The following is a 55,252-nucleotide window of genomic DNA, read 5'->3' as shown; positions in this document are numbered from 1 at the left end:
GTGGCCTACGCCCGCATCCCCGACCGCACGTGAGGAGGCACGCCATGACCACCCCCTCGACGTCGATCCAGTGCTTGGACGTGCCGCTGGACCAGCTCCTCGCTGAGCTGCGTGCCTGCCAGCCGCGTGTTGAACTAGCCGAGCAGCGCCACCAGTTCCTCGACCTGGACTCGCACCTGATCCGCGAGGACTACACCCGCCCCGCCCCCATCACGCGCCCGCGTGCGGTGGACCTGCCGAGGTGGAGCGTGGCGATGCTGTGCCGACGCTGCTGCGACTGGCCCGCGAAGCGAAAGAGCGAGGCGGCGGCCCGGTGGACCCTGTTCATCGGGCTCCCCGGCCATGTGGACGACTGGCCGGAGCACGTCTGGCCCGCCTGCCGCCGCAACTTCGTCCCCACCCTCGCCGAGCGCTTCGACGCGCTCACCAGCCTGGGCTGGGAGGCCGCCCCCGGAACCGACTGGGAATGGACCGAGGCGCCCGGGGCGACCGGCCACGGACACCCGGTGGTCGCCGATCTCACGGCATCCGTCTGTGTCGTCCCGCTGATGACCAGTGAGGGCGAGGTGGCGGAATGACCGGCACCCTGGCCACGGTCCTGGCCAGCGTGCCGCTGGCGGCGGGCTGGTCGCTGCACGCCTTATGGTGGCGCCACCGCATCGACCAGGCCCGCCGTGACCCGCTCACTGGCCTGCCCGGCCGCCAGGTGTTCCAGCGCCAGGCCGCCAAGCTGCTGCGGGGCCGCGGGGCGGTGGTGGTCCTGGTGGACCTCGACCGCTTCAAGGCCCTTAACGACACCTACGGCCACGGCGCGGGCGATGCGGTCCTGGCCACGTGCGCGGCGCGGCTCTCCCGCTGGGCCGAGGAGCACGGCGGGTGCGCGGCGAGGCTGGGCGGCGACGAGTTCGCCGCCGTCATCCTCGTGGGCGCCGACGGCCTGCCGGTTGCCCTCGACGCCCTGTCCGTGTCCTTGTGCCGGCCGCTGCCCTACCGCGATCACGTCCTGATGGTGGACGCATCGGTGGGGGCGTACTTCGCCGAGCTGCTGCCCGAGGCCCCGCTGGAGCGGGCGATGCGCCGGGCGGACGAAGCGATGTACACGGCGAAGCGGGCCGGTGGTGGCTGGAACATCGCCGAGACCCCCACACCCGCCATGACAACGACGAACGGACGCCGCACCGGGCGTCCCGGTACGGCGTCCGGAGGCGGCCGGTGAACGCCGTTCAGATCCGTTCAGCGGAGCGCGCACTGTCGGTCGGTACGTGGCTGATCGTCTGCGGTGCCGTGTTGTTCTCGGTCCTGACCGTTACCCCGCTGATGGCGGCGCACACGCCCGCTGACTGGTCCTGGACGGCCCCGATCCTGCCGCTGGTGGTCGATGCCGCCGTAGTGATCGTGGTCCGTCTGGACTCGGTCCTGGCCCGCCTCGGTGGCCACGGCGGGAAGTGGCCGGTGGCCTTGCGGTGGATGACCGGCACCATGACCCTCGCCCTCAACGTCGGCGAATCCGCCCTTGCCCACGACCTGGTGGGCGTGGCAGTGCACTCGGTTTCGCCCCTCCTGCTGATCGTCACGGCGGAGACCGGCCTGGCCTACCGGCGGGCCATCACCGCCGCCGTGGCCGCCCTGAACGCCCGCGAACGAGCCGAGGAAGAGGCACGGGTGAAGGCAGCCGCCGAACGAGAGGAGGCCACTGCCCGGAGGCTGCGGGAGGAACGGGAGCACCAGGCCCAGCTGGCTCGTGAACAGCGCGAGCACGAAGCCCGCCTCGCCCGCGAACAAGCCGAGCGGGACGAGAAGGCCCGGCGCGAGGAATGGGCCCGGGCTGATGCCCGCGAGCACCGCGAGCGGGAAGAGCGTGAACGCCATGAGCGTGAGCGTGAACAGCAGCAGCGCGAGCGCGAACAGCGTGAACGCGAGGCAGCCCAGCGCCGTCAGCGCGAGCTGCAAGAGCGCGCGGAACGCGAGCGCCGTGAACAGCAGGAGCGCTCTGAGCGCGCCGAGCGTGAACGGGCCGCGCTGCTGGCCGCCGGACCGGCCACCGAGAAGCTCCCCGAGGACGAGGCCCGCGCGGCTGTGCGGGCCGCGTTCGAGGCCCGCTTGCCGGTACGGGCAGCTGCGGACCTGACCCGCTGGTCCGTCGGCTGGGTCTCCCAGCGTTACCAGGAACTGCGCGACACCCCCAGCGACAACACCGCTCGCCAACTGGAAGGAGCCGCATCGTGACGGCCCGGCCCCAGGCCATGCCGGATGAGCCGGCCGATCTGCGCTGATGCCCCCGCACCAGCGCTTCTACGACCCGGCCGGCGCCCGCTACGGGATCCCGACGTACCCGTGGAGGCTGGCGCCGGAGGGCCTGGCCACCCGCCGCCAGCTCCGCGCCCGCGGGTTGCGCCCGGGCGGCCAGCCCATCGTGGCCCAGATCCTGTGGCGGTCCCGCCGGTCCGTCCACGGGCCCCGTAAGGCCTACCTGTACCGGATCGACATGGCCCGGCCGGTCCGCCCGATGACGCCCGCGAAGCACACGGCGCTGGAGCGGGCCATGGCCGCCCGCCGCACCTGCCCCGTCTGCCGGAAGGACGCCGGCTACTGCGTCCCGGCCTCGCTCGGCATGTGCGTTCCGTGTGCCTACCCCGAGGAACAGTGCACTCACTGAACAACTACCGCCCTCGCAGGGAGGGATCAGCATGTCGCAGTACCTCGAAGCCGCCGCCCAGTTGCTGAAGAAGGCCGAGACCCAGGTAACGGCCAACCTCTTCGGCAACCAGAAGGCGCAGGAGCTGCGGGCCATCGCCCGCGGCTACGCCGAGCTCGCCGCGATCGACAAGGGCCTGCTGCCCGCCGGGCTCGCCCAAGACCTCCTCGACCACCTCGCCCGCCGCTACACCTGACCTCCGCCCCGTCGTGGTGCCCGGCCCGAACGCCAGCCGGGCACCGAGACGCGGCGTGGCCCGGTCCGGGCCGGAAGGAAAACGCTCATGCACAAGCTGACGCTGCGGCACTTCGCCTTCCCCATCGCTTCGCTTATCGGGGGCGCCCTCGGCGTGGACTACGCCTACGAACTCGACGCCCACCACGTGCCGTTACTGACGATGGTTGCGTGCTGCCTGGCGATATTCGCCAGCGTCTACACGGCGGTCCGCTGGTTCGTCGAGGTCCTGTCGGCGACGACGCACAAGTGCCGGGCGGCGGGATGCGGCTTTCGCGTCCGGGTGTCCAGCACCGACCCGGGGGAGAGCCGCCGGTGGCAGGAGATCGCCGCCGCGCACCCCGTCCACGACCAGCCCCATCACCGCGTCTGATCCACCAAGCATCCACGGCCTGTGGCCCGCCGCTCCCCGAGTGCGGCGGCCCGTGTCACGTCTGGAGGTCCCGCACGTGTCGTTCTTTGAGATCTTCTCGCCGCTCAAGAGCATCAAGGCCGACCCGGACCAGTTGGTCGTCCAGGCCAGCAAGCACCTGGCCCGGGCCGCTGAGCACGAGGAGTGGGACGAGTACCCGCAGATGGCTGCCCATGCCAGCGTCGCCACCGCCAAGGTCCAGCTCGCCACCTACCTGCGCACCCACCGGAACTGAGCCGCACGACGTCGGCGCCCCGGCCCGCTTCCTAGGGCCCGGCCGGGGCGCCTTTCACCAACTCCCCCAGAAGAGGAGCTACCTCAGTGTCTGACACGACACCGACCACGTCACCACCGCCCATATCCCCGTCCCCTGACGCGGACGTCCAGGCCGTCCCGATCGAGGTCACGGTCACGCCCGCCGAGACCCCCGGCCTGGGCAAGGGTCCGGCCCGCCAGGCGGTCCGGCCGCTGCCGGCCCTGCCTGCCGCCGTGTTCGGCGCGGAAGCGCTCGCGGTCGGCGGGTCCGGCCTCTACTCCACCACCGGGCCTGTGGGGACCGCCGTGACCGCAGGCGTGGTCGCCACTGCCGGGGCAGCAGCCGCCGTCCGTGCGGCGCGCGCTCGCGCGGGTGCCCGGCGGGCCGGCCGCCGGATGGCGGGCGGCTACGGAGCAACGGCCATGGGACGGTGGGGCCGCCGCGGGCTGGCTACCGGGGGCAACGCGTGGGGCGGTCTGGCCGGAGGGCCGGGCCGCCGCCAAGGAGGCCACGGACTCCTCGGCCGGAGCCCGTACGCCCACGGGGCCGGAGTTCTGGGCGGTCGCCGTTCGCGCGGGGGGACGGCTGGGCCATCCAGCGCGGGAGCATCGTCCAGGCAAACGGGCGGTTCGGCACGGGGCGGAGGCGCCAAGCCGTCTGCGGCCGCCTCGCCGCACCGTTCATCGGCGGGTGGCTTCATCAGCGGCATGCGTGGAAGCCGCGGCTCTGCCCTGGGCCCGGGTACGTCGTCGGCCCGGCGGGGTGTTCTTGGCCGTCGCCACGGGGCCGGAAGGGCTGGAGGCGGAGCCGTGGGCCCTGGCTTGAACAGGAAGTCGCGTCCTTCGAGCGCCACGGGCCGCCGTGGATGGCTCGGCCGGGGCAAGACCGCCGGTGCCGGAAGCGGTGGCGCCCGGGGCGCTGCCGTCGGCGGGGCAGCGGACCGGGGAGCGAGGCCTTGGGGGAAGACCGGGGCGATGACCGCGGCCGCGCTCGGCCACGCTCGCCGTGCCGGGCTGGGGGCTGCCAGGGCAGGGTTCCGTGAGGCCGCGCGTGCCCGCCGGTTAGCCGGCCCGCTGTTCCGCAAGGCGTTCGCCGCGACGCGGAATGGGTTTCTCCGTGCCGCCGCCACGCCTGCGGGGCGTCTCGCCCGGGCCGTGTGGCAGAGGGCTCGGGAGCGGGCCCATGACCGGGCAGTTCGTATGGCTCGCGGGGCAGGTGCAGCGCTCGCGGCCGGACTCGGGGGCGCCTTGGCCCTGGTGCCGGGCCTGCTGTTCGGTATCGCCGCCATGGCGGCCGGAGGCGTCCTGCGGTGGGCACGGCTGGTGCCCCGAGGGGCGCTGTGGGGAATCCGGTACCTGCGCTGGGGCCCGGCCACCGCCGTACGTATCTGGGCCTGGCTGATGACCCGTACCCCGCAGGTCGCCACCGACTTTCCCGGCCCGGGCCATTCCGTCGCCGCTGCCGTGGGGAGCGGCTCCCATTTCGGAGGTCAGCACGTGAGTCAGTTCGTTCTGCACACCGAGGGCGTACGCGACGCCTACGCCCACTACGACCCGCCCTCGATGCTCTCGGTCCAGGCCGAGTACAAGGGCCTGCCCGACGGTATCGGCTCGGTGGCGCAGGCCATCTGCCAGTTGGCCATCAACTGTGCCGACAAGTACCCCGTGGACCCGGCCATCGCTGAGGTCGTCGCCCGGGTGCAGGTCCTGGTCCTGCACGCCGAGGCCAAGGCCGCCGAGGTCTACGACGTGTTCGTCAAGGAACACGAGCACGACCTGATGCGCTTCGAAGCGCCGCGCAACAACGAGCACATGTGGAACATCGCTACCCGACGCCCGGACGGGACCCTGGATTTGAGGAATTCGATGTTCTCCAGGACCTGCGAGGAAGTGCAGCACATCTACACCCGCTACGAGCCGGAATCGATGACCCACGTGGCCGCCGAGTTCGAGGGCCTGCCGACCGGGCTGGAGAACATCGCCACCGCCGTGAACTTCCTGGCCGTGAAGTCCGCCGACGAATACCCGGTGGAGAAGACCGTCGCCGAGACGGTCGCCGAGGTCCACCAGACGCTCCTGCGCGCCGCCAGCGCGGCACAGGAACTCTTCCCGCTGTTCAGGCGGCTGCACGCTCGCGACATCCGCCGCCACGAGGACCCCCGCAACGGTGAAGAGAAATGGGACGTGTAGTCCCGCCCCAGCCCGCCAGGGTCGGGTCCCGCAATGACGCGGGGCCCGGCCCTGTGCGTTCATGACTGTCAAGGAGCGCTCGCATGAGTAAGTCGCGATCCCTGGTCCTGGACTGGGGATGGTCCATCACCGCGCCGACCGCAGCCGCGATGGCGGCCGGCGGCGCCTACGACCTCGCCTCCGTCGGCGCCCTCACCGGCATGCCGCCCGGATACGCCCTACTGGCGGCCGGGGCCGGTGCGCTGGCTCAGGGCGGCGCGGACTTCTACCAGCGCCGCCCCCTGGTCCACAGCATCGCCCGGTGTGCGGCCTGGCTCGCCGCGGGCGGATGGTGCGCGCAGGCCCTGACCACCGAGGACGCCCTGACGTGGTCCTCCGCCGGGTGGTGGGGCGCCGGTACGGCCGCCGCCATGGTCCTGGCCCGTGGCCTGGTCGCCGCTGAGAAAGCCGCCGAGGGCGGGCGGGCCGCCCGGAAGCTACAGAAGTGGGCGAACGGCCAGGCCGGACAGTGGCAGCGCCGTCTGGCAGAGCTCTTCCGCCTGGAAGGCCACCGGGTCGATGGGGTCCGGCCCTGGAAAAGCAACGTCGGCTACACCGTCCGCGTCCAGATGCCCGACAGCACCCCGGACCTCCCCGTCGACGCGCCACGCAAACTCGCCGCCGCCCTACGGCTTCCCCGAGGCGGCGGGGTGCAGATCACCGACGGCATGGCCTACGGCGAAATCCAGATCAACGTCACCGAGAAGGACGTCATGGCCCAGGAACTGCCGCTTCCGGACGACACCAGCATCACCACCATCAACGACCCCATCTCCCTGGGCCTCTACACCAACGGCGAAGAGGCCGTGATGCGGCTGCTGGACGACTGCGGGCTCCTGGTCGGGCAGGTCGGATCAGGCAAGTCCAACACCATCAACGCCGCCAACGCACAGCTCTTGCGCACCAACGACTGCCTGGTGTGGCACATCGACACCACGGGCGCCGGCATCAGCATGCCGTGGCTGCGATCGTGGGCCATCGACGGCACCAGCGACGTGCCCCTGATCGACTGGGTGGCCGACACCGAAGAAGAAGCCCACATCATGCTGGACGTGGCGCTGGACGGCATCCCTGCCCGGAAGTCCGGCTACCAGGACCTCATGGCGTCCGCAAACGACGACAAGCTCCCGATCAGCTCGGCAACTCCGGCGGTCCTGATCGTCGTGGACGAGATCGCTGAGCTGCCCATGGCGCTGATGAACAAGCTCGACTCCGTGGTCAACACCGGCCGGGCCGTGCGCGTGCGTTCGCTGCTGTGCGGGCTGCGCGCCACGCAGGACACGATCACCGCCGCGATGAAGAAACAGTCCCGCAACCGCGCCGGCATGCGCGTCTCGGACCCCGAAGAGCTCCACCACCTCTTCGCCTCGGGTGGGACCCGTCTGGACCCCAAGGCCGCACCGCACCGCGGCTCGGGCTTCCTGTCCGCCCCGGACGAGAACGACGTGATCACCGACCCCCGTCCGTTCAAGGGCTACCGCATCACCCCGAAGCGGATAGACCACCTCGCCCCGCAGTTCGCGAAGCGGCGCCCCATGCCGGACGCGGTCCTCCTCGACACCGCCCCGGGCCGCTATTACGCGTCCCGCTGGGCCCGCGTCCTGCCCCGCCTCTACAGGGGCCGTGAACTCGCCGACACCACCCGCCCCTACGCCAACGTCGAGGTCCTGCGTCCGCCCCTCGACCCGGTCACCGGCCTGCCCCAGACCGGAGCCGCCCCCGCCACCAGCACGGCCGGCCCCAACCCGGCCACCACCGGCACGGGCCCCGGCGCCACCCCTCAGCCGGATGCGGGCGGCCGCCTCGGCGGCGCCGCCCTGGCCGCCTTGCTCAACTCCCGGCCCACTAGCTCCCGCACCGCCTCCGTGGACCGCGAGCAGGGGGCCGAGGCGGACAGCGGTGTGATCACGGCGGACTTCGGGCGGGTGATCGAGCAGACCGGCGGCCCCGCCGACTGGCCCGACCCGGTGCCCGAACTCCTGCGCACCGCCCACGAGACGGTAGTCGCCGCCGGCGGCCGGATGCACACCGCCGACCTCGCCGACAAACTCGGCCTCGACGCCACCGCCCTCGGCACCGAACTCGGCCGCCTCCTGCGCGCCGCAGACGTCGAACGCCCCGGCAAGGGCACCGTCCGCGCAGGTGCCACCAACGAGTCCAAGTCCGGCTACCTCGCCGAGACACTCGCCGAAGCGATCAACCACTACCGCAACACGCAGTAGTCAAAACCCGTGTGGGGGAGTCGCCCACGCCCCCCACGCTCAGCCCCCTACGCGCTGTGGGAGTCCCACACGGCTGTGGGCGGCACTGACCTGCGCGTGGTGAGCGTGGGACCCCCACAAGAGAAGACCCTCAGAGACGGCCACGGCGGCGTCAGCACGCCTCCACACGTCCTCGCCGCCGCCTGTAGGACCCCCACCTCCCACACGCCCGATTCTCGCTCTCCGTAACCCACTAGGTCCGGCGCGTCGGACCCATCCGAAGGGACGCCATGGCCTTGTCCGTCTCCGTCGTCGTTCTTCTCGCTGTCGTCACGCTCCTGCTGGTGCGCTCCGGGCAAATGCGCATCGGCCACGCCGTGGTGACCGCGCTCCTCGGGTTCTACCTCGCCCAGACCGGCATTGCCCCCGCCATCCACCGGATGGTCGTCGGCTGCGCCACCGCCCTCAGCAACCTCGCCACCTAACCGCACCGCCGGGAGCATCTATGAACACCACCCGGATCCCCCGCAACCTCGTCCTCGCCGAGCACCAGCCGGTGGCCGCCCGGCCGTTGCCGGACCCGGCCGAAGACGCCATCTACGCGGCCCGCGTCTGGGATCTCATCCGCGCCGACGAGGCCAGCCACGCACCCGCCTTCACCACCCACGCCGCCCCTCCGCCCCGGCCTCTCCCCGCCCCGCAGACGCCGCCGGTGCACGCCCCCGTCGCACTGGTCGCCCCGAGCGCGCAGCCGATCCCGGCCTGGGCGAAGACCACCGCCCTGCTGGCACCCACGATCGGCGGCGGGATCGCCGCCGCCGGATACGGGCTGTCCGCCGCCGCCCCGGGCCTGGCCGCCATGAGCCAACTCCTGTGGCCCATCGCCGCCATCGCCGCCGCCTGCCCCCTCGCCGGAGCCGCCCTCATCCGCGCTGTCCGCGGCCGCACCGCTGAAACCCAGCCCCAGCAGATCACCCAGAACATCCACGCCGGCCTCTTCGGCCGGGCCAACGGCACCATCAACCACCGCTGAAGGAAGGACTTCACGTGTCCAGCGACTTCTACTGCGACGAGTGCGCCGACTACGACTGCCCGGGCCACGAGCTGTGCGACACCTGCTCCGGCGACATCTGCAACGTATGCGACGGCTGCTACTGCCCCGGCTCGCCCTGCCCCGGCTACGTCGCCCACTACACCGGCACCGAGTGACGAGGAGATCAGCATGTCGTTCGGAGAGACCCCGATCACCGTGATCGGCAACCTGACCGGCGAACCGGAGCTGAAGTACACGACCGCCGGACAGGCGCTCGCTCGGTTCACGATCGCCTCCACGCCCCGCACCTTCGACCGCGAGAGCAACCAGTGGAAGGACGGAACGTCCACGTTCTTCCGCTGTGCGGCCTGGCGCTCCCTGGCCGAGCACATCGCCGGATCACTGCCCAAGGGCTCCCGCGTCGTCGCCTCGGGCCGCATCCGCCAGCACGACTGGCAGACGCCTGAGGGCGAGAACCGCTCCATGCTCGTCGTGGAGGTCGACGACATCGGCGCCAGCCTGCGGTTCGCCAACGTCTCGATCGAGGGCAAAGGCGCCGGCACCGCGTCCGCGACGAGCAGCGACCCGTGGACTGCCGTCACCAGCGAACCCGAGGCGGGCAGCGGCGCGAATCCCGACAAGCCCCCGTTCTAGATACGCCCGAGGCGGCGGCACTCCCCTGCAAGGACACACCGCCGCCTCGGCCTCCCCATCCCGCCCGAAGGACAGAACAGGAGAACCACAAGCATGCCCGAAGTCGGCCCCATCCCGCGATCCCGCCGGCGGCCGTTAGCCGATGGAATCCACGCGACCGGTAGCGATCACCTGCGAACCGTGCTTGCCCTAGCGGAGTCCGGTATGCCGGTGCTGCCCCTTCGAGAGGGCAAACTGCCGTTCGGGAATTGCGCGTCCTGCGCGCGCTGCGCCTGTGGCGGACGGCCCAACATGAAGACCCCGGGCCCTTGCCAGTGCCCTTCCATCTGCCACGGCTGGGCAGCCGCCAGCACCGATCCCACGGTCATCACCTCGCCTGCATGGACTCCAGCGTGGCGCCAGGCCGTAGCAGTGGCCTACCACCCCGGTGGGGCTGGACTGACCGTCGTGGACCTCGACCGCCCGGACGCCGTGATGTGGGCGCGCCGGACCCTGCCGCCGACCCGCGTCGTGCCCACAGCTCGCGGGGAGCACTGGGTCTACCTCGGGGTGATGCCGTCGGTCAACGCTGTGCAGCCCGGCGTGGACATCAAGTCCCTCATGGCCTACGCCCGCTGGCTCGGGCCCGGCACCGGCACCATGACGGACCTGCCGCCAGCCGTCCGCGCCCTCGCGGAAAAGGAAGAAACCACCCCCGCCTTCGGGAGCACGCACTGCTCGTCGCCGGAGCGCGCCGCCTGGGACGTGGCCGTCGCCACCGGCTGCCGGCACACCGAGACCTACGTCCGCACCGGCCTGGGAAAGGGCCTCGCCCTGGTACGCGCCCGTACTGAATCCGGAGCCGCCTCACAGGCGTTCGGGGTCGCTTCTTTCCTCGCCGCCCAGCACCGCCAGTGCCCCGGCCCCTGCGGGCTGGCGGCCTTGGGCCAGGAGATCGTGGACGCGGCCGTGTCCGTCGGCGTCCCCGAGTTCTACGCCCAGCGAGCAGTGGCCCGCGGACTCGGCGCCGGCGCGGAGAGTGCGGCATGACGCCCCGGGAGCGCGGGGGTGGTCTCTTCCACCTGCCCATGAACGGATCTCAAGACGCCGTACAAGCTCCGCCTCAGGTAGCCGTTGGCGCCTGGGAGGTCGTCGCCCGTCAGGGCGTCCTATCAGCTCTTCGCGTTGACCCGCAGGAAAGGAAGACAGTCGCATGACCGCCCAGCCCGAGACTGACCTGTGGGCGGGATTCGACGCTATCGCCGCCGAGGAGGTCACCGGACCGGTCTGGGACGAGCCGGTACCGCTCGGCATCCGCCCGGACCTGCCCGGCTTCCCCGTCGACGCCCTGCCCGACTGGCTGGCCGACATGGTGGCCGCGGTCGCCGAGGAGACCCAGACCCCGGCCGACCTCGCCGGATGCCTGGCCCTCGCCGTCATCGCCACCGCCGCCGGCGGCCGCGCCGTCGTCTGCGTACGGGGCCGCTGGCGCGAGCCCGTCAACCTCTACACAGCCGTCGCCCTGGACCCTGGCAACCGCAAGTCTGCTGTGTTCTCCCTGATGACCGAACCGCTCATGGCAGCGGAGAAGACGCTCATGGAGCTCTCCGGCCCCGTGCGTGCTGAGGCCGAAACCACCGCCCGCCTCGCCAAGGCGGCTGCCGACAAGGCTGCGGCCAAGGCCGCGAACGCCGACGCGAGCATGCGCGATCAGCTCACCGCCGACGCCATCGCCCTCGCCCAGGCCGCCGAGGACATCGCGGTGCCCTCCAAGCCCCAGCTCGTGGCCGACGACATCACCCCCGAGAACCTCGCCACGCTCCTCGCGGAGCAGGACGGGAGGATTTCCGTCCTCTCCCCGGAAGGCGGCATCTTCGACATCATCGCCGGACGCTACAGCGGCGCCCCCAACATGGAGGTCTTCCTCAAAGGCCACGCGGGCGACATGGTCCGGGTCAACCGCCAGGGCCGCGATGCCCAGCACATCGAACACCCCGCCGTCACCATGGGCCTGGCCGTCCAGCCTGAAGTCCTGGAATCCATCGGCCAGATCAAGGGCGCCGACGGCCGCGGGCTCCTCGCCCGCTTCCTCTACGCCCAGCCCGAATCCCTGGTCGGCAGACGCAATCTCACCCCGGACCTCATCCCCGACGACGTCGCCGACACCTACACCCGCCGCCTCGGCGGGCTGGCCATGGCCATGAACGGCTGGACGGACCCCGTCCTGCTCACCCTCACCCCCGAGGCCGACGCGGTCCTGCTCGCCTATCAGAAGGTCACCGAATCCCGGATCGGCAAGGGCGGGCCACTGGCCGCGATCGTCAAGTGGGCCAGCAAGCGCGACGGGGCCGTGGCCCGCATCGCCGGTCTCCTTCACCTGGCCACGCATCCGGAGAACGGCTGGACCCGCCCCATCGAGGCCGCCACCCTCGCCGCCGCGTCCCACCTCGGCGACTACTTCACCGCCCACGCCCAACACGTCTTCGACGCCATGGGCGCCGACCCCGCCCAGGAAGCCGCCCACCAGGTCCTCACCCACCTCCGCGACACCCGGCTGACCACGTTCACCAAGCGGGAGCTGTTCCGGCAGCTCTCCCGCGGCGACTTCCCCGCCATGAGCGACCTCGACCCCGCTCTCGCCCTGCTGGAGGAACACGGCTGGATCCGCCAGCAGCCCCCGCCTCCGCGCACCGGCCGCGGTGGCCGGCCGCCCTCCCCTCGCTACGAAACCCACCCGCGCCTCGCCCGGGGCGCCTGACAGAACCCCCGTCGGGCTGACAGAACTGACAGAACCCCTGCCGCAAGCCTCCGACCTGCGAAAACAAGCCTTGCCAAAGGCTGTGACAAAACCTCCGGAAACTCTGACAGAACCCGGCGCCTGTCCGGCCGTCCCGCGTGACAGAACCCCCCGCCAAGAGGTTCTGTCAGAGTTTCCGCGAGTTCTGTCACGACCGTCCAGAGGTGCAAAAAGGCAGGTCAAAGGCCATGCGCACCAGGTTCTGTCAGTTCTGTCACGGATCTGGGCCCAAGCGGGGCCAGCGTCCTGCGTCACCAGCCGCGAGCACGGCGCAGGATCCACCACCAGAACTTCCTCCGCCTGAGAGGTAAACCGCCCAGAGCCGCCGTCTCGGCACGCTCGCGGGACCGTGAAGGAGATCCAGCATGGAGACGCCCTCTGCCCTCTCCACCACCGAGCAACGCCTGCACAGCGTGAAGTCCGCTTCCCGGATCCTCAACATCGGATCCACCCGCGCCTACGAAGAGATCCGTCGCGGTCGGCTGCGCACCGTCCGGAGTGGTCGTCGTCGGCTCGTGCCGACGGAGTACATCGAGGAGTACATCGAGCTCCTCAAGAACGAAGCCGCCTCGGCCGCCTGATCGGATCCTGACAAAGCCCACGGGGCCGCACCAGACGATGGTGCGGCCCCGCCTCGTTCCGAAGGACAACTGTATGACGGAGAAGCCTCGCCGTTCTCACAAGGCAGGAAACGGCGACGACTCGATCTACTGGGACAAGTCCAAGAGCCGCTACATCGGCGCGATATCACTCGGATTCACCTCTACCGGCAAGCGGATCCGCCCCACGGTCTCGGGCAAGACCAAGACGGAAGTACGCCAGAAGCTCCGGGACCTGAAGAAAGAGCTAGAGGCCGATGTCAGGCCGTCCGCCAACTACACCGTCGGGCAAGCGGTCGAGGCATGGTTCGCGAGAGGGCTCAAGGGCCGGGACCCAAACACCGTGAAGACCTACCGGAGCCTCGCCGACAACCACATCATCCCGGATCTCGACAAGGCCAAGCTGCGCGGGTTGGCGGTGGATGACCTGGACGAATGGCTGGATCGAAAGGCCGAGGTACTGGCCGATCGGTCGCTGGAGATCCTCATATCGATTCTGCGTCGCTCGATCCGGCACGCTCAGCGCAACAAGAAAGTCGTGGCGAACGTCGCCGAGCTCGTCGAGCTCCCCAAGGGGCGGCCCGGCCGGCCGAGTAAGTCCCTCAGCCTTGAGCAGGCGGTGTCGGTTCTCCGCACCGGGCGCGGTAGCTGGATTCACGCCTATGTGGTGCTCGCGCTTCTCGTCGGCGTCCGGACCGAGGAGGAGCGGCCGCTGCTATGGCGGCACGTGCACCTCTCCGACACGGATGAGGATCGCCCGCACATCGACGTCTGGCGTTCCGTGCGGCGACACGGTGACACCAAGACGAGGAAGAGCCGCAGGTCGCTCCTTATGCCGCGGTTCGCCGCGTCGGTCATGGTGGATCTCAAGCGGGAGCAGATGCGGAACCACAAAGGGGAATGGACTGACGACGCTCTCGTCTTCCCCAGCACAACGGGAAAGCAGCGGGACGCCTGGGATGTCCTCCGCCGCTTCCGCTCCCTCCTGAACGACGCCGGCTTCGAGGAGCCGAAAGCGTGGACCCCGCGAGAGTTACGGACCAGCTTCGTTTCCCTGCTGTCCGACCACGGCATACCCATCGAAGACATCGCCCGCATCGTCGGGCACAGCGGCAGTGCCACGACGGAGATGGTCTACCGCAAGCAACTGCGACCGGTCATCACTGCGGGGGCGGAAGCCATGGACGAGATCTTCGCGGACGTTCTGGACGCCCTCGCCACGGAGGACGACATCGAGGAGGAGTAAGCGAACGCCAGAACCCGTACGCCAGCCCGGTGGCTCCCCATATGGCTCCCCCGGGCTGGCGCAGCCGAGGCCTACTGGCCCTCTGACGTGCCCAAACATGCCCCCGGATCATGCCCAGTCCTTTGCCACTGCTTTAATTGCACTTTGTTCGCAATAGCAATAGATCTTGAGTAAGAGGTGTGGGCATGACGGCCCGGTCCATACGGGGAGTGGCCGCCACGGCCATGGCAGGCGTCCTCGCGACAGGCGCGGTGGCCTGTTCGACACCCGGCGGCGGTGGGGCCGGGGGTGGTGAGGACTCCCTCGTCGTCGGTCTCGCCAACGAGCCCGAGACGCTCAGTCCGCTCCTCGGCTACGGCAAGGACGGCAACTCCAAGATCTTCGACGGGCTGCTCCGCCGCGACTCCGCCATGAAGCTGGAACCGGCCCTGGCCGCCGAGCTGCCGAAGGTCACCGACGACGGGCGGACGTACACGTACAAGCTCCGCAAGGGCGTGACGTTCAGCGACGGCAAGCCGTTCTCCGCCCAGGACGTGGTCTTCACCTACCGGACCATCCTCGACGAGAAGACGAACAACGCCGCCAAGGGCGAGCTCGCCGCGATCGACAAGGTCACCGCCGCCGGTGACGACACCGTCGTCTTCGCGCTCAAGTACCCCTACGCGCCCTTCGCCGAACGGACCGTCCTGCCGATCGTGCCCGAGCACGCGGCCAAGGGGCAGGACGTCAACACCGGCTCGTTCAACACGGCGCCCGTCGGCACCGGGCCGTACGTCCTCACCGGCTGGCGCAAGGGCGAGAAGCTGACCTTCAAGGCCAACCCCGCCTACTGGGGCGGCGAGCCGAAGGTCAGGAAGCTCACCATGGCGATCATCAAGGACGACGACGTGCGCGCCACCCGGCTGCGCTCCGGCGACCTCGACGGCGCGATCCTGCCGCCGAACCTGGTCAAGGGCTTCAAGGGCGACAAGTCCAAGGTCACCCTCACCGCCCGGACCACCGACTTCCGCGGCGTGACGCTGCCGACCGCGAACAAGGTCACCGGCGATCCCGCCGTGCGCCGCGCCCTCGATCTCGCCGTCGACCGCGACGCCATGGTCGACAAGCTGCTGGAGGGCGCGGGCCGGGCCGGTTACGGGCCCGTCCCCACCGACAGCGAGTGGTTCGCGAAGGGCACCGAGCGGCCGCACGACCTGGACAGGGCGAAGAAGCTGCTGGACGACGCGGGCTGGAAGCCCGGCGGCGACGGCGTCCGGGAGAAGGACGGACAGCGCGCCGCCTTCGCCCTCTGGTTCCCCGCCGGTGACAAGCTCCGCGAGGAGCACGCCCTGGCCTTCGCCTCGGACGCCAAGAAGGCGGGCGTCGACGTCAAGGTGCAGAGCGGCACCTGGGAGGTCATCGAGCCGCGGATGAAGGACGACGCGGTCCTCGCCGGCGGCGGCAACCCCGCCGACCCCGACTTCGACCTCTACAACCTGCTCCACTCCTCCCTCGCCCTCGACGGCTTCAACAACATGGCCGCCTACAACGACCCCGCCGTCGACAAGGCCCTGGAGGAGGGTCGGCGCGGCGGTGACAAGGCCGCCCGCAAGGCCGCCTACGACGCGGTGCAGCGCGGTCTCGCCGACAACCCCGGCTATGTCTTCCTCACCCACGTCGACCACCTCTACGTGATGAACGGCGACCGCAAGGGCCTCACCACCCAGGTCGAGCCGCACGACCACGGCCTGGGCGCCGGCCCGTGGTGGAACGTCGAGGACTGGCAGCCGAAGAAGCCGAAGCAGCCGAAGAAGTGACCGCCCGGCTTCCCTGGGGGCCGATGGCCCGCATGGCGGGGCGGCGGCTGCTGGCCGCCGTCCCCCTGCTCGCCGTCGTGACCTTCGGGGTCTTCGCCCTCGCCGCGTCCTCGCCCTTCGACCCGGCCAAGGCCTACGCCGGATCCGCCGGGCTCGGCGCCGGGCGGGACGTACTGGACCAGCTGCGCGCGAACCTCGGCGCCGACGAGCCGTTCGTCACCCGCTGGTGGGACTGGCTGTGTGCCGCGCTCACCGGCGACCTCGGCGAGTCGACGGCGCTGCGCCAGCCCGTTTCCCAGATCATCGGGGAGCGCGTCGGGTGGTCCGTGTTGTTGTGCGGCGTCGCCTTCGTCCTGGCCGTGACCATGGGTACGGCTTTGGGCGTCCTCGCCGCCCGGCGGCGCGGCGGGTGGCTCGACCGGGCCGTCACCGGGCTCGCCTACACGCTGGAGGCGGCGCCGCCGTTCTGGCTGGGGCTGCTCGCCGTCTGGTTCTTCTCCGTCAAGCTCGGCGCGCTGCCGGCCGGCGGTCTCACCGACACCGGCACCGACGTCGCCACGGCCGGCCAGGTCGCCTCGCACCTCGTGCTGCCGGCGGCCGTCCTGGCCGCCACCCAGTTGCCGTGGTTCGTGCTGTACGTGCGCCAGGGCGTCGGGGACGCGCTGGCGGAGGACCCCGTGCGCGGCGCCCGTGCCCGCGGGCTGAACGAGCGGACGGTCCTGCTCGGCCACGCCCTGCGGTCCGGGCTGCTGCCCGTCCTCACCCTGATCGGTTCCCGGGTGCCCGAACTCATCACCGGCGCGCTGCTGGTGGAGACCGTCTTCAGCTGGCCGGGCATCGCCTCGGCGATGGTCGAGGCGGCCACCAAGGTCGACTTCCCGCTGCTCGCCGCCCTGACCGTGCTCGCCACGGCGGCCGTGCTGGTGGGCAATCTCCTGGCCGACCTGCTGTACGGGCTGGTCGATCCGAGGGTGGCCCATGAGGAAATGTAACGTGATGGGTGGCGGCAGATGGGCCCTGCGGGTCCCGGCCGCCGTCATGGCTGCCGTCGTCCTCGCCGTGCTGGTCGTCCCGCTCGTCGTGCCGCTGGACGAGCAGGCCGTCGACCTCGGCGCGAAGCTGCTGCCGCCGGGCCCGGCGCACCCCTTCGGCACCGACGAGGTCGGCCGGGACCTGCTGCTGCGCTGTGTGTACGGGCTGCGCGTCTCGCTGCTCGTCGGCGTGGTGGCAGCGCTCGTCGCGACCGTCGTGGGCACGGCCGCCGGGGCGCTCGCGGGCGCGCTCGGCGGCCGGACCGACCGGCTGCTGATGCGGCTCGTCGACCTCTTCTCGTCCGTGCCGCACCTGCTGCTCGGCATCTTCGTCGTCGCCCTGTTCCGGCCCGGGATCTGGCCGGTGGTCGCCTCGGTGGCGGTCACCCACTGGCTGTCGACGGCGCGCGTCGTACGGGCCGAGGTGCTGTCGCTGCGCACCCGGCCGTACATCGACGCGGCCGTCTCCGGTGGCGCGTCCCGCCTGCGCGTGACCGTACGGCACCTGCTGCCGGGGGTGCTGCCGCAGGCGGGGCTCGCGGCGGTCCTGATGGTGCCGCACGCGATCTGGCACGAGTCGGCGCTGTCCTTCCTGGGCCTGGGCCTGCCCACTCACCGGGCGAGCCTGGGCAACATGGTCAACAGCGCCCGGGGCTCGCTGCTGGCGGGCGACTGGTGGCCCACGCTCTTCCCCGGCCTGTTCATCATCGTCCCCACCCTCGCCCTCGCGGGCCTGGCCGGCGCCTGGCGCGCGCGGCGGAGCCCCCGGCACCGATCGGAGCTGACCCTGTGAGGGTGGAACAGCCCGTGCTGTCCGTACGGGGGCTGACCGTACGGTTCCGGATGCCCGGCGGCCGGCACGTCGCCGCCGTCAGCGACGCCTCGTTCGAGCTGGGTGGCGGGGAATGCCTCGCCCTCGTGGGCGAGAGCGGCTGCGGCAAGTCCGTCCTGGCCTCGGCGCTGCTCGGGCTGCTGCCCGGCAACGCCGAGACGTCCGGGGAAGCGCGCCTGGGCGACGGCCTGGAGTTGCTCTCCGCCGACGAGCGGACGCTGGCCCGTACCGTCCGGGGCCGCCGCGTCGGGCTCGTGCCGCAGAGCCCGGCCGCGCACCTCACGCCCGTACGGACCGTTCGCTCGCAACTGGCGGAGACCGTGCGGGAGCTGACCGGCGCGCGAAGGGCCGCGCTGGCGGAGGCCGTGGAGGCGGCCGCCGCGCGGGCGGCGTTCCCGGCCGGTCACCTCGACCGGTATCCGCACCAGCTCTCCGGCGGCCTGGCGCAGCGCGCGGCCACCGCGCTCGCGCTCGTCGGCGACGCGCCGTTGCTGCTGGCCGACGAGCCGACCACCGGCCTGGACCGTGAGCTCGTCGACCGCACGGCCGACGAACTGCGCCGCCACGCGGACGCGGGCCACGCGCTGCTGATGATCACGCATGATCTCGCGGCGGCCGAGCGGATCGCCGACCGCGTGGCCGTGATGTACGCGGGCCGTATCGTCGAGATCGCGGACGCGGCCGTGTTCTTCGGCGCCGCCGGGCCCCGGCACCCGTATGCGCGGAGGCTGCTGGACGCGCTGCCCGAGCGGGCGTTCACCCCCATTCCGGGCATGCCGCCGGAGCTCGGCGCGCTGCCGGCGGGCTGCGCGTTCGCAGCGCGCTGCGCGACGCCGACGGCGGTGTGCGAGGCCGTACCGGCGCTGGCCGGCGGGGTGGCCTGCCACCATCCGCACCCGGCCGCCGAGGAGGCCCCCTGTGCTTGAGCTGCGCGGCATCACCGCCGGCTACGTCCCGCGCGAGCCCGTCGTCCGTGATGTGTCGCTGACCATCGGCGACGGCGAGGCCGTGGGTCTGCTCGGCCCGAGCGGCTGCGGCAAGTCCACGCTGGCGCGCGTGGCCGCGCTGCTGCACCGGCCGGACGCCGGGAGCCTCGTCATCGACGGCGAGCCCGCCCGCGGCTGGCGGCACGGCGCGCCGCGCGAGCAGCGCACCGCGTTCGGGGTCGTCTTCCAGCAGCCCCGGCAGTCGGCCGATCCCCGGCTGCGGCTCCGCGACCTGATCGCCGAGCCGCTGCGGGCGACGGGCCGCCGCCGTGCCGAGGCCGACGTCCGGGTGGGCGAGCTGGCGCCGGTCGTCGGCCTGTCGGACGAGCTCCTGGCACGCCGCCCGCACGAGGTGAGCGACGGGCAGCTCCAGCGGGCGTGCGTGGCGCGGGCGCTGGTGCTGCGGCCGCGGTGGCTGATCTGCGACGAGATGACGGCGATGCTGGACGCGTCGACGACGGCGGCGTTGGTCGGGGTCGTGGAGGCGTACCGGCGGAAGAGCGGGGCGGGGCTTCTCGCCGTCGGGCATGACGCGGTGCTGCTGGAGCGGTGGTGCGACCGGACGGTGCGGTGGGAGCGCTCCTGACCTCTGTCAGTGCGTCCCCTTATGGTGACCGCGTGACAACGTATGTGGCGCTACTGCGCGGTATCAACGTCGGTGGCAAGAAACGCGTCCCCATGCGGACCTTGCGGGAGCTGCTGGCCGGAATGGGGTGCGAGGCCGTCCGTACCCATCTCAACAGCGGCAACGCCGTCTTCACCCACGCCGGGGCCGACGAGGGGACACTGGCCGCGCGGCTGGAGGAGGCCGTCGAGCGGGAGCTGGGGTTCTCCGTGACCTGTCTCGTGCGCGAGGCGGGTGAGATACGCCGTGTCGTCGACGCCAATCCGTTCGCCGGGCAGGAAGTCGACCCCTCGCGGTTCCTGGTGACCTTCCTCGCCGGCCCGGCCGACCCGGCCACGGTCGCGGATCTCGACCCGGCGGAGTACGCGCCCGAGGCGTTCGCGCTGGGCGAGCGCGAGCTGTATCTGCACTGCGCGAACGGCATCCGGGACTCGCGGCTCGCGAAGGTCCTCACCGAGCGGAGGCTGGGCACGGCGGGCACGGCGCGCAACTGGAACACCGTCACAAGACTGGCGGACATGGCCGGGGAGTGACCGCCGCGCTCAGCCGGATACCGGCTCCGCTTAGCATTCGAACATGAAGCTGCGTCTCCCCCGCCCGCGCGGGCGGCGGCTGTTCGCCGCCGTGGCCGCGGTCGTCGTGCTCGGTGGTGCCGGCACCTGGACGGTCGCCTCGGCCACCGGCGGCGATCCTCCCGTACACCGCGAGGACCGGTCGATCGCCATGCCCGAGGGTCCGGGCGGGGGCGAGGACACCGTCCGGATCGACACGTCCTTCTTCACGTCCGGACCCGCCGGCGAGCGCCGCCCGGCGGTACTGCTCGCGCACGGCTTCGGCGGCAGCAAGGACGACCTCCGGCCCGAGGCGGAGGAGCTGGCCCGTTCCGGCTACGCCGTGCTGACGTGGTCCGCGCGCGGTTTCGGGCACTCCACCGGCCGGATCGGCCTCAACGACCCGGACCGGGAGGTCGCCGACGTCAGCCGCCTGATCGACTGGCTGGCCCGGCGCCCCGAGGTGCGCCTCGACGCGGCCGGGGACCCTCGGGTCGGCATCGCGGGCGGCTCGTACGGCGGTGCGATCGCGCTGCTGGCCGCCGGGTACGACAAGCGCGTCGACGCCATCGCCCCGCAGATCACCTACTGGAACCTCGCCGACTCCCTCTTCCCCGGCGACGTCTTCAAGAAGCTCTGGGCCGGCATCTTCTTCACCACCGGTGCCACCTCCGCCACCTCCGGCAGCGCCACGACCAACCGTCCGGGCCCCTCCGGCTGCGGGCGGTTCGAGCGGAGCCTGTGCGAGATGTACGAGCGGGTGGCCGTCGCCGGAAAGCCGGACGCGGAGGCGCGGAAGCTGCTGGAGCTCCGCAGTCCCTCCGCCGTCGCGGACCGCGTCAAGGTGCCCGCCCTCATCGTCCAGGGGCAGAACGACTCCCTCTTCCCCCTCGACCAGTCCGACGCCGCCGCAACCGCCATCCGCCGCAACGGAGCGCCCGTGGCCGTCGACTGGATCGCCGGCGGGCACGACACCGGCGTCGCGAACGAGCAGGACCGGATCGGGCAGCGCACACGCGCGTGGTTCGACCGCTATCTCAAGGGCGACGAGGCCACGGACACCGGACCGGCCTTCCGCGTCAGCCGAGCCGGCGGCATCGACACCACCGACGGCAAGACACGGCTGCGCGCGGCGACCGGGGACCGCTACCCCGGGCTGCGATCCGACGCGCGGGCCGTACCCCTGACCGGCCGCGCGCAGTCCTTCGCCAACCCCGCGGGCGCCGCTCCCCCGGCCGTCTCCGCCGTGCCCGGCGTCGGGGGCGGCCTGTCCCAGCTGTCGGGGCTCGGCCTCGGGGTGTCCCTCGACTTCCCCGGCCAGTACGCCCGTTTCGACTCCGCCCCGCTGACCGAGGGCGTCCGCGTCACCGGTACGCCGACCGCGAGGGTGAAGGTCGCCTCCGACACCGGTGAGGCGGTCCTCTTCGCCAAGGTCTACGACGTCGGCCCCGGCGGTCAGCAGCAGCTGCCCGGCCAGCTCGTGGCCCCGCTGCGCGTCGACGACGCGCAGGACGGCAGAACGGTCGAGCTGCGACTGCCCGCGATCGACCACACCTTCGAGGCCGGCCACCGGATGCGGCTCGTGCTCTCCGCCACCGACCTCGGCTACGCGTCACCCGTGCGCCCCGCCGCCTACACCGTCTCCCTCACGGACGGCGGGCTGAGCGTCCCGACCGCCCCCGGCGTCCGGACCGGCTCGGCCGGCCTGCCGTGGTGGACGTGGGGGCTGCCGGCCGGCGGTGTGCTCGTGGCGGCGGCCCTGCTGCTCACCGGGCGGCGCCGCACCACCGCCACCGCGCCCGACCCGGCGCTGGCCGACGTACCGCTGCGGATCGCCGGGCTGAGCAAGCGGTACGCGGGGTCGGCGGACCGGTACGCCGTGCGCGACCTGTCGTTCCAGGTCGAACGAGGGCAGGTCCTCGGGCTGCTGGGGCCCAACGGCGCCGGCAAGACCACGACGCTGCGCATGCTCATGGGCCTCATCCGGCCCGACGCCGGGGAGATCCGGGTCTTCGGGCACGCGATCAGGCCGGGCTCGCCCGTGCTGTCGCGGGTCGGCGCGTTCGTCGAGGGCGCGGGCTTCCTGCCGCACCTGTCGGGACGGGCCAACCTGGACCTGTACTGGCGGGCCACCGGCCGTCCCGCCGAGGACGCCCGCCTGGAGGAGGCCCTGGAGATCGCCGGGCTGGGCTCCGCGCTGGACCGGGCCGTCCGCACGTACTCCCAGGGCATGCGGCAGCGCCTCGCGATCGCCCAGGCCATGCTGGGCCTGCCGGATCTGCTGATCCTCGACGAGCCGGCCAACGGGCTGGACCCGCCGCAGATCCGGGAGATGCGGGAGGTGATGATCCGTTACGCGGCGGCCGGCCGCACGGTGATCGTCTCCAGCCATCTCCTCGCCGAGGTCGAGCAGTCCTGCACCCATCTGGTCGTCATGGACCGGGGGCGGCTGGTCGGCGCCGGTGCGGTCTCGGAGATCGTCGGCTCGGGCGACACCCTGCTGGTGGGCGTCGAGGGCCGGCTGTCGGAGGTGACGGTGGACAAGGTGGCCGCCCTGCCCGGCGTGGCCTCGGCCGTATGGGCCGACGAGGGGCTGCTGGTGCGGCTCGACGGCGCGACCGTGCCGGAACTGCTGGTGGAACTGGTCCGGCTGGAGGTGCCCGTGGCGAGCGTGGGCCCGCACCGGCGGCTGGAGGACGCGTTCCTGACCCTGATCGGAGGCTCCGCGTGAGCAGCACCACGGCCGTCGAATCCGCGCCCGGCTACCGGGCCGGCCGCACCCTGCCGCTGCGCGTGGAGGCGGCGCGGCAGCTGCGGCGCCGCCGCACACTGGTGATGGGCGCAGTGCTCGCGGTGCTGCCGTTCGTCCTGATCGCGGCCTTCGCGATCGGCGGCGACCGCCAGGGCCGCGACGGGCGGGTGACCCTGATGGACACCGCCACCGCCTCCGGCGCGAACTTCGCCGCCACCGCGCTGTTCGTCTCGGCGGGCTTCCTGCTGGTGGTGCCGGTGGCGCTGTTCTGCGGTGACTCGGTTGCCTCGGAGGCGAGCTGGTCGTCGTTGCGGTACCTGCTGGCCGCGCCCGTGCCGCGCGCCCGGCTGCTGTGGGCCAAGCTGGCCGTGGCGCTGGCCTTCAGCGCGGCGGCGATGGTGCTGCTGCCGCTGGTGGCGCTCGTGGCGGGCACGGCCGCCTACGGCTGGGGACCGTTGCGGATCCCCACCGGGGGCTCCCTGGACGCGGGCACGGCGACGGGCCGGCTGGCCCTCTGCGTGGCCTTCGTCTTCGTCGGCCAGCTGGTGACGGCGGCGCTGGCGTTCTGGCTGTCGACGGTCACGGACGCGCCGCTGGGCGCGGTGGGCGGCGCGATGGGCCTCACGATCGTCGGCAACGTCCTCGACGCGGTCACGGCGCTGGGCGACTGGCGGGACCTGCTGCCGGCCCACTGGCAGTACGCGTGGGCCGACGCGCTCCAGCCGCACCCGGAGTACGGCGGGATGGTGAAGGGGACGGCGGTGTCGGTCGCGTACGCGGTGGTGTTCTTCGCGCTGGCGTTCCGGCACTTCCGGGGCAAGGACGTGGTGTCCTGATCAGGACAGTGCCCTGACCCTCAGCCCTTCGGCGAACGCCCGCGCCGCCTCCAGGTCGGAGGCGTCGGGCCGTCCCTTCTTGATACCGCCGACGAGATTGAACGGGAGCGAGGTGTCGTACCCCCGGCACTGGAAGGTGTCGCTCACGTCGAAGCCCTTTTCCTCCAGAAGCCGCGCGAGGGAGCGGGTGTGGGGCCGGAACGGCGGTTCGGGCAGTCCGCTGGTGGTGAAGACGAACGCCTTGCGGTACCGGCCCTCCGGCAGCGACTCGGCGAACCGGCGCAGCCGTGGGTGGACGTTCTGCGTGAAGATGCCCGAGCCGAATCCCACCAGGTCGTAGGCGGCGAGCTCCGCCACGTCGACCTGTTCGGGCTCGACGACCCGGGCCTCCAGTACCCGGCCCATGACGTCGGCGATCCTCTTCGTGTTGCCGTGGGACACGGAAGTGCACACGATGACGGTCCTCATGATGACGCTCCTTTCATTTCGGTCTCGCACCATGGGGACACCGCCCGGGCGACGGGCGTGACAGGCCGGGGATGTGGCGGTGATCACAGCGGGAGCGCCGGTGGCGGGCTACCCCGGCGGGGCCCCGTACACCGGTCCCTCCGCCCGGGCCCGTGCCAGCAACCCTCGTACCGCCTTCCCCGCTTCCCCCGGTGTCCAGCGGTCGCCCTTGTCGGTCGTGGGGCCCGGGTGCCAGCCCTCCATGACCGTGATGCGGCCTGCCTCCGCCTCGAAGACCCGGCCTGTGACGCCGGTCGCGTCCGTCGAGGACAGCCAGACCACGAGCGGTGAGACGTTGGCCGGGGCCATCGCGTCGAATCCGTCGTCCTCCGGCGCGGCCATCGCCTCCGCGAAGACCCGCTCGGTCATCCGGGTGCGGGCCGCCGGGGCGACGGCGTTGACCTGGACGCCGTAGCGGGCCAGTTCGGCGGCGGCCACGAGGGTGAGGCCGACGACGCCGGCCTTGGCGGCGGCGTAGTTGGCCTGGCCGACGCCGCCCAGCAGGCCCGCGCCGGACGTGGTGTTGACGACGCGGGCCTCGGGCGTACGCCCCTCCTTGGCCCGCGCCCGCCAGTGTGCGGCGGCGTGGCGCAGCGTGAGGAAGTGGCCCTTGAGGTGGACGCGAATGACCGCGTCCCAGTCGTCCTCGCCGAGGTTGACGAGCATGCGGTCCCGTAGGAACCCCGCGTTGTTGACGAGCACGTCGAGGCGTCCGTACGTCTCCAGGGCGGTGGTGACGAGCGAGCGAGCGCCCTCGTCGGTGGCGATGTCGCCGCCGTGGGCGACGGCTTCGCCGCCTCGGGCGCGGATCTCCTCGACGACCAGCCGGGCGGGGTCCGCCGAGGCGCCCTCCCCGCCGGGTCCCGCGCCCAGGTCGTTGACGACGACCCTGGCGCCCTCGGCGGCGAGCGCCAGCGCGTGGGCGCGGCCGAGGCCCCGGCCGGCGCCGGTGACGACGGCGACCCGTCCCGCGCAGATCCCGGTCATGTCGTCCCTCCGTGTGCCGCCGCGAGGAAGGCCGGTGCCTCGCCGCCGCCGTGGACGAGGAGGCCGGCCCCGGTGACGTAGGCGGCCCGGTCCGAGGCGAGGAAGACGGCGGCCTCGCCGATCTCGTCGGGCTCGGCGAGCCGCCCCGCCGGTACGGTCCGGCCGACGGCGGCGAGGCCCGCGTCGCCGCCGTAGTGCGCCCGCGCGGCCGGGGTGCCGACCATGCCGAGGACGAGGGTGTTGACCCGGATGTGCGGGGCCCACTCGACGGCCATGGTGCGGGCCAGGTTCTCCAGTCCGGCCTTGGCGGCGCCGTAGGCGGCGGTGCCGGGCGAGGGGCGGGTGCCGCTGACGCTGCCGATCATCACGATCGCGCCGGCCGTCCCCTGCTGCGGGCCGGGCCGCGTCCGCAGCAGGGGACGGGCGGCGAGCGAGACGGCGAGGGGTACGAGGAGGTTGAGCTCCAGGATCCGGACGTGCCGGGCCGCGTCCGTCGCGTCGAGCGGCCGGTGGGGCGTGCCGCCGGCGTTGTTGACGAGGACGTCGAGCCGGCCGTACTCGGCGGCGAGCCAGGTGAAAACCTCCTGAACAGCCGCTGATTCCCTGAGATCCGCGCTGTGGAAGCGGGCCGTCCGCCCCGCCGCCGCGACCGGCTCGTCGGGCGGCCGGCGGGCGCACACCACGACGTCCGCGCCCGTGCGCAGGAAGGCCCGCGCGATGCCCGCGCCCACGCCCCGGGTGCCGCCGGTGACGAGAACGACCCGGCGGCCGTCGGGACCGGCACTCCGATCGCCCGCCCCGGGGCCGGGAGTTCCGCTCATGCACGCCTCCCCCAGCGAACGGTCCGCTGCTACCGTCGACAACGGACCGATACCTAACAAACGTTTGGTGGAAAGGTAGCCGATGGGCATCTCCACCGCACGCCCCGAACCGGGCATCGCCGTCGTCACCGTGGACGTCCCGCCCGTCAACGCCCTGCCCGTACGCGGCTGGTACGCGCTGGCGGACGCCCTCCGCACGGCGGGCTCCGACCCGGACACCCGCTGTGTTCTGCTCACCGCCGCCGGACGCGGCTTCAACGCCGGTGTCGATCTGAAGGAGTTGAGCGGCACACCGGGTCACCAGGCTCTCGTCGACGTCAACCATGCCTGCGCCGAGGCCTTTTCCGCCGTCTATGACTGTCCCGTCCCGGTCGTCGCCGCCGTGCACGGCCACTGTCTCGGCGGCGGCGTCGGTCTCGTGGGCAACGCCGACGCGGTCGTCGCCTCCGACGACGCGGTGTTCGGGCTGCCCGAGCTCGACCGGGGCGCGCTGGGCGCCGCCACCCACCTCTCCCGTCTCGTGCCCCAGCATCTGATGCGCACCCTCTTCTACACCTCGCGCACCGTCACGGCCGCCGAGCTGCACCGGCACGGCTCGGTCTGGCGCGTCACACCCCGGGCCGGGCTCGCCGGGGCGGCCCTGGAGCTGGCGCGGGAGATCGCGGCGAAGGACGGCGCGCTGCTGCGCATGGCCAAGGCCGCGCTCAACGGCATCGACCCCGTCGACGTCCGCCGGGGCTACCGCTACGAACAGGGCTTCACCTTCGAGGCCGCCCTCAGCGGCGTCGGCGACCGGCATCGCGCCGCCTTCGTAGCCGGCCGACCCGGAAGGGAGCGGATATGACGGCCGACAAGAGGATGACCGCCGACGAAGCCGTGGCCCGGCTGACGGACGGCATGACGATCGGCATCGGCGGCTGGGGGTCGCGCCGCAAACCGATGGCGCTGGTCAGGGCCGTGTTACGGGCAGGGCTGACCGATCTGACCGTCGTCTCCTACGGCGGCCCCGACATCGGCCTGCTGACGGCGGCGGGCCGGATCCGCAAGCTGGTGACGGCCTTCGTCTCCCTCGACTCGATCCCCCTCGAACCGCACTTCCGCGCCGCCCGGCAGCGGGGCGCCCTGGAGCTGGTGGAGCTCGACGAGTCGATGGTGATGTGGGGCCTGACGGCCGCCGCGCACCGGCTGCCGTTCCTGCCCGTGCGGGCGGGGCTCGGCTCGGACGTCATGACGCTGAACCCGGAGCTGCGGACGGTCACCTCGCCGTACGAGGACGGAGAGGAGCTGGTCGCCGTGCCCGCGCTCGCCCTCGACGCGGCCCTGGTCCACCTCAACCGCGCGGACGCGCGCGGCAACGCCCAGTACCTGGGCCCGGACCCGTACTTCGACGACCTGTTCTGCGAGGCGGCCAAGGAGGCGTACGTCTCCTGCGAACGGATCGTCGGCAGCGAGGAGTTCGCGGACGGGGGCGAGCCGCAGACGCTGCTCGTCCAGCGGCACTGCGTGACCGGGGTCGTCGAGGCGCCGGGCGGCGCGCACTTCACCTCGTGCGTGCCGGACTACGGGCGCGACGAGGCGTTCCAGGCGGCCTACGCACGAGCGGCGGCGGACCCGGCGGCCTGGCGGGAGTTCGTGGCGCGTTTCCTGTCCGGCGACGAGGACGAGTACCGGGCGGCGGTCGAAGCGGCGCGTGGACGGGAGGCGTCTTGAGCGCGAGCAGGGCGGAAATCTGTGTCGTCGCCTGCGCGGAGGCCTGGCGCGGCGACGGGGAGATCCTGGCGAGCCCGATGGGCACGGTCCCCACGATCGGCGCCCGGCTGGCGCGGCTGACGTTCGCCCCGGAGCTGCTGCTGACGGACGGCGAGGCGATGCTGATCGCCGATGTCCCGGCGCTGGGCCGCACGGCGCGGGTGGTCGAGGGCTGGCTGCCGTTCCGCCGCCATCTGGCGCTGGTCACCGGCGGCAGACGGCATGTGATGATGGGCGCGAGCCAGCTCGACCGGCACGGCAACCAGAACATCAGCCGCATCGGCGACGCGCGCCGCCCCGACCGGCAGCTGCTGGGCGTGCGCGGCGCGCCCGTCAACACGTTGAATCATCCGGTCAGTTACTGGATCCCCCGGCACTCCCCCCGGGTCCTGGTCGAGCGCGTCGACATGGTCTGCGGCGTCGGCTACGACCGGGCGGCCGCCGCCGGGCCCGCCGCCACGCGCTTCCACGGCGTCCGGCGCGTGGTCACCGATCTCGCGGTGCTGGACTTCGAGACGCCGGACCGCACGCTACGGGTCCGCTCGCTGCACCCCGGCGTCACGGCCGAGGAGGTACGGGCGGCCACGGGCTTCCCCCTCGACGTACCGGCGGACGTGCCGCGCACGCGGCAGCCGACGGCGGACGAGCTGCGGCTGATCCGGGAGGTCGTCGACCCGGACGGCCTGCGCGACCGCGAGGTACGGGCGTGAGGACGGTACGGGCATGAGGACGGCGCTCACGGACCTCGTGGGCGTCCGGCACCCCGTCGTACAGGCCGGCATGGGCTGGGTGGCGGGCCCCCGGCTGGTGACGGCCGTCGCCACCGCCGGAGGCCTGGGCATCCTGGGCTCGGCCACCATGACGCCGGAGCGGCTGCGAGCCGCTGTCCGGGAGGTGAAGTCCCGTACCGACCGGCCCTTCGGCGTCAATCTGCGCGCGGACGCGGGCGACGCCGCCGAACGCGTCGCGATCCTGGTGGCGGAGGGGGTGCGGGTGGCGTCGTTCGCGCTGGCCCCCTCGCGGGAGCTGATCGCCCGGCTCAAGGACGCGGGCGTGGTCGTCATCCCCTCCGTCGGCGCCCGGCGGCACGCCGAGAAGGTCGCGGCGTGGGGAGCGGACGCCGTGATCGTGCAGGGCGGCGAGGGCGGCGGCCACACGGGCGAGGTCGCGACGTCGGTGCTGCTGCCGCAGGTCGTCGACGCGGTCGGCATACCGGTCGTCGCGGCGGGCGGCTTCCGCGACGGCCGGGGCCTGGTCGCCGCCCTCGCCTACGGGGCGGCGGGCATCGCCATGGGCACCCGGTTCCTGCTCACGGCGGACAGCACGGTCCCGGCGGCCGTGAAGGCCGCGTACCTCGCCGCGTCCGTCAAGGACGTCACCGTCACCGACCGCGTCGACGGCCTCCCCCACCGGATGCTGCGCACCCCCTTCGTCACGGGGCTGGAGCGCGCGGGCCGGGCGGTCTCGCTCGTCCGGGCCGTACGGCACGCGGCGTCCTTCCGGGCGCTGTCGGGGATGACGTGGGGGCAAATGCTGCGCGACGGGCGGGCCCTGCGGCACGGCGGGGAACTCGGCTGGGGTCAGGTGCTGCTGGCAGCGAACACACCGATGCTGCTGAAGGCGGCGATGGTCGACGGCCGTACGGACCTGGGGGTGATGGCAGCCGGGCAGGTGGCGGGGGTCATCGAGGACCTGCCGTCGTGCGCGGCGCTGATCGAACGGATCATGGCGGAGGCGGAGGAGGTGCTGCGAGGATTGGGCCGCCAGTTGGCGGATGATCGAAGGAGGTCGGGGCAATGAACGACACGGCGTACACGACCGACGCGGTGGCCCGCGAAATGTGGAAGCTCTACGAACCCGTCCACGCCGTCACCTACTTCGCCCCGGAGGCGCTGACCGCCTTCGAGGAGGCGGGCCTGCGCGGCTGGCGGCGCGGCTACTTCGCCGGCCGGGCGGCACCGCTCGGGCCGGTGGGCCCGGAGCCGGTCGCGGCGGCGTTCTTCGGCTTCGCGCCGGGGACTGTCGCCCGGGCGCTGCCGTCGGTATGGGACATCACTCCGCCAGCGCGGGCCCTGAAGATCCGGCGCGCGGGAGCGAGGGCGGCGCTGGAACGGCTGCTGGCGGGCCAGGAGAAGGAGGCGGTGCGGGCGGGTGGGTTGCTCGCCGACGTCGCGCGGGGCCTGGACCACGGCGGGCGCATCCTGTCCGCCGCGCACGCGGCACTTGCTTGGCCCGACGACCCTCTTGAGCGCCTGTGGCACGCGGCGACGCTGCTGCGCGAGCACCGGGGCGACGGCCATGTGGCGGCCCTCGTCGCCGCCGGGCTCGACGGCTGCGAGGCGCTGGTGCTGCGCTCGGGCATCGACGTGCCGCGCTCGGAGCTCCAGCCCTACCGGGGCTGGACGGATGAGGAGTGGGAGGCGGCGGGGGCACGGCTGGTGGCGCGGGGGTTGCTCGGGGTGGACGGGGTGGCTACGCGGGACGGGCGGGATCTCTTGGCGTCCGTCGAGGAGGCGACGGACTTGGCGGCGGGGCGGGTGTGGGCGGAGTCCGGGCCCGGCCCCGAGGAACTGGGCCCGCTGCTCGCGCCGTTGGCGCGGGCATGCGCGGTGGCGCTGCGCTTCCCCAACCCGATCGGGTTGCCGCGGGGTGGGCAGGGGTGAGGAGGCCACGCTCCCGCCCGTTCACCGTTTGCACATCTGGGCAGCCGACGGCAAAGGGGGCGACCATGCCTCGACCCTCATACGCCGCCCCGCACTCGACTACAGCGACACCGAGACCTTCGAGACCCTCCGCCGCCACCAGGGCTTCGGTGGCCAGGCAGTCTCCGACGCGAAGCTACGGATGGCCCCTCTACGCCAGTTCCAGCGTCTGGTGCGGGCCGTCCATCGCGAGGGCGGCCGGGCCCTGGACCCGGGCCGGCCGGGCCGTCCGTGGGCGCCGGCGCTGGAGGACCGGGTCCTGCTGGTGGCGATGTACTGCCGCACCAACCTCACCATGCGCCAGCTCGCCCCGCTGTTCGGGATCTCCCCGGCGGCCGTAGGCAGGGTCATCAGCCGGCACAGGCCGCTGCTGGTCCTGGCTCGGGGCAAGCGCAAACCCGGGCGCCACCACGTCCTCGTCGTGGACGGCACGCTGGTGCCCACCCGGGACCGCACCGTGTCCGCCTCGTCGAAGAACTGCCGCTACTCGGCAAATCTCCAGGTACTGGTCAAGGCGGAGACCAGGGCTGTCCTGGCCGTCGGTCTGCCGCTGCCGGGCAACCGTAACGACTGCACCGCTTTCACCGAGTCCGGCATCAAGGACGCCTGCGGCACAGCGACCGTCCTTGCCGACGGCGGCTATCAGGGCACCGGGGTACTCATGCCGCATCGCCGTCAGGCCGGACAGGACCGGCTCGGCTGCCTGTCTGGAAAGAGCGGCACAACGCCTCGCACCGACGGGTCCGGGCCCGGGTCGAGCACGTTTTTGCCCGCAGGAAGAACTGGAAGATTCTCCGCGACTGCCGCCTGAAGGGTGACGGTGTCTTCTGGGCTACCAGCGGCGTCGCCCGCATGCACAACCTTGCCTTGGCCGGCTGACCGGTGGTGCGGACGGGGAACTGTCCGACTGCGGTGTGGTCGCGTCGCCGACTGGTGCCGTGTCCGTATTCGGCCAGACCGCCCACCGGCAAGCGACAGCCCTGGTGTGGTCCCGGCCGGGACCACACCAGGGCTGTCAGGGTCAGCCGTTGAAATAGAAGGAGGCGAAATGCGGTTCGTCTGGTTTGCTCGTTCCATCCCCCAGGATGAACTTGCTGCCCCCGCAGCCGCGCTTGGTGAAGAGCTGGACCACCCTGTCAGTACGGTTGTTGGGCGCAAACGCGAACTCAGCCGTCTTGTTCGCCACTTCCGTGATGTCGGTACACTTGGTAGTCGTCAGATCGTCCAGAGTTACTGTTTCCTGCGTACCGTTCGCGTCGGTGTACGAGTAGGTGAAGGTTCCGGAGATATCGGCGGAGGCGGAGCCGGGGATGGCGAGGAGCAGTGCCAGCGCGGCAGCGGCAGCGGTGGTGATGGTGCGCAGTTGGGGCAAGTCGGGGTCCTCACGTGGCAGGGACTTGCTCGGACATCACCGGACTGCCCGGCGGAGTTCCCTGCCAACCGCCGCTTCACCCGAACGAGAGATGGCGAACATTCCTCTGCCCCGGCTCGGAGCGTCCCTGGTCAGGTGCCACCTTCCACCACAACGGGACGACCGCCTGACCGTAGGACAGGACGGCCGTCACGAGACGTCGTGGCAGGGGCAAGGAGGCGAGATGGCCCCTGCCAGGTGCCGACTTTTACAGACCGCCGGTGAGGTTGCCGACAGCGGTCTCGACCCCTGTGACCGCGTTCTGGACCGTGGCGACGACAGAAGCGACGGTGGTGGAGGCGGCATCGGCCGCAGAGGCGGGTGTGGCGAGGACGCCGAGGAGCGCGACGGTTCCCAGGAATACGGAAGCGATACGACGCATGAGGAAGTGCCTTTCGACGACGGTAGGTTGGCGCTCATGTCGGCAACCGGGTCAAGTCGCACCCCCACTGCCCAAACCGCTGACCAGGCATGCGCCACTCACCCGAACGAGAAGACACAGAAACGATTCTCTGCCCGCCGAAGCGCCCCGCCCCTCGGTACCTGCCGGACATCGTCAGAGCCCCTACAACACCAGGCCGCCAACCCAGTTACGAGACAAACTTTAGGTGGCCGGCATCTCACGCGCCAGATCCAACAGCCATTGAGGGGAATTTGATGCGCGAGAAATTTCGCGTACCGTTGCCCGCAACCTGCGTCGACTTCGCCCAGAAGTGACATTTTCAAGTAGTGGAGGAAGCGAGAGCAGAGTCGACTCGCATTGCCGCCATGAGCGCCCAGATACATAAGACGCAAGTAGAGCGACGCTGTAATAAAGGATTACACGCCTGTTTGAGTCGCTCTCAATGGCAAGTTCGAGAGCACGTTGCAATTTCGGGACTGCCGCACTGGGCTCGCCAAGGGCTATAAATGCCTCACCTTCATGTCCCGAGAGCTCGCGGTCATCGACCCACCACGTCCATGATGGATCGCGAGTCGTGATCGAATCTGCCAATGCGCTTCTTGCGGCTGCAAACTCCTTCAAAGCGCCCTGCCGATTCCCCGTATCTGCAAGCGCCCGTGCCTTTCGGATGCGTGCGAGAAGCGCCACACGGGGAGGAATTCGGGAATCAGTAAGAAATTCCTCCGCGATGCGAAGTGATTCGCCCGGCCGCTGATGCTCGATCCCGTGCATAGAGAGCATATCCAGGGCAAACCAGCTCATCGGTTTGTCTCCGGCATGCCGCGCCAGCATGTGTGACTCAAGGAATGCCGAGCGTGATTCCTGTTGCTGACCTGCGTCGAACAGCAGCCAACCGGAAATTTCGGCGACTTCAGCCACAGTGGATAGATACTCTGATTGGGCATTATCGGGAACTGAGCCACTGTCCAAGCGCTTTTGGCCGGCCCGCCAAATCTGTACAGCGGCTTGCGCAACTGCATCGCCACCGTATCTGTTGTCGTGGTCGAGCAGACAGCCAATGGTGGCTCGCATGTGTTCGATATCCGCCTCGGGCCCAGTCACACCGCCAGACCTGCTCGACACCACGACGGCGGTCAACGCCCCGTCAGTACCGAGAAGATCGTCAAGTGCCGCTGCGAGTTGCTCGGACGGCTGCTGCTTACCGTTCAGCACCCGGGACAAGTAGGCGGGATCGTAACTCAGTTCGCGTGCGGCGGCTCTCATGGTCATGCCCTTGGCCGCCAGTGCAGCTCGCACACGGGAAGCGAAGTCGTTCATGACAACTCCAAGGTGTTGACCAGCGCCCTCCGCAGAATAGTCAACGCCAGTCAACTCCCGCGATGGGTTTGGGATCCGGTACTCATAACTAGCTCAAGCCCCGGCGACCGCGCGACCGGCCCCGGGGCGTGGCCAACGCTTCGAAGGAGCGTCGACATGCGCAACTCTAGCTCTCGGTGGACCGGATGGCTGAGGAAGCTCCTCGGCTTGGGCCTACACGCCCCCATCAACGCCCCCACGCCCCGCCCGCTGCCCCCGCCGCCCAACCTCACCAGGCACCACCGCTCACCCGTCCCCCAGGACTACCAGTGGGTTCCCTTCCGAGGCAACGACGGCGGCGAGTACGTGCTGATCGCCACCGTCCACGGCCTCAGCATCGCACCCTTCCAGGGACGTTGCCGGTGCCGGCCCCGGCGTCGGTGTCGTACGCGCGCATCCACGTTATGCAGACCTGCCGCCTGCGAGCTGTCCGGCATTGCGCCGGACCGGACGGTGGCCGGACCTCTGATCAGCGTCTCCGACGGCACCTCCCGGGCCCGGTGACACCACCCCCCAGGTCATGCCTTCGACAGGGGGGAACAGTCATGCCGGGCCCGGAGGCCAGCGGCCCTCTTGCAGGACCGCGAAGAAGATAACGGGGGACCCCGGGTCGCCCGGGCCCCACTGAGTTGGGGGCCCGGGCTTCTTCACGCTCTGCAGTCGTCACCGAATGAGCGGAGCGGGTACATATCAGGTCAGACCTGGAATCTTATCCCTATTCTCCCGCTTCTGAAGGGGCTCCGCCCCCTCGCACCCCGTTTCGCGCTGACGCGCGGTGTCCTCAAACGCCGGACAGGCTGATTTCACACCCGCTCCACCACCGTCACGTTCGCCTGCCCACCCCCCTCACACATCACCTGCAACCCGAATCGTCCGCCCATCCGCTCCAGCTCCGCCACAAGCGTCGTCATCAGCCTCGCCCCCGTCGCCCCCAGCGGGTGCCCGAGCGCTATCGCGCCGCCGTTGACGTTGACGCGGTCCGGGTCGGCGCCGGTCTCCTTGAGCCACGCCAGGACCACAGGGGCGAAGGCCTCGTTGACCTCGAAGAGGTCGATGTCGGCCACGTTCAGACCCGACCGGCGCAGCGCGTGGGCCGTCGCCGGGATGGGGGCGGTGAGCATGCGGATGGGGTCCTCGCCGCGGGCGGAGAGGTGGTGGATCCGGGCGCGGGGGGTCAGCCCGTGGTCGTGGACGGCGCGTTCGTTCGCGATCAGCAGGGCCGCCGCGCCGTCCGAGACCTGGGAGGAGACGGCGGCGGTGATCCGCCCGCCGGGGACGACGGGCTTGAGGGCGGCCATGCGGTCGAGGGACGTGTCGCGGCGCGGGCCCTCGTCGGCGATCACGTCCCCGTACGGCACGGTCTCCCGGGTGAAGCGGCCCTCGTCGGCGGCGCGCACCGCCCGTTCGTGGGAGCGGAGCGCGTACTCCTCCATCGCCTCCCGGGTGATGCCCCACTGGTCGGCGACGAGTTCCGCGCCGTGGAACTGGTTGACGGGCCGGTCGCCGTAGCGGGCCCGCCAGCCGTGGGAGCCTGCGAAGGGGCCGTGCGTGAGGCCGAGGGGTTCGACGGCGCGGTGGAAGGCGTAGCCGATGGGGATCTGCGACATGCTCTGGGTGCCGCCCGCCACGACGAGGTCCTGGGTGCCGGAGAGCACGGCCTGGGCGGCGAAGTGGACGGCCTGCTGGCCCGAGCCGCACTGCCGGTCGACGGTGACGCCGGGGACCTCCTCAGGGAGGCCGGCGGCGAGCCAGCTGGTGCGGGCGATGTCCCCGGCCTGCGGCCCGACGGTGTCGAGGCAGCCGAGGACGACGTCGTCGACGGCCGCCGGGTCGACGCCCGTGCGCCGGATGAGTTCGGCGATGACGTGGGCGCCCAGGTCGGCGGGGTGGGCGGTGGCGAGGGCGCCGCCGCGGCGGCCGACGGGGGTGCGTACCGCTTCGACGATGAACGCTTCGGCCATGACGACTCCTAGGGTCGTGGGGCTCGTGGGGCGATGCCGTCCAGGACCATGGACAGGTACTGCCGGGAGATCTCCTCCGGGGTGTGCGTCCCGCCGGGCCGGTACCAGGACGCGGCCACCCAGACGGTGTCGCGCAGGAAGCGGTAGGCGAGGCGGATGTCGAGGTCGGCGCGGAAGGCCCGGTCGGCCACGCCGCGCCGGAGGACGCCCAGCCACATCTCCTCGAACTTCCGCCGGGAGTCGGCGAGGTAGGAGAAGCGGGGGCTCCCGGCGAGGTGCGGGGTCTCCTTCTGGTAGAGGGCGACCGCCGCGCGGTGGCGGTCGATCTCGCGGAAGGACTCGGTGACGAGCTCCGTGACGGTCTCGCGGGGGCCGAGCCCGGCGGCGAGCACGGCGTCGTAGCGGGCCCACAGGTCGTCGAGGAAGCCGGTGAGGATCTCGTCGAGCATCGACTCCTTGGAGTCGAAGTGGTAGTAGAGGCTTCCGGCGAGCATGCCCGCCTCGTCGGCGATCCGGCGGACGGTGGTGGCCCGGTAGCCGTGCTCGGCGAACACCTCGGCGGCCCGGGCGAGCAGTTCCGCACGACGTGCGGGGGTGGTCTTTTTGCTGGTCGGCACGGTGCCATTCTCGTTCATGCGCGCTGTCATTCACGCGCGCTGGCTGCTGACCGCGACGGTCTCCCCGGTCATGTACGAGGAGTAGTCGCTGGCGAGGAAGACGATGACGTTGGCGACCTCCCAGGGTTGGGCCGCCCGCCCGAACGCCTCCCGTTCCGCCAGCCGTTCCAGCAGCTCCGGGGTGGTGACCCGGGCGAGGTGGGGGTGGGCGGCGAGACTCGGGGCGACGGCGTTGACGCGTACGCCGTGGTCGGCGGCCTCCAGGGCCGCGCAGCGGGTGAGGGCCATGACGCCGGCCTTGGCGGCGGCGTAGTGGGCCTGGCCGCGCTGGGCGCGCCAGCCCAGGACGGAGGCGTTGTTGACGACGGCGCCGCCGGTGCCGCGTGCCCGCATGCGGCGCAGGGCGGCGCGGGTGCAGCGGAAGGTGCCGGTGAGGGTGGTGTCGAGGACTCGGTGCCACTGTTCGTCGGTCATGTCGGCGAGGTCGGCGGTGCCGCCGAGGCCGGCGTTGTTGACGAGGACGTCGAGGGTTCCGTGGCGTTCCTCGGCGAGGTCGAGGAGGGCGGCGATGTGGGCCTCGTCGGTGACGTCGCAGGGCGTCCCGGCGACGCGGTCCGCGCCGAACTCCTCGGCGAGCTCCGCCACCACGTGTGCGAGACGGGGCGCGTGGGCGTCGCCCAGGACCACGCCGGCGCCCTCCTCCAGGAAGCGGCGGGCGGTGGCGCCGCCGATGCCGGTGCCCGCGGCGGCGGTGATGACGGCGGTACGCCCGGTCAGCAGGTCGTGGCCGGGTGGCGGGGGCGGCGGGCCGGAGCTCTCGACGCTGCTCATGGCCCCACGCTAACCTACCAAACACTTGTTAGGGAAGGATGGTTGATGACCGCTGACCCGACCACTGACCCTGTCGCGGAACCCGTCGTGCGCTATGAGCGCGACGGCCTCGTCGCGACGGTCACCATGAACCGGCCCGCGTACCGCAACGCGCAGAACTCCGCGATGACCTACGCCCTGGACACGGCCTTCTCCGAGGCGGCGGCCGACGACGACGTCCGGGTCGTCGTCCTGGCCGGGGCGGGCGAGCACTTCTCGGCGGGGCACGACATCGGGTCGCCCGGCCGTGACGCGCATCTGCCGTTCCCCCGCCGGGCCGGGCTGTGGTGGGACCACTCCGGCAAGTCCGGCGCCGAGCAGCGCTTCGCCCGGGAGTCCGAGGTGTACCTCGGGATGTGCCGGCGCTGGCGCGAGCTGCCCAAGCCGCTGATCGCGAGCGTGCAAGGGGCGTGCGTGGCGGGCGGGTTGATGCTGGCCTGGGTGTGCGATCTGATCGTGGCGAGCGAGGACGCGTTCTTCGCCGACCCGGTCGTACGGATGGGCGTCCCCGGAGTCGAGTACTTCGCCCACCCGTGGGTGATGCCGCCCCGGATCGCCAAGGAACTCCTCTACACCGGCGACCGGATGAGCGCGCGGCGCGCGTACGAGGTGGGGATGGTCAACCGTGTGGTGCCACGGGACGGGCTGGCCGCCGAGACCCTCGCCCTGGCCGGGCGGATCGCCCGGATGCCCCGGATGGGCCTGGCGCTGACGAAACGGGCGGTCAACCAGGCCGAGGACCTCCAGGGGCTCCACAGCGGCCTGGACTCGGCCTTCGCCCTCCACCACCTCGCGCACGCGCACAACGCGGAGACGTCCGGCGATCAGCTCGCGGGGATGGACGCCAGAAGCATGAGAGCGGAGTCCTCATGAGAGCGGAGTCCTGAAGTGGACCTCGACTTCACCCCCGAGGAGACCGCCTTCCGCGCGGAGGCCCGGGCCTGGCTGACGGAGCACGTGCCCGTCGCCCCGCTCGCCCCGCCGGAGACCGCGCGGGGCTTCGCCGAACACCGGGCGTGGGAGCGGACACTGTACGAGGGCCGCTGGTCGGCGGTCTCCTGGCCGGCCGCCTACGGGGGCCGGAACGGTTCGCCGGTGGAGTCGCTGGTCTTCGAGGAGGAGTACCACGCGGCGGGCGCGCCCGCCCGGATCTCCCAGAACGGCGTGGCCCTGCTCGCCCCCACGCTCCTCGCACACGGCACAGAGGAGCAGCGGGCCCGGATCCTGCCGCCGATGGCGCGCGGCGAGACGGTCTGGGCCCAGGCGTGGTCCGAGCCGGAGGCGGGCTCCGACCTCGCCGCGCTGCACTCCGTCGCGGTCCGTACGGACGGCGGCTGGCTGCTCAGCGGGAACAAGACGTGGTCCTCGCGGGCGGCGTTCGCGGACCGGGCCTTCGGGCTGTTCCGCAGCCACCCCGGCGCGGACCGTCCGCACCGGGGGCTGACGTACGCGCTGTTCCCGCTGGACGCGCCCGGGGTGACCGTACGGCCCGTCGGGCGTCTCGACGGGAAGCCCGTCTTCGCCGAGATCTTCCTGGACGAGGTCTTCGTGCCGGACGAGGACGTCGTCGGGGAGCCGGGGCAGGGCTGGCGCGTCGCGATGAGCACGGCGGGCAGCGAGCGCGGGACGGCGCTGCGCGCCCCGGGCCGGTTCACGGCGACGGCCGAACGCCTGGTGGAGCTGTGGCGTTCGGCCACCGTTCCCGGTGACACGGCGCTGCGGGACCGGGTCGCGGACGCGGTGATCCGGGCGTGGGCGTACCGGCTGTACGCCTACGCGCAGGTGTCGCGGCCGGATCCGCCGTCGGGGGCGGAGGCGAGCCTGACGAAGGTGTTCTGGTCGGAGCTGGATCTCGCGCTGCACGAGACGGCCCTCCACCTGCTGGGCGCGGAGGGCGAACTCGCCGACGGCACCTGGACGCAGGGCTGGCTGTTCGCCCTGGCCGGGCCGGTCTACGCCGGGACGAACGAGATCCAGCGGGACGTGATCGCGGAGCGGCTGCTGGGACTGCCGAAGGGACGCCGGGGATGAGGTTCGCGCTGGACGCCGAGCAGACGGCCTTCGGGCGCTCGCTGGACCGGATGTTCGCGGCGGCGGACACGCCCTCGGCGGTACGGGCGTGGGCACGCGGCGAGCACGGGCCGGGGCGGGCGCTGTGGCGCCGGGCGGCGGACGCGGGCGTGTTCACGCTGGCGGCGCCCGGGGCGTTCGGCGGGGTGGGGCCGCTGCCCGTGGAACTGGGCGTCGCCTTCGTCGAGTTCGGCCGGCACTGCGTGCCCGGACCGCTGGTGGAGACGGTCGCGGTGACGGCCCTGCTGGCGCGGCTGGCGGCGGCCGGGGAGGCGGCGCCCGCGAAGGAGTGGGTGCCGAGGGTGTGCGCGGGCCGGGCGCGGGTGACCCTGACGGCGCCGGCGGCGGGACCGTACGCGCTGGACGCGGACGCTGCGGACGCGGTGTTCGTGGTGACGGATGGCGAGGGGGAGGCGGTTCTGCGGCTGGCGTCCGGCCACGGCCCGGTCCGGCCGTCCGTCGATCCCGCGCGGCGCCTGGCCCTTCCCGCGGTGGGCGGGGAGCCGCTGGCGGCCGGGCCGGCCGTGCGGGAAGCGACCGCGCATGCCGGGCTGTGGGCGGCGTTCGCGACCGCCGCCCAGGCACTCGGGGTGGGGTACGCGCTTCTCGACCGGACGGTGGCGCATGCCGGGCGGCGCGTCCAGTTCGGCGCGGCGATCGGTTCGTTCCAGGCGGTCAAGCACCGGCTGGCGGACGCGGTGATCGGCCTGGAGTTCGCGCGGCCGCTGCTGTACGGCGCGGCCGTGGCCCTGGCGGCGGGCTCGCCGGGCGTCCGGGCGGAGGTGGCGGCGGCCAAGGCGGCCGCCTGCGACGCGGCGTACGCGGCTGCGCGTACGGCGCTGCAGGTGCACGGTGCGATCGGCTACACGTCCGAGTACGACCTGTCGTTGTGGCTGGGCAAGGCGCGGGCGTTGCGGCAGGCGTGGGGGTCGCCGGAGGACTGCCGCCAGGTGATCCTGGAACTCTTTCACTAGTAAAACACCTGCTAATCTCTTTGCATGGCGAAGCTCCCTCCCCTGCCCGTGCGCGGTCTGGTCCGGCTGAGGCCGGCGGCCGACATCTGGACCTGGCCCGCGCTGAGCGCGGCCGCCGCGATGGCCGTCCCCGACGTGACGCTCCTCGCGCTCGGCCGCCTCGACCTCGCCCTCTACACCGCCGCCGGCGCGCTCTGCGCGCTGTACGGGCACGACCGGCCTTACGCCCGGCGCGCCCGGACGCTGGCCTGGCTGGTCCTGGGCGCGGTCGCGGGCATGGGCGTGGCCCTGACCGGCGCCGCTCTCGTCAGTTCGGCCCCGCTGCTGGTCCTCCTCGCGGCGCTCGTCGCGGCGGTCCACAAGGCCGTGTGCGACGCGGCGCGGATCGGGCCGCCGGGGAACGTGGTGCTGACGTTCCTCACGTCGACGGCGTTCTTCGTGCCGCAACGGGTGGCGGAGGTGCCCTGGCATCTGGGGCTGGTCGCGGCGAGCGGTGCGCTGGCCTGGCTGATCTGCATGGCCCCGGGCCTGATCCGGCCGCGCGGGCCGGAGCGGATCGCCGTGGCGCGGGCCCTGGAGGCGGCGGCCCGGGGCGACCGGCACGCGGTGCTGGTGACGGCGGAGGCGGCGCGCCGTGCGTGCGCGGCCCGGCCCGACCTGGAAGCGCTCGTGGCGTGGGCCGAGAGGGCGTCGTCGAAGGCGGAGGCGAAGACGGAGACGGAGACGGAGCGGCTGCGGGAGGTGGCGCGTGCGTTGCGCCGCGGTGGCCGTTCCCCTGTCCCGCCCCTTCCCACAGCCGGGGGCTTCGCCCCCGGACCCCCGCACCGCGCTCAGGACGGGCTGATCTCCCTGGCCGCGACCCGCGTCGCACTCGGCGCCGCCCTCGCCGGGTGGGTCTCCCTCGCGCTGGGCAGCACCCACCCCCACTGGGCCGTCGTCTCGGCCGCGTCCGTCGTCCAGGCCCACGCCACCGCGTCGTGGCAGCGCGGCGCGCAGCGCGTGATCGGCAATGTCGTGGGGCTGGCGCTGTTCGCCGCGCTGTTGCCCCTCGCCCGCACGGGCGAGGCCGTCATGGTGGCGGTCGTGCTCGCGCTCCAGGTGGCGGCGGAGGCGACCATGGCCCGGAACTACTGGCTGGGCAGCGTGTTCGTGACGCCGATGGCCCTGCTTCTGGGCGAGTTCGCCGGGGCGCACCCGGCGGGCGGGACCATGGCGGACCGGGGCGCCGACACGGTGGCGGGCGCCGCGACAGGGGTGCTGGTCTGCCTGCTGGTCGCCGACGGACGGGCCGTGGAGCGGGTCGAGGCCGCCCTCGGCCGGGTCCGCGAGGCCCGGGACGCCGCGCGTGACGGCACGCAGGACACCACCCGCGTCCGGGAGCGGCTCGGGGCGGCGCTGCTGGAGCTGCGCGCGGCGGTGGACGTCGCGGCCGGCGAGCGGCGGCGACCCGCGCCGCCCGGGGCTCGGATCGCCGCGCGGGTCGCCCACGAGGAACGCGAGGGGCACCGGGCCCTGGCCGCTCTCCACACCCCCGCTCCGGCGGGCGGCTGACGGCACACGGCCCTCCGGCGGGCCTCGACGGATCCGCCCGCGCCCGGCGCGGCAGAATCTACCGGGGAACACCGACTGGAGAGGATCGAGAACTGTGGCCGAGGACGCCGAGGACATCGTCGCGCGCGTGCTGCGCCAGTGGCAGCAGGTCCACCCAGGACTCGACACCGCGCCGATGGCCGTGATCGGCAGGCTCAACAGGTGCGCCGCCCTGCTTCAGCAGGCCACGGACGCCCCGCTGGTGCGCGAGGGGCTGACGCGGGCGGAGTTCGACATCCTGGGCACCTTGCGGCGCACGGGCCGGGAGCTGACGCCCGGGCAGATCGCCCGGGAGACGTTCGCCTCGGGCGCGGCCGTCACCAAGCGGCTGCGGGTGCTGGAGGAGCGCGGCCTGGTCGCGCGCCGACCGGACGGCCGCGACCGGCGGGTGGCCCACCTGTCGCTGACCGATTCCGGCCGGGAGCTCATCGACATACTGATCCCGCGCCAGCTGGAGTACGAGCAGGCGCTGCTCGCGGGCCTCGGCAAGGACCGGCAGGACGAGCTCGCCGGCACCCTCGCCGAGCTGCTCGTCCATCTCGAAGGGCGGCTCGGCGGCCTCCAGCCTTGAGCCCCGGCGGGCGGCCGGCACGAAACCGAGCGCTCCGCCGGAGGTGCGGTCGTGCGACTGGGGGCCGTCGGGGGCCGGTCGCGCCCACGTGGCGGTAGCCGCATATCGAGATAGCCTCGCGCCCCTTACGGGGCTCAGCCCGTACGCGGCTGGGTGAAGCGGAGCATGTTGCCGGACGGGTCGCGGAAGGCGCAGTCGCGGACGCCGTAGGGCTGGTCGACGGGCTCCTGGAGGACCTCGCCGCCCGCGGCCCGGATCCGCTCGAAGGTGGCGTCGCAGTCGTCGGTGGAGAAGATCACGCCGCGCAGCAGGCCCTTGGCCAGCAGTTCCGCCATGGCCTGCCGGTCGGCGGGCGAGGCGTTGGGGTCGGCGAGCGGCGGTTCGAGGACGACCTCCACGTCCGGCTGCGCGGGCGATCCGACGGTCACCCAGCGCATCCCCTCGAACCCGACGTCGTTGCGGACCTCCAGGCCGAGGGTGTCGCGGTAGAAGGCGAGGGCCTTGTCATGGTCGTCGACTGCGATGAAGCACTGTGAAAGCTTGATGGTCATGCCCTCGACGCTACGAGGCGACGGCCGGATCCGCTTCTCCGATCCTGACCGGTCTGCCGGCTCCCCCGGATCCGGTGACTCCCCCGGTCCTGAGCGGCCGTGTGTAGACCTTGGCCACGCACGCCGGGATCGCGGCGCCCGCCTCGTGGCGGCGGGCCCGGTACGCGCTCGGGCTCTCGCCGACCAGCTCGGTGAAGCGCGAGCTGAACGAGCCCAGTGAAGTGCACCCGACCTCGAAGCAGACCTCCGTCACGCTCAGGTCGCCCCGCCGCAGCAGCGCCTTGGCCCGCTCGATACGGCGGGTCATCAGGTAGTTGTACGGCGTCTCGCCGTACGCGGCGCGGAAGCTGCGGGAGAAGTGCCCGGACGACATGAGCGCGACGCGGGCCAGCGCCGGGACGTCCAGCGGTTGCGCGTAGTCGCGATCGATCACGTCCCGCGCGCGGCGCAGCCTCACGAGGTCCTCGAGTGTCACGCGTTCCAGCATCGCACGGCGGTCCGACAGAACGGCCTTGCGGCGGATACACCCCGGGGGGGTACAACTGAGGCATTGATACCCCCAAGGGGTATGGATCAGCCCACGTCGCAGGACAAGGTGGACGTGGTCAAGCGGCTCCAGGCCGAGGGCCGTTCGGTGGCGATGGTCGGCGACGGCGTCAACGACGCGGCGGCCCCGGCCCAGGCCGATCTGGGGCCGGCGACGGGCACGGGCACCGACGCGGCGATCGAGGCGGGCGACCTGACGCTCGTCCGGGGCGACCTGCGGGCGGCGGCCGACGCGATCCGGCTCTCCCGGCGCACGCTCGGGACCGTCAAGTCGAACCTCTTCCGGGCCTTCGTCTACAACGTGGCGGCCCTGCCGCCGGCCGCCGCCGGGCTGCTCAACCCGATGATCGCCGGGGCCGCGACGGCGTTCTCCTCGGTCTTCGTCGTCGGTAACAGCCTGCGCCTGCGCCTGCGCCGCTTCCGGGCGACGACGGGCTGACCCCGGCGGTCGTCAGGGCCCGTACGGGCCCTCGTGCGTCAGGGCGCGGGCGAGGCCGAAGGCGCCGGGGCGCCGGTGCCGGTGCCGACCCGGGGGGTGAGGAGGTCGTTGTCGCAGGCCAGGTTCTTCATCGACTTGCCGTTGCCCAGGAGGTCGACCTTGACGTCCTCGGGCCGGCGGTCGTCGGGCACGCCGTTGTGGGAGGCCGTGCAGACGAGCTGGTTGCGGGCGATGGGGCTGAACCGGGTGGGGTCCAGCGGCAGCCGGATGGTCACGGTGCCGGGGAGCGGGATGACGGTGACGGAGCCCTGGGGCAGCTTCGGCAGGTCCGTGAAGAGGCCCTGCATCCGCTCGGCCTCGTTGGGGCCCTGGAGCAGCAGGAGCACCGCCTCCTCCGCGCCGACCTCGCCGGCGGCGGGGCGGGAGCGGGGTTCGAGGCCGCCGGGGAAGCCGAAGTACAGCCGGACCTCCCGCACGGGGGCGCCGGGCCGCTTCGCGCCCTGCGCCGGCTGCCCCACCTCGATGACGTCGGTGGGCTCGACGCCGCACCCGGCCAGGACGCCCGCGAGGGCGCCGCACAGCGCCGCGGCGGCGGCCACGCGCCACTGCTTCACAGGTCTCATGACTCGTCACCTCCGCGCCGCAGCGGGAGGTCGACGGTGAACACCGCGCCTCCCTCGGGCCCGTTGGCGGCCCGTACGGTTCCGTCGTGCAGTCGTACGTTCTCCAGGGTGATGGCGAGTCCGAGGCCGCTGCCCTCGGAGCGGACCCGGGCGGCGTCGGCCTTGAAGAACCGGTCGAAGACGTGCGGCAGGACCTCCGGGTCGATGCCCTCGCCCCGGTCGGCGATCTCGATCAGCAGCCGCTCCCCGCTGTGCTCCCCGGCGTCGTGCCGGACCTCCGTGCGGACGGCGACGACGACCGGCTCCCCGCCGTGCCGCAGCGCGTTGCCGACGAGGTTGGCGACGACGACGTCGACGCGGCGCGGGTCCAGCCGGGCCCGTACGCCCTCGGGGAGGTCGGCGGTGACCTTGTCCTGCCAGCCCCGGGCCTGGAGGGTCTTGCGGACCGTCTCGGCCACGTCGACCTCGTCGAGGTGGAGGGCGGCGGCACCGGCGTCGAAGCGGGAGATCTCCATCAGGTCCTCGACCATGCGGGCGAGCTTGCCGGTCTCGCCGGCGATGAGCCGGACCGCGTAGGCGGTGTCGGCGTCCAGCGTGGCGGCGTCCTCGTCGAGGACGTCGACGACGGCGGTCATCGCGGCCAGCGGGGTGCGCAGCTCGTGGGAGACGTCGGCGGCGAAGCGGCGGGAGTTGGCCTCCATGCGGCGCAGTTCGGCGACGTTCTTCTCCAGGGCGGCGGCCATGTCGTTGAAGGTCCGTGAGAGGTCGGCGAGTTCGTCGCTGCCGGTGACCTTCAGCCGGGTGTCCAGCTCGCCCTCGGTGATCCGCTGGGTGGCGCGGCGCAGTTCGCGCACGGGCCGCAGCACGCCGCGCGCGGCGAGGAGGGCGGGCACGATGGCCAGCGCGGCGGCGGGCAGGGCGCCGCTCTGGGCCGCGTCGACCAGCGCCTGGACGTTCGCCTCGTCCTCGCGGAGCGGCACCTGGGCGTAGACCTCCAGGCCGGACAGCCGACCGTCCTCGCCGCTGAAGGCGACGGGCAGGCCGATGGCGAGCCAGGGCTCGCCGTTTATGTCGACGCGCTGGAAGGCGGCGATGCCGTCCCGGACCTTCTGCTGCACGCCGTCGGGGATGCCCTTGGCTCCGGGGCGGGCCGGGGGGACCATGGCGCCGCCCTGGTAGCGGGCGTAGATGTTCCAGTGCTGGGCCTGGCCGGCCCGGGCGAGGTTGGTGGTGAATCTGACCAGGTCGCCGTGGTTGGGCGGGAAGCGCAGGTCGGGGACCTGGGAGTTGACCTGGGCGCGCAGCGCGGAGACGGATGTGTCCTGGGTCCGCTTGAGGATCGCGGTGCGCGCCTCGCGGAAGGTGAGCGCGGCCGTGGTGAGCGCGCTGAGCGCGGCGACGAGGAGGAACGCCACCACGAGCCGGGCCCGCAGGCCCCGGTAGAAGGTACGCAGGGCCGGCCGCCCCAGGGTGGGGCGGCGCAGATGGACCGGGCGGTTCAGGAGGCTCATGAGAGGGGTCTTCCGCGGCTCACACGGGACCGAAGCGGTAGCCGAAGCCCCGTACGGTCTGAATGTAGCGGGGGGAGCGCGTGGTCTCCTCGATCTTGGTGCGCAGCCGCATGACGCAGGCGTCCACGAGGCGGGCGTCGCCGTGGTAGCTGTGCTCCCAGACGTGCTCCAGGAGCTGCTGGCGGCTGAAGACCCGGCCGGGGGTGGCGGACAGGTAGAGCAGCAGCTTCATCTCGGAGGGGGCGAGCGGCAGGTCCTGGCCGTTCTTGGAGACGAGCAGCCCGGCGCGGTCGATGGTCAGGTCGCCGTGGGTCTCGGCGGTGGCCTGGGGGACTGCCGGGTCGGGGCCGCCGCCGTCGACGGGGGCGGCGCGGCGCAGGACGGCCCGGATGCGGGCCTCCAGGACCTCGCCGCGGGCGGGCTTGACGATGTAGTCGTCGGCCCCGGCCTCCAGGCCGAGCACGACGTCGATGTCGTCGCCGCGGGCGGTGAGCATGATGATGGGGATCTGCTGGATGGCGCGGATGCGCCGGCAGACCTCGAAGCCGCTCATGTCGGGCAGCATCAGGTCCAGCAGCACCAGGTCGGGGCGGAAGCCCTCCAGCGCCGCCAGGCCGGCCCCGCCGGTCGGCGCGGCCTCGACCTCGTGGCCGCGGCGGCGCAGGGTGAGGGTGACCCCTTCCCTGACGGCCCGGTCGTCCTCGATCAGAAGCACGCGTGACATGAGGACCAGTATCGGTCGTTCGTATGCGCGAACGCGCCAGGGGGCTCGCTCTCGCCGGAACTGTCACCGACTCCTCATAAATTAACTCCTGTCCTTTACACCCCGATGTATCGCAGCAACAAGGACCGGAAGTCCCGGTCGAAGGCCTCGTAACGCTGCCGCAGCCGTTCCCCAGGCCAGTCGGCGGGCAGCAGGGGCGCGGGCAGCACCGGGTCGGCCAGCAGGTGGCGCAGTACCGCCGCCGACACGGTGAACCGCTCGGCGAGACGGTCCGGCCCGCCGGGCAGCGCCTCAAGGGCGGCTTCGAGGGCGTGGGCGCGGCGGGCCCAGCCCGTCAGGTCCCACAGGCCGGCGGCGAGGGCGGCCGGGTCCCCTTCGGGCGCCCCGGTGAACAGCGCGCACTGTCCGGCCACGACGGGCGGCCACGCCGGGTCGCGGACGAGGTTCGCGGGCCGCGTCCAGCACCCTTCCCGCAGTTCGGCCAGGCGCAGGGCGGCCATCGCCTGCCGCAGGGCGGCGCGGTCCGGGGCGGGGCGCCGCTCGGCGGTGACGACGGCGATCTCCCAGGCGCCGGACCAGGTGCCGGACCAGGTGCCGGACCAGGCGCGGGTGCGGGGCGCTCGGCTGTCGTCCTGCCGGGCCTGGCGGGCGAGCAGCCGTTCGGTGAGCCGGTACGTGCCGTCGCGCTGCTCCAGGTCCCCGGCGGCGACCATCCGGGTCAGGGCGGTGCGCACGGTGCCCTCGGCGGTGCCGAAGAGCTCGCCGACGCGGACCAGGGCGCGGGCGGGGAGGGCGGGCGGGTGGTGGCCCAGGAGCGTCGAGAGCACGACCGAGCGCGCGGTCAGCGGCCGCAGGGCGAGCGCCGAGCAGGGGTCTTCCAGTGAATCGGTGGCATCCATGACTGACGAAACCCTATCCATTACAGCTTCGCGTCACGCATCATAAAAGTGTAATGCCCGATCCGACCGTACCCCCGGAGGTCGCCGTGAGCGCCACACACGACGTGTTCAACCAGGCCCCGCCCCTGACCGGCTTCTCCACGGCCGACGAGCCCGCGCTGCTGGAGGCGCTGCGCCGGGACGGCGGCGGCCGGGGCGAGGCCGAGGTCCGGGAGCTGGGGGCGCGGGCCGGCTCGGAGGAGGTGCGGGAGTGGGCCCGGATGGCCGAGGCCAGCCCGCCGGTCCTGCGCACCCACGACCGCTACGGCCACCGGATCGACGAGGTCGAGTTCCACCCGGCGTGGCACCATCTGATGGCCGCCGCCGTCGGGAGCGGGCAGCACGCCGCCCCCTGGGCCGAGGCCCGGCCCGGCGCGCATCTGGTGCGGGCGGCGAAGTTCTACGCCTGGGCGCAGGCCGAGGCCGGCCACGGCTGCCCGGTGTCGATGACGTACGCCGCCGTGCCCGCCCTGCGCGCCCAGCCGGAGCTGGCCGCCGTGTACGAGCCGCTGCTGGCGTCCCGGACGTACGACTTCGGGCTGCGCCCGCCGCTCGGCAAGCGGGGCCTGATCGCGGGCATGTCGATGACGGAGAAGCAGGGCGGCTCGGACGTCCGGGCCAATACGACCCGGGCCGTGCCCACGGGCGACGGCTCGTACGCGATCACGGGCCACAAGTGGTTCACGTCGGCGCCGATGAGCGACGTCTTCCTGATGCTGGCGCAGACGGAAGAGGGGCTGACCTGCTTCCTGATGCCACGAGTACTGCCCGACGGCACCCTCAACGCGATGCGGCTCCAGCGGCTGAAGGACAAGCTGGGCAACCGCTCCAACGCCTCGGCGGAGATCGAGTACGAGCAGGCGCTGGCCTGGCCCGTGGGCGAACCCGGGCGCGGGGTGCGCACGATCGTCGAGATGGTCAACATGACCCGCCTCGACTGTGTGATCGGCTCGGCCGCCGGGATGCGCGCCGGGCTGCGGGAGGCGCTCCACCACACCGCGCACCGACGGGCGTTCGGCGCCGAACTGATCGACCAGCCGCTGATGCGCAACGTCCTGGCCGACCTCGCCGTGGAGTCCGAGGCCGCGACGACGCTGGCCCTGCGGCTCGCGGCGGCGCTCGACCGCTCCGAGGCGGGCGACGAGGGCGAGGCGGCCCTGCGCCGGCTCGCGCTGGCCGCCGGCAAGTACTGGGTGTGCAAGCGCGGCAGCGCCCACGCCGCCGAGGCCCTGGAGTGCCTGGGCGGCAACGGCTACGTCGAGGAGTCCGGCATGCCCCGGCTCTACCGGGAGGCGCCGCTGCTGTCCATCTGGGAGGGCTCGGGCAACGTGGCGGCGCTCGACGTGCTGCGGGCGCTGACCCGGGAACCGGCCTCGCTGGACGCCTACTTCACCGAGGTCGGCCTCGCCGCCGGCGCGGACGCCCGGCTGGACGCCGCCACGGCCCGCCTGCGCGCCCTGCTCGGCGAGCTCTCCGACCCGCACCGCGCCCAGCTCCTCGCCCGCCGCGTCGCCGAGCAGCTCACGCTCGTCCTCCAGGGCAGCCTGCTGGTGCGCCACAGCACCCCGGCCGTCGCCGACGCGTTCTGCGCCTCGCGGCTCGGCGGCGAGTGGGGCAACGCCTTCGGCACCCTGCCGACGGGCACCGACCTCGGGCAGATCCTCGACCGGGCCCGGCCGAAAGACACCCCGTGACCCCTACGTCGGCGGCCGTCCGCACCGAGCGCCGGGGCCCGGTGACCACCGTCGTCCTCTCCCGCCCGGACGTGCGCAACGCCGTGGACGGCCCGACGGCCGCCGCCCTGGCGGACGCCTTCCGGGCGTTCGACGCGGACCCGGCGGCGCGTGTCGCGGTGCTGTGGGGCGAGGGCGGCACGTTCTGCGCGGGCGCCGACCTCAAGGCCTTCGGCACCGGCCGTGCCAACCGCGTGGCTCCCGACGGCGACGGGCCGATGGGCCCCACCCGGCTGCGGCTGACCAAACCGGTGATCGCGGCGATCGCCGGGCACGCCGTCGCGGGCGGCCTGGAACTCGCGCTCTGGTGCGATCTGCGGGTGGCGGAGGAGGACGCCGTCCTCGGCGTCCTCTGCCGCCGCTGGGGCGTCCCCCTGATCGACGGCGGCACGGTCCGGCTGCCCCGGCTGATCGGCACCTCCCGGGCCATGGACCTGATCCTCACCGGCCGCCCGGTCCCGGCCGCCGAGGCGTACGCGATGGGGCTCGTCAACCGCCTGGTACCGAAGGGGACTTCGCGCGCGGCAGCGGAGTCGCTCGCGGCGGGGATCGCCCGCTTTCCACAGACGTGCCTGAGGAGCGACCGGGCGTCGGCGCTGGATCAGGAGGGGGTCGAGGAAGGGCGAGCGATGGACGCGGAACTCACCCACGGGCTGGCTTCCCTCGGAGAGGCGGCCCCGGGCATCGCCCGCTTCACCTCGGGGGAAGGACGACACGGCATGCCTCCCGGTGCCTGAGTCCGCCACCGGGCCGAAACCGGACCTTGCGGGGGTGCTGAGGCGGACGTGACGATGGCGGCATGACGCAGCCGGGCGAGGACGCGGGCAGCAGACACAGTGGTCACGACGGGAACAGCGCCGACAGCGGGCACAGCGGACGGGGTGCGGCGCGGCGTACCGTGCTCGGCGCGGCCACGGCCGGTGCGGCGGCCCTCGGGCTGCCGCCGGCGGCGGCGACGTCAGCGGCGGCGGCCGGACCCACACCCTTCCGCCACCGGCCCACCGCACAGCCCCCTTCGCGCGAACTCCGCGCACTGCTGCGGGAGATCGACCCACGCCGTATCGAGGCGACCGTCCGCAAGCTGGCGTCCTTCGGCACCCGGCACACCCTGTCCGCCCAGGACGATCCCGTACGCGGCATCGGCGCGGCGCGCGACTGGCTCCTGGCCGAGCTGCGCCACCGCGCGCGGGCCTCCGGGGGCCGGATGACCGTGGAGCTCCAGTCGTACGTACAGGAGCCCGCTCCCCGTGTCCCGGTGGCGACCCGGATCACCAATGTCGTGGCCACGCTGCGGGGTTCGGTCACGCCCGACCGGATCTATGTGGTCTCGGGGCACTACGACTCGCGGAACAGCGACCCGATGGACGCGACCGGCGACGCGCCCGGCGCCGACGACGACGCCTCCGGGGTGGCCGTCGCCCTGGAGCTGGCCCGGGTCTTCGCGACCCGGCGGCCGGCCGCGACCGTGGTGTTCGCGGCGGTGGCGGGCGAGGAGCAGGGGCTGTACGGGGCCGGGCACATGGCCCGGACCTACCGGGGCCGGCGGGCCGACGTGCAGGGCATGTTCACCAACGACATCGTGGGGAGCCCGACCGCCGAGGACGGTTCGCGCGACCCGTACACGATCCGGTTGTTCGCCGAGGGGGTGCCGACCTCGGAGACGCCGGAGCAGGCCGAGGTGCGGCGCTCGGTGGGCGGCGAGAACGACTCGCCCTCGCGCCAGCTGGCCCGGTTCGTGAGGGACACCGCCGAGAACGACGCGACGGGGATGCGGGTGCGGGTGGTGTACCGCCGCGACCGCTATCTGCGCAGCGGCGACCACATCCCGTTCCTCCAGCAGGCCTATCCGGCGGCGCGGTTCACCGAGCCGGCCGAGAACTACGCGCACCAGCACCAGGACGTGCGGGTGGTGGACGGCAAGCAGTACGGGGACCTGCCCGAATTCTGCGACTTCGGCTTCATCGCCCGGGTGGCCCGGGTGAACGCGGCCGCCCTGTGGTCGCTCGCCCAGGCCCCGGGCACCCCGCGCGGCGCGAGGATCCGCACCGCCGCCCTCGGCAACTCCACCGAGCTGGCGTGGGAACGCGGCCCCGAGCCGGACCTCGCCGGGTACGAGGTGGTGTGGCGGGAGACCACCGAATCGGAGTGGACCCACGTCATCCCGGCCGGGAACGGGACCCGGCACGTCGTCGACCTGTCCAAGGACAACGTGTTCTTCGGTATCCGCGCGCTCAACCGCTCCGGCCTGCGCAGCCCGGTCGCTTTCTGCGCACCCCAGCCGTGAGACCCCACGACTTCACCTGATCAGGAGGCGACCGCCTGCGGCATGGCAGCCGCGCCGAGGCAGAATTGCAGGAGGCCCGCGCTCACATCCTTGATGACGTTCTCCATCTCGGCCCACGGCGGCTGGAATTCCGTACCCCATTCGACCGTGTAGGAGAGGATCTTTCCCTTGTCCTGGTCGGTGATGTGCCGGGAGAAGGCGTAGTCGTCGCTGGTACCGCACGTCGGGTAGAGGTCGAAGCCCGACTTCGCCGTGTACTTCGTGCCCCGTACGCCGTGCAGTGCTTCGCTGAAGCTCCGGGCCAGCGCGGTCGCGCTGTCGAGGTCGCTCTTGGGAATGTACTCGCGGTACTCGGTGTCGTCGGCCATGCCCCGGCGTCCGTCGTAGGCCGGGTTGAGGAAATTCATCGACTTGTCGTCGGACTGGTCCTGGTCGTCGCCCCACACATAGAGCATGTCCTGGGAATAACTGTGCACGTCCACGAACCAGCGCGTGCGCGGGAAGGCGTCGTCCAGGAGCCATCGCACGTTCCGGGTCTCGGGCTCGGAGAACGGATGGGGCCCCTGGTAGAGCTCCGGGTCGCACGGATCGCTCGATACGCGTACGCCCGCCGTGGGTGAGAACGCCGTGGCGACGTCGAACAGAAAGTCGTAATTACGGTTGATGTCGACGCCCACGCACTCGCCGTCACCACCGGCGGGGGCGTGGGCGGAGTTGCGGTTCTTGCGCCACATCGGTTCGACGGTCTGGCTGTAGCGACGCCCGTCCGGATTGACCAGCGGGAAGACGACGATGTCCAGGTCGTTCAGCAGCGTACACACGTCGGCGGCGGTGAATCGCTTGCCGCCGTAGCCGAGACCCGATTTGGACTTGTACGCCTCCAGCAGATCGGCGGCGAAATCGACGAGGATCTCGCAGCTTCCCCACTCACGGGCGTGCACTCCTCCGATGAGTACGACACAGTCATGGGTGCCGGCGTCGTGGTCGCCCAGGCGCAGCGCGTGGCAGGTGACTCCCTCGATCGATTTCTCCGGGAGCTCGACGAGCTCGCAGAGCCCCGGGTAGGCGTGCGCCAGGTTCACCGACGCGGAGTCGACTTCGGCGATGTTGAGGTACGGCATCTCAGCGCTCCCGCTTCTCGTCCTTCGTCTTCTCCCCGAGCCCGTGCGGAACCGCGTCGGGGGCCGCGAACCGATTACCGGTGCCCACTTCCGCCTGACGGGCCCGGCCGGTGGCGGTCGCGTCCCGGAGCACGTGTACGGTGACTCCCTCCCGCCCGTCGATGTCCAGGGCTTTCGCTTCCGTGACATAGGCCTCGATGCTCACCTCGTCCCCGGGACCGCCGGTGCGGCGCGGGCCTCCCCCGATGTCCGGGCGCTCCTCCCGGAGCGTGGTGCGCAGGGTCTTTTCGTCCGCCGCCGTCACGCGTACGTGGAGCGTCTTCTCTCTGTCGGCCATGTCGACTCCTTTGCGTTGCAAGGAGAACGTGCTGCTCGAAGGGGTCCGGGATCTGACCGTCATGTCCTCCCAGAAGCCCCGTAGCTCTTTGCATGTCATGCCCTGCCAGGGCGCTCGCTTGCGTCGCACCCAGGACAGGGGGTTCGCGTAGCTCAGCCGGCGGTACGGGCGCAGGAGCGCCTGCTGCTGCCGGCAGAACGTCTCGCGCACTTCCGCTCTCGGCAGGGACCCCATGGCGGGGTAGGGGCACAGCTCGAAGGGACAGTCGCGCAGACAGGCGCTGCCCGGTGGCGCGTTCTCTGCCATGCCGACGGTCCGCCTGGGGTCCAGGGGGCGGCGGTCCTTGGTGAGGCAGGGCGGCAGTACGGGCCTGTTCGCGCGCTTGAGGCGTACTTCCAGCTCGTCGACGTTCTCCCCGTCCCTCTCCGTGAGGTTGAGAAGGAGGATGACGTCGGCGAGCAGCTGCTGGGCGCGTGGGTGGAGGGTGGACCATCCCACCGATGGCGGAATCCAGAGGTTGTGCTTGCGGTAGGCGCCGGGTTCGGCGGGCGAGGAGCCGATGTTGCCGACCGTCCCCATCTCGTCGATCCAGACGAACCGCTCGGGGTGACCGCTCTGGAGGGCGAGCACCGCCAGGTTCGCCGCTTCGGCCACGAAGGGATGCAGCCGGTCTCCCCCGGGGGGCCGGTCGTCGTCCTGGTCCCGGCCGTGCGTGTCCCGTTTGGTGCCCGCCATCTCGAGCCAGCGCCGCACCGCCTGGACCGGATCGGCTTTCGTCCGCGAGTGGATACGGCCGGGCGTCCGGGGTCCGCTCCTTGTCGTGCTGTCCGGGAGTTCCCACAGGCACAGCGCCTGGATCAGTATCAGCTGTGCGATCCAGGAGCGGGCATGGGCGAGCATGTCCTCCGCCTGCGCGATGAGGAATTCCCGGGCCTCCTTGTTCACGTGCGGGTGCAACCTGCGGCGGTTGGCGGCGCTCTTGAAGCCCTGCGCCAGGGCGATCTCCAGGGAGAGCGGCAGATCCGCGTGATGGGAGTGGGTGTGCTCCGGCTCCAGATGGCCGAGCCAGAGCCGGACCCTTTCCTTCGCCTGGCTTCTGTGCGCTTCGCCGACGGATTCGGCCATCAGGGGCACCAGCCAGGCCCGCATGACGAACTTCCGCCAGATCTCGGCCCGGCGCTCGGCACTGTTCTTCTCGCACTTCGCGTACTGCTCGCGGACCTGGTCGTTGCCGGTCATCTGCCGGAGATAGAACTCCCGGGTCCGGTGTTCCGTGTACGACTCGTCCCGGGTCGCTCTCTCGTACTGCACCCAGGGGTCGTCGTCCCGGGACATCTCCTCCTTGGGCGGCAGGGGGAACATGATGCGAAGGGCGTCGAAGGCCGGGTCGCCCCCCGCGCCCACCTCCTGTGCGATGGCGAGTCTGACGGGGTACGAGGGCTCGACGGTGGCCATGGAGAACAAGGAACCGTAGCCCTTTCGGACCCGGTCGGCGATGTCGTCGCCGGGCCCGGAATCGGCGACCGCCCTCAGAGCCTCGCCGAACCGGTGCACCAGTGTGAGCTTCGCCCCCGCGATGGTCCTCGGATCGCCCGCCCTGATCCACTTCCAGCGCCGGAGGACGGACCGCGCGATGGCCTGGAGATCGGCTCCTCTGCCGATCTGATCGATTTCGAGTGCGGCGGCGTACATCTCCAGCGCCTTGGGATCCGTGCGCTCTTCGGCCGCACGGAGAAGCCGCCGGACGACGCCCCTCCAGTCGACGGCTCCCCACCGGGGGTCACTCCGGTCCGCTCGGGACCTGAGGACGAGGCCGATGAGCAGTTCCCGGCCCGGCCCCGGCTCTTCGAGCGCCTTGGCGAAGAGCTCACAGCGGAAGACGTCGAAATAGCCGGAACCGAGATACGCCTGGATGATGCTGTGCGGGAAGCGGACCCGGTTGCCGTGCGCCTCCACCAGACCGAGCTGTTCGGCCTGGGTGGCACACAGGGCCAGGAGCACCCGGCACCGATGCAGATCCGTCTTCACGGGGCAACGTCCCCGCAGCCTCTCCGAGAGCCGCTCCCAGACTCCCGGGAATCTCGATTCCGCGTCGCCGTGGTCCGTCCCGATC

56 protein-coding genes and 2 pseudogenes (2 of these 58 only partly in view) are annotated in these 55,252 nt (G+C 72.3%); 41 read left to right on the top strand and 17 right to left on the bottom strand.

All coding sequences use genetic code 11. The annotated features are described in order from the left end of the window. The 26 genes from AB0E98_RS19575 to AB0E98_RS19450 all read left to right on the top strand — a co-directional run. On the top strand, positions 1-33 hold the 3' end of the coding sequence (locus AB0E98_RS19575) for a hypothetical protein (protein WP_361704047.1). Its footprint begins 273 nt before the window's first position; 33 of the gene's 306 nt are visible here — the last part of the coding sequence; the start codon falls outside the window, past its left edge; it ends in the stop codon at positions 31-33. 11 nt (positions 34-44) lie between these two features. Then, positions 45-578, top strand: a complete 534-nt coding sequence (locus AB0E98_RS19570) for a DUF6303 family protein (RefSeq protein ID WP_361704044.1) — start codon at positions 45-47, stop codon at positions 576-578. Beyond that, positions 575-1,216 (top strand): GGDEF domain-containing protein, encoded by a 642-nt coding sequence (locus AB0E98_RS19565; RefSeq protein ID WP_361704041.1) that lies wholly within the window; start codon positions 575-577, stop codon positions 1,214-1,216. The genes AB0E98_RS19570 and AB0E98_RS19565 overlap by 4 nt, the downstream gene beginning before the upstream one ends. Then, complete coding sequence (locus AB0E98_RS19560; RefSeq protein WP_361704038.1) at positions 1,213-2,226, top strand: DUF2637 domain-containing protein; 1,014 nt, start codon at positions 1,213-1,215, stop codon at positions 2,224-2,226. The genes AB0E98_RS19565 and AB0E98_RS19560 overlap by 4 nt, the downstream gene beginning before the upstream one ends. Before the next feature lie 46 nt (positions 2,227-2,272). Beyond that, positions 2,273-2,656 carry an RRQRL motif-containing zinc-binding protein gene (locus AB0E98_RS19555; protein ID WP_361704036.1) on the top strand — a complete coding sequence of 128 codons (384 nt, stop codon included), beginning with the start codon at positions 2,273-2,275 and terminating at the stop codon, positions 2,654-2,656. Positions 2,657-2,687: 31 nt separating this feature from the next. Then, complete coding sequence (locus AB0E98_RS19550; RefSeq protein ID WP_361704033.1) at positions 2,688-2,891, top strand: hypothetical protein; 204 nt, start codon at positions 2,688-2,690, stop codon at positions 2,889-2,891. Between the two features lie 87 nt (positions 2,892-2,978). Continuing rightward, the gene (locus AB0E98_RS19545; protein WP_361704031.1) at positions 2,979-3,302 is read left to right on the top strand and encodes a hypothetical protein; all 324 of its coding nucleotides are present in this window, start codon (positions 2,979-2,981) and stop codon (positions 3,300-3,302) included. Positions 3,303-3,378: 76 nt separating this feature from the next. After that, positions 3,379-3,576 (top strand): hypothetical protein, encoded by a 198-nt coding sequence (locus AB0E98_RS19540; protein ID WP_361704030.1) that lies wholly within the window; start codon positions 3,379-3,381, stop codon positions 3,574-3,576. A 1,268-nt stretch (positions 3,577-4,844) separates the two neighbouring features. Further along, a complete protein-coding gene (locus AB0E98_RS19535) occupies positions 4,845-5,786 on the top strand; it encodes a hypothetical protein (RefSeq protein ID WP_361704028.1) in 942 nt (313 codons plus the stop codon). An 83-nt stretch (positions 5,787-5,869) separates the two neighbouring features. Beyond that, on the top strand, positions 5,870-8,047 hold the full coding sequence (locus AB0E98_RS19530) for a hypothetical protein (protein ID WP_361704025.1): 2,178 nt from the start codon (positions 5,870-5,872) through the stop codon (positions 8,045-8,047). Between the two features lie 269 nt (positions 8,048-8,316). Beyond that, complete coding sequence (locus AB0E98_RS19525; RefSeq protein ID WP_361704023.1) at positions 8,317-8,511, top strand: DUF2304 domain-containing protein; 195 nt, start codon at positions 8,317-8,319, stop codon at positions 8,509-8,511. A 20-nt stretch (positions 8,512-8,531) separates the two neighbouring features. Then, positions 8,532-9,059 (top strand): hypothetical protein, encoded by a 528-nt coding sequence (locus tag AB0E98_RS19520; protein ID WP_361704020.1) that lies wholly within the window; start codon positions 8,532-8,534, stop codon positions 9,057-9,059. A gap of 14 nt (positions 9,060-9,073) precedes the next feature. Further along, positions 9,074-9,235, top strand: coding sequence for a hypothetical protein (locus AB0E98_RS19515; RefSeq protein WP_361704017.1), 162 nt, complete (start codon positions 9,074-9,076; stop codon positions 9,233-9,235). A 13-nt stretch (positions 9,236-9,248) separates the two neighbouring features. Then, complete coding sequence (ssb, locus tag AB0E98_RS19510; RefSeq protein ID WP_361704014.1) at positions 9,249-9,713, top strand: single-stranded DNA-binding protein; 465 nt, start codon at positions 9,249-9,251, stop codon at positions 9,711-9,713. Positions 9,714-9,860: 147 nt separating this feature from the next. Continuing rightward, positions 9,861-10,742 carry a bifunctional DNA primase/polymerase gene (locus AB0E98_RS19505; protein WP_361704508.1) on the top strand — a complete coding sequence of 294 codons (882 nt, stop codon included), beginning with the start codon at positions 9,861-9,863 and terminating at the stop codon, positions 10,740-10,742. A 163-nt stretch (positions 10,743-10,905) separates the two neighbouring features. Then, entirely contained in the window at positions 10,906-12,450 is a 1,545-nt protein-coding gene (locus AB0E98_RS19500) for a YfjI family protein (protein WP_361704012.1), read from the top strand. Between the two features lie 404 nt (positions 12,451-12,854). Continuing rightward, a complete protein-coding gene (locus AB0E98_RS19495) occupies positions 12,855-13,070 on the top strand; it encodes a helix-turn-helix domain-containing protein (RefSeq protein WP_361704010.1) in 216 nt (71 codons plus the stop codon). A 73-nt stretch (positions 13,071-13,143) separates the two neighbouring features. After that, a complete protein-coding gene (locus AB0E98_RS19490) occupies positions 13,144-14,334 on the top strand; it encodes a tyrosine-type recombinase/integrase (protein ID WP_361704008.1) in 1,191 nt (396 codons plus the stop codon). Positions 14,335-14,519: 185 nt separating this feature from the next. Continuing rightward, entirely contained in the window at positions 14,520-16,130 is a 1,611-nt protein-coding gene (locus tag AB0E98_RS19485) for an ABC transporter substrate-binding protein (RefSeq protein ID WP_361704006.1), read from the top strand. Continuing rightward, positions 16,127-17,122 carry an ABC transporter permease gene (locus AB0E98_RS19480; RefSeq protein WP_361704003.1) on the top strand — a complete coding sequence of 332 codons (996 nt, stop codon included), beginning with the start codon at positions 16,127-16,129 and terminating at the stop codon, positions 17,120-17,122. The genes AB0E98_RS19485 and AB0E98_RS19480 overlap by 4 nt, the downstream gene beginning before the upstream one ends. Positions 17,123-17,126: 4 nt before the next feature. After that, a complete protein-coding gene (locus AB0E98_RS19475; RefSeq protein ID WP_361704001.1) occupies positions 17,127-17,954 on the top strand; it encodes an ABC transporter permease in 828 nt (275 codons plus the stop codon). Between the two features lie 50 nt (positions 17,955-18,004). After that, positions 18,005-18,919, top strand: a complete 915-nt coding sequence (locus AB0E98_RS19470) for an ABC transporter ATP-binding protein (protein ID WP_361704505.1) — start codon at positions 18,005-18,007, stop codon at positions 18,917-18,919. Then, a complete protein-coding gene (locus AB0E98_RS19465; RefSeq protein WP_361703999.1) occupies positions 18,912-19,565 on the top strand; it encodes an ATP-binding cassette domain-containing protein in 654 nt (217 codons plus the stop codon). Before AB0E98_RS19470 ends, AB0E98_RS19465 begins: the two co-directional genes overlap by 8 nt. A 32-nt stretch (positions 19,566-19,597) precedes the next feature. Further along, positions 19,598-20,137: a DUF1697 domain-containing protein gene (locus AB0E98_RS19460; RefSeq protein ID WP_361703997.1), complete on the top strand. Its 540-nt coding sequence runs from the start codon at positions 19,598-19,600 to the stop codon at positions 20,135-20,137. Positions 20,138-20,180: 43 nt separating this feature from the next. Further along, positions 20,181-22,886 carry an alpha/beta fold hydrolase gene (locus tag AB0E98_RS19455; RefSeq protein ID WP_361703995.1) on the top strand — a complete coding sequence of 902 codons (2,706 nt, stop codon included), beginning with the start codon at positions 20,181-20,183 and terminating at the stop codon, positions 22,884-22,886. Beyond that, positions 22,883-23,743 (top strand): ABC transporter permease subunit, encoded by an 861-nt coding sequence (locus tag AB0E98_RS19450; RefSeq protein ID WP_361703993.1) that lies wholly within the window; start codon positions 22,883-22,885, stop codon positions 23,741-23,743. Before AB0E98_RS19455 ends, AB0E98_RS19450 begins: the two co-directional genes overlap by 4 nt. On the opposite strand, the gene AB0E98_RS19445 is transcribed toward AB0E98_RS19450, so the two are convergent. From AB0E98_RS19445 to AB0E98_RS19435, 3 genes are all read right to left on the bottom strand, one after another. Further along, positions 23,744-24,211, bottom strand: coding sequence for a flavodoxin family protein (locus AB0E98_RS19445; protein ID WP_361703990.1), 468 nt, complete (start codon positions 24,209-24,211; stop codon positions 23,744-23,746). A gap of 108 nt (positions 24,212-24,319) precedes the next feature. After that, positions 24,320-25,237, bottom strand: coding sequence for an SDR family oxidoreductase (locus AB0E98_RS19440; RefSeq protein WP_361703987.1), 918 nt, complete (start codon positions 25,235-25,237; stop codon positions 24,320-24,322). Then, positions 25,234-26,058 (bottom strand): SDR family oxidoreductase, encoded by an 825-nt coding sequence (locus tag AB0E98_RS19435; RefSeq protein WP_361703984.1) that lies wholly within the window; start codon positions 26,056-26,058, stop codon positions 25,234-25,236. The genes AB0E98_RS19440 and AB0E98_RS19435 overlap by 4 nt, the downstream gene beginning before the upstream one ends. Before the next feature lie 82 nt (positions 26,059-26,140). Between AB0E98_RS19435 and AB0E98_RS19430 the strand changes: the two genes are divergently transcribed. The 6 genes and pseudogenes from AB0E98_RS19430 to AB0E98_RS19405 all read left to right on the top strand — a co-directional run bounded on the left by AB0E98_RS19430 (position 26,141) and on the right by AB0E98_RS19405 (position 31,388). After that, on the top strand, positions 26,141-26,902 hold the full coding sequence (locus AB0E98_RS19430; protein ID WP_361703981.1) for an enoyl-CoA hydratase family protein: 762 nt from the start codon (positions 26,141-26,143) through the stop codon (positions 26,900-26,902). Then, the gene (locus AB0E98_RS19425) at positions 26,899-27,768 is read left to right on the top strand and encodes a CoA-transferase (RefSeq protein WP_361703979.1); all 870 of its coding nucleotides are present in this window, start codon (positions 26,899-26,901) and stop codon (positions 27,766-27,768) included. Before AB0E98_RS19430 ends, AB0E98_RS19425 begins: the two co-directional genes overlap by 4 nt. Then, positions 27,765-28,517 carry a CoA-transferase gene (locus AB0E98_RS19420; protein WP_361703976.1) on the top strand — a complete coding sequence of 251 codons (753 nt, stop codon included), beginning with the start codon at positions 27,765-27,767 and terminating at the stop codon, positions 28,515-28,517. The genes AB0E98_RS19425 and AB0E98_RS19420 overlap by 4 nt, the downstream gene beginning before the upstream one ends. A 13-nt stretch (positions 28,518-28,530) precedes the next feature. Further along, complete coding sequence (locus AB0E98_RS19415) at positions 28,531-29,607, top strand: nitronate monooxygenase (RefSeq protein ID WP_361703974.1); 1,077 nt, start codon at positions 28,531-28,533, stop codon at positions 29,605-29,607. Continuing rightward, positions 29,604-30,470: a hypothetical protein gene (locus AB0E98_RS19410; RefSeq protein WP_361703973.1), complete on the top strand. Its 867-nt coding sequence runs from the start codon at positions 29,604-29,606 to the stop codon at positions 30,468-30,470. Before AB0E98_RS19415 ends, AB0E98_RS19410 begins: the two co-directional genes overlap by 4 nt. A gap of 181 nt (positions 30,471-30,651) precedes the next feature. Further along, a pseudogene (locus AB0E98_RS19405) lies at positions 30,652-31,388 on the top strand (transposase). A gap of 142 nt (positions 31,389-31,530) precedes the next feature. Here the strand turns inward: AB0E98_RS19405 and AB0E98_RS19400 are convergent. From AB0E98_RS19400 to AB0E98_RS19375, 6 genes are all read right to left on the bottom strand, one after another. After that, positions 31,531-31,881 (bottom strand): hypothetical protein, encoded by a 351-nt coding sequence (locus tag AB0E98_RS19400; RefSeq protein ID WP_361703970.1) that lies wholly within the window; start codon positions 31,879-31,881, stop codon positions 31,531-31,533. A 247-nt stretch (positions 31,882-32,128) separates the two neighbouring features. Continuing rightward, a complete protein-coding gene (locus tag AB0E98_RS19395) occupies positions 32,129-32,302 on the bottom strand; it encodes a hypothetical protein (RefSeq protein ID WP_361703969.1) in 174 nt (57 codons plus the stop codon). A 222-nt stretch (positions 32,303-32,524) separates the two neighbouring features. Next, positions 32,525-33,640: a helix-turn-helix transcriptional regulator gene (locus AB0E98_RS19390; protein WP_361703966.1), complete on the bottom strand. Its 1,116-nt coding sequence runs from the start codon at positions 33,638-33,640 to the stop codon at positions 32,525-32,527. An 842-nt stretch (positions 33,641-34,482) separates the two neighbouring features. Further along, positions 34,483-35,640, bottom strand: coding sequence for an acetyl-CoA C-acetyltransferase (locus tag AB0E98_RS19385; RefSeq protein ID WP_361703964.1), 1,158 nt, complete (start codon positions 35,638-35,640; stop codon positions 34,483-34,485). Between the two features lie 8 nt (positions 35,641-35,648). Next, positions 35,649-36,257, bottom strand: coding sequence for a TetR/AcrR family transcriptional regulator (locus AB0E98_RS19380; RefSeq protein WP_361703962.1), 609 nt, complete (start codon positions 36,255-36,257; stop codon positions 35,649-35,651). Positions 36,258-36,287: 30 nt separating this feature from the next. Then, positions 36,288-37,088, bottom strand: coding sequence for an SDR family oxidoreductase (locus AB0E98_RS19375; protein ID WP_361703960.1), 801 nt, complete (start codon positions 37,086-37,088; stop codon positions 36,288-36,290). Between the two features lie 45 nt (positions 37,089-37,133). Between AB0E98_RS19375 and AB0E98_RS19370 the strand changes: the two genes are divergently transcribed. From AB0E98_RS19370 to AB0E98_RS19350, 5 genes are all read left to right on the top strand, one after another. Continuing rightward, positions 37,134-38,000, top strand: a complete 867-nt coding sequence (locus AB0E98_RS19370; RefSeq protein ID WP_361703957.1) for an enoyl-CoA hydratase — start codon at positions 37,134-37,136, stop codon at positions 37,998-38,000. A 15-nt stretch (positions 38,001-38,015) separates the two neighbouring features. Then, on the top strand, positions 38,016-39,158 hold the full coding sequence (locus tag AB0E98_RS19365) for an acyl-CoA dehydrogenase family protein (RefSeq protein ID WP_361703955.1): 1,143 nt from the start codon (positions 38,016-38,018) through the stop codon (positions 39,156-39,158). Further along, positions 39,155-40,171 carry an acyl-CoA dehydrogenase gene (locus AB0E98_RS19360; RefSeq protein ID WP_361703953.1) on the top strand — a complete coding sequence of 339 codons (1,017 nt, stop codon included), beginning with the start codon at positions 39,155-39,157 and terminating at the stop codon, positions 40,169-40,171. Before AB0E98_RS19365 ends, AB0E98_RS19360 begins: the two co-directional genes overlap by 4 nt. Before the next feature lie 24 nt (positions 40,172-40,195). Continuing rightward, the gene (locus tag AB0E98_RS19355) at positions 40,196-41,722 is read left to right on the top strand and encodes an FUSC family protein (RefSeq protein ID WP_361703951.1); all 1,527 of its coding nucleotides are present in this window, start codon (positions 40,196-40,198) and stop codon (positions 41,720-41,722) included. A 94-nt stretch (positions 41,723-41,816) separates the two neighbouring features. Further along, a complete protein-coding gene (locus AB0E98_RS19350) occupies positions 41,817-42,332 on the top strand; it encodes a MarR family transcriptional regulator (RefSeq protein WP_361703948.1) in 516 nt (171 codons plus the stop codon). Between the two features lie 134 nt (positions 42,333-42,466). Here AB0E98_RS19350 and AB0E98_RS19345 read toward each other — a convergent pair whose 3' ends face one another. Together AB0E98_RS19345 and AB0E98_RS19340 are read right to left on the bottom strand one after the other, a co-directional pair. After that, positions 42,467-42,883, bottom strand: coding sequence for a VOC family protein (locus AB0E98_RS19345; protein ID WP_361703945.1), 417 nt, complete (start codon positions 42,881-42,883; stop codon positions 42,467-42,469). A 10-nt stretch (positions 42,884-42,893) separates the two neighbouring features. Beyond that, complete coding sequence (locus AB0E98_RS19340) at positions 42,894-43,358, bottom strand: helix-turn-helix transcriptional regulator (protein ID WP_361703943.1); 465 nt, start codon at positions 43,356-43,358, stop codon at positions 42,894-42,896. 90 nt (positions 43,359-43,448) lie between these two features. On the opposite strand from AB0E98_RS19340, the pseudogene AB0E98_RS19335 reads away from it, so the two are divergent. Continuing rightward, a pseudogene (locus AB0E98_RS19335) lies at positions 43,449-43,868 on the top strand (HAD-IC family P-type ATPase); the annotation flags it as partial. 38 nt (positions 43,869-43,906) lie between these two features. Here AB0E98_RS19335 and AB0E98_RS19330 read toward each other — a convergent pair. The 4 genes from AB0E98_RS19330 to AB0E98_RS19315 all read right to left on the bottom strand — a co-directional run bounded on the left by AB0E98_RS19330 (position 43,907) and on the right by AB0E98_RS19315 (position 47,625). Further along, positions 43,907-44,491 (bottom strand): hypothetical protein, encoded by a 585-nt coding sequence (locus tag AB0E98_RS19330; RefSeq protein WP_361703940.1) that lies wholly within the window; start codon positions 44,489-44,491, stop codon positions 43,907-43,909. Continuing rightward, positions 44,488-46,002 carry an ATP-binding protein gene (locus AB0E98_RS19325; RefSeq protein WP_361703939.1) on the bottom strand — a complete coding sequence of 505 codons (1,515 nt, stop codon included), beginning with the start codon at positions 46,000-46,002 and terminating at the stop codon, positions 44,488-44,490. Before AB0E98_RS19325 ends, AB0E98_RS19330 begins: the two co-directional genes overlap by 4 nt. Positions 46,003-46,021: 19 nt before the next feature. Then, complete coding sequence (locus AB0E98_RS19320; protein WP_361703936.1) at positions 46,022-46,726, bottom strand: response regulator transcription factor; 705 nt, start codon at positions 46,724-46,726, stop codon at positions 46,022-46,024. Between the two features lie 95 nt (positions 46,727-46,821). Beyond that, a complete protein-coding gene (locus AB0E98_RS19315) occupies positions 46,822-47,625 on the bottom strand; it encodes a PaaX family transcriptional regulator C-terminal domain-containing protein (protein WP_361703933.1) in 804 nt (267 codons plus the stop codon). Between the two features lie 86 nt (positions 47,626-47,711). Here AB0E98_RS19315 and AB0E98_RS19310 point away from each other — a divergent pair, with 86 nt between their 5' ends. The 3 genes from AB0E98_RS19310 to AB0E98_RS19300 all read left to right on the top strand — a co-directional run bounded on the left by AB0E98_RS19310 (position 47,712) and on the right by AB0E98_RS19300 (position 51,681). After that, complete coding sequence (locus tag AB0E98_RS19310; protein ID WP_361703930.1) at positions 47,712-49,358, top strand: acyl-CoA dehydrogenase family protein; 1,647 nt, start codon at positions 47,712-47,714, stop codon at positions 49,356-49,358. Continuing rightward, complete coding sequence (locus tag AB0E98_RS19305; protein ID WP_361703929.1) at positions 49,355-50,134, top strand: crotonase/enoyl-CoA hydratase family protein; 780 nt, start codon at positions 49,355-49,357, stop codon at positions 50,132-50,134. Before AB0E98_RS19310 ends, AB0E98_RS19305 begins: the two co-directional genes overlap by 4 nt. A 62-nt stretch (positions 50,135-50,196) precedes the next feature. Further along, complete coding sequence (locus AB0E98_RS19300) at positions 50,197-51,681, top strand: M20/M25/M40 family metallo-hydrolase (protein ID WP_361703927.1); 1,485 nt, start codon at positions 50,197-50,199, stop codon at positions 51,679-51,681. A gap of 20 nt (positions 51,682-51,701) precedes the next feature. Here the strand turns inward: AB0E98_RS19300 and AB0E98_RS19295 are convergent, their stop codons facing one another. Then, on the bottom strand, positions 51,702-52,802 hold the full coding sequence (locus tag AB0E98_RS19295) for a M14 family metallopeptidase (protein WP_361703924.1): 1,101 nt from the start codon (positions 52,800-52,802) through the stop codon (positions 51,702-51,704). Position 52,803: 1 nt separating this feature from the next. Beyond that, positions 52,804-55,252, bottom strand: partial view of an ATP-binding protein gene (locus AB0E98_RS19290; protein ID WP_361703922.1) — the 3' portion only. Its footprint extends 1,226 nt past the window's final position; only the last 2,449 of its 3,675 coding nucleotides appear in the window; its start codon lies beyond the right edge, outside the window; it ends in the stop codon at positions 52,804-52,806.

It is taken from the genome of Streptomyces sp. NPDC037389 (assembly GCF_040636475.1).
GTDB lineage: Bacteria > Actinomycetota > Actinomycetes > Streptomycetales > Streptomycetaceae > Streptomyces > Streptomyces hesseae.
Note: the sequence above shows the minus strand (reverse complement) of the source record. Positions and strands in the feature narration are given on the sequence as shown.

Excerpts from the sequence above, each read along its gene's own strand:
- AB0E98_RS19570 (WP_361704044.1), top strand. The coding sequence starts at position 45 with ATGACCACCCCCTCGACGTCGATCCAGTGCTTGGACGTGCCGCTGGAC.
- AB0E98_RS19565 (WP_361704041.1), top strand. The coding sequence starts at position 575 with ATGACCGGCACCCTGGCCACGGTCCTGGCCAGCGTGCCGCTGGCGGCG.
- AB0E98_RS19555 (WP_361704036.1), top strand. The coding sequence starts at position 2,273 with ATGCCCCCGCACCAGCGCTTCTACGACCCGGCCGGCGCCCGCTACGGG.
- AB0E98_RS19550 (WP_361704033.1), top strand. The coding sequence starts at position 2,688 with ATGTCGCAGTACCTCGAAGCCGCCGCCCAGTTGCTGAAGAAGGCCGAG.
- AB0E98_RS19545 (WP_361704031.1), top strand. The coding sequence starts at position 2,979 with ATGCACAAGCTGACGCTGCGGCACTTCGCCTTCCCCATCGCTTCGCTT.
- AB0E98_RS19530 (WP_361704025.1), top strand. The coding sequence starts at position 5,870 with ATGAGTAAGTCGCGATCCCTGGTCCTGGACTGGGGATGGTCCATCACC.
- AB0E98_RS19525 (WP_361704023.1), top strand. The coding sequence starts at position 8,317 with ATGGCCTTGTCCGTCTCCGTCGTCGTTCTTCTCGCTGTCGTCACGCTC.
- AB0E98_RS19520 (WP_361704020.1), top strand. The coding sequence starts at position 8,532 with ATGAACACCACCCGGATCCCCCGCAACCTCGTCCTCGCCGAGCACCAG.
- ssb (WP_361704014.1), top strand. The coding sequence starts at position 9,249 with ATGTCGTTCGGAGAGACCCCGATCACCGTGATCGGCAACCTGACCGGC.
- AB0E98_RS19500 (WP_361704012.1), top strand. The coding sequence starts at position 10,906 with ATGACCGCCCAGCCCGAGACTGACCTGTGGGCGGGATTCGACGCTATC.
- AB0E98_RS19495 (WP_361704010.1), top strand. The coding sequence starts at position 12,855 with ATGGAGACGCCCTCTGCCCTCTCCACCACCGAGCAACGCCTGCACAGC.
- AB0E98_RS19490 (WP_361704008.1), top strand. The coding sequence starts at position 13,144 with ATGACGGAGAAGCCTCGCCGTTCTCACAAGGCAGGAAACGGCGACGAC.
- AB0E98_RS19485 (WP_361704006.1), top strand. The coding sequence starts at position 14,520 with ATGACGGCCCGGTCCATACGGGGAGTGGCCGCCACGGCCATGGCAGGC.
- AB0E98_RS19475 (WP_361704001.1), top strand. The coding sequence starts at position 17,127 with ATGGGTGGCGGCAGATGGGCCCTGCGGGTCCCGGCCGCCGTCATGGCT.
- AB0E98_RS19470 (WP_361704505.1), top strand. The coding sequence starts at position 18,005 with ATGCCCGGCGGCCGGCACGTCGCCGCCGTCAGCGACGCCTCGTTCGAG.
- AB0E98_RS19455 (WP_361703995.1), top strand. The coding sequence starts at position 20,181 with ATGAAGCTGCGTCTCCCCCGCCCGCGCGGGCGGCGGCTGTTCGCCGCC.
- AB0E98_RS19445 (WP_361703990.1), bottom strand. The coding sequence starts at position 24,211 with ATGAGGACCGTCATCGTGTGCACTTCCGTGTCCCACGGCAACACGAAG.
- AB0E98_RS19440 (WP_361703987.1), bottom strand. The coding sequence starts at position 25,237 with ATGACCGGGATCTGCGCGGGACGGGTCGCCGTCGTCACCGGCGCCGGC.
- AB0E98_RS19435 (WP_361703984.1), bottom strand. The coding sequence starts at position 26,058 with ATGAGCGGAACTCCCGGCCCCGGGGCGGGCGATCGGAGTGCCGGTCCC.
- AB0E98_RS19430 (WP_361703981.1), top strand. The coding sequence starts at position 26,141 with ATGGGCATCTCCACCGCACGCCCCGAACCGGGCATCGCCGTCGTCACC.
- AB0E98_RS19425 (WP_361703979.1), top strand. The coding sequence starts at position 26,899 with ATGACGGCCGACAAGAGGATGACCGCCGACGAAGCCGTGGCCCGGCTG.
- AB0E98_RS19415 (WP_361703974.1), top strand. The coding sequence starts at position 28,531 with ATGAGGACGGCGCTCACGGACCTCGTGGGCGTCCGGCACCCCGTCGTA.
- AB0E98_RS19410 (WP_361703973.1), top strand. The coding sequence starts at position 29,604 with ATGAACGACACGGCGTACACGACCGACGCGGTGGCCCGCGAAATGTGG.
- AB0E98_RS19395 (WP_361703969.1), bottom strand. The coding sequence starts at position 32,302 with ATGCGTCGTATCGCTTCCGTATTCCTGGGAACCGTCGCGCTCCTCGGC.
- AB0E98_RS19390 (WP_361703966.1), bottom strand. The coding sequence starts at position 33,640 with ATGAACGACTTCGCTTCCCGTGTGCGAGCTGCACTGGCGGCCAAGGGC.
- AB0E98_RS19385 (WP_361703964.1), bottom strand. The coding sequence starts at position 35,640 with ATGGCCGAAGCGTTCATCGTCGAAGCGGTACGCACCCCCGTCGGCCGC.
- AB0E98_RS19375 (WP_361703960.1), bottom strand. The coding sequence starts at position 37,088 with ATGAGCAGCGTCGAGAGCTCCGGCCCGCCGCCCCCGCCACCCGGCCAC.
- AB0E98_RS19370 (WP_361703957.1), top strand. The coding sequence starts at position 37,134 with ATGACCGCTGACCCGACCACTGACCCTGTCGCGGAACCCGTCGTGCGC.
- AB0E98_RS19360 (WP_361703953.1), top strand. The coding sequence starts at position 39,155 with ATGAGGTTCGCGCTGGACGCCGAGCAGACGGCCTTCGGGCGCTCGCTG.
- AB0E98_RS19355 (WP_361703951.1), top strand. The coding sequence starts at position 40,196 with ATGGCGAAGCTCCCTCCCCTGCCCGTGCGCGGTCTGGTCCGGCTGAGG.
- AB0E98_RS19345 (WP_361703945.1), bottom strand. The coding sequence starts at position 42,883 with ATGACCATCAAGCTTTCACAGTGCTTCATCGCAGTCGACGACCATGAC.
- AB0E98_RS19330 (WP_361703940.1), bottom strand. The coding sequence starts at position 44,491 with ATGAGACCTGTGAAGCAGTGGCGCGTGGCCGCCGCCGCGGCGCTGTGC.
- AB0E98_RS19325 (WP_361703939.1), bottom strand. The coding sequence starts at position 46,002 with ATGAGCCTCCTGAACCGCCCGGTCCATCTGCGCCGCCCCACCCTGGGG.
- AB0E98_RS19320 (WP_361703936.1), bottom strand. The coding sequence starts at position 46,726 with ATGTCACGCGTGCTTCTGATCGAGGACGACCGGGCCGTCAGGGAAGGG.
- AB0E98_RS19315 (WP_361703933.1), bottom strand. The coding sequence starts at position 47,625 with ATGGATGCCACCGATTCACTGGAAGACCCCTGCTCGGCGCTCGCCCTG.
- AB0E98_RS19300 (WP_361703927.1), top strand. The coding sequence starts at position 50,197 with ATGACGCAGCCGGGCGAGGACGCGGGCAGCAGACACAGTGGTCACGAC.
- AB0E98_RS19295 (WP_361703924.1), bottom strand. The coding sequence starts at position 52,802 with ATGCCGTACCTCAACATCGCCGAAGTCGACTCCGCGTCGGTGAACCTG.